Genomic DNA, 48,407 nt, shown 5'->3' with positions numbered 1-48,407 from the left:
GCGTGGTGTGTTCCTAGACAGCTCCACCACACCGGAGGTCTTCGCCATGATCAAGACCCGCGAGTGTCAACAACCCTCGTGATCAATACAGCTAGAGAGCGGTGGAGTACGCGGCGGTCAGCCAAGTGCATCGGCAAGATTTGCCAGCAACCGTGCCAGCATGACCGACGACCCCCAATCACCAGCACCGATATAGACCTTGGGGCGCAACCCGACACGTGGAAAGTGTCCTTTGCCTGGACCCGCAGGTGCCCTCAGCGAGGTTCATCTCCCCAGGTCAGGAAGGCACCTTCGCGTTTCCGCCTCGACAGCCGCCGCATCCAACCGAAACGGCGAGGCCAGGGCGTGTTGCGAGATTGTGTGTGGTGGTGGACCCGGCGTAGTACTCATGGGGAGACATGGAGACACGTTTGTTCTCACTTGGAGGCGCCGATGACCGTTCGCCGTGTCGTACCCAACATCCAGTCGGAGGCGGCGCAGGAGAGCCGGGAGTTCTATGGCCTGCTGGGCTTCGAGGAGGTCATGAACCACGGCTGGATCATGACGCTCGCCTCCCCGTCCGTTCCGGCAGCGCAGATCAGCGTCATGACCAGTGACAAGACCGCGCCTGTCACCCCCGACATGAGCGTCGAGGTGGACGACGTGGATGCGGCTTACGCGGTCATGCGGGAGAGCGGTGCGGAGATCGTGCACCCCTTGCAGGATGAGGAGTGGGGCGTGCGGCGGTTCTTCGTCCGCGATCCCAGCGGACGGGTTGTCAATGTGCTGGGCCACCGCTGACGGCCCAGCCCTCCCGCGCCCCTGGTGAAAGTGTTGGTCACAGCCTCGTTGATGGCCGCCGCGACCAGGACGGCCGTTGCGTAGCGGACAGCCAGCTTGTCTGTTCGCGGGGGCATCGCTGCCCGCTTGACCGCGCCGGAGCAGGAACACCGCTCCACGCCGGCCGCGTCATTCACCGTGAGCGCGACCAAGCCGTCCCCATCGTCGTCAGCCCAAGGCCAGAAGGCAGACTCTGGTGGCCTGTGTCCGCGCGAGTGTGTGGGCTGGCCCTCGGTAGACAGTTGTGCGGCCCCGCTACCGGCGCTGTCGCATTCTGGCCGGCAAAGCGCGCAGCGGAGCCCGACTGAACGCCCTTCGCACCTCGTACCAGGCGGACCGCTTGGCCCGGGGATATGCCGGTGCGCTGTCGCCTGAACGCGTGTTCTAGTGTCCTCCTGATCTAGGAGGGGCACGTGCTGGTGAGACGTAGATGGTGGCTGACCGCGGCGGTCATGTCGGCTGGGGTGGGGCTGTCGGTGACCGGATGTGGTGCGAGAGTGGAAGCACCGTCGAAGCCCGCGTACGCGGGCCTGGAAGAGCTGCCCGAGAAGCTCGCTGCGGACGGGACCACCATCATGGTGGGCGACCCGGGCGCTCCGATGACCGTGCGACTCCACGAGGATCCGCGCTGCCCCTACTGCGAGGAGTTCGAACTCACAGGAGCGGGGCCGGGCCTGCGCACGCTGACCGAGCGCCGCGAGGTGAAGACCGAATACGTACTCGCCTCTTTCCTGGACGACAGGCTCGGCGGAAGCGGCTCGAAGAAGGCCGTCAACGCGCTCCGGGCGGCCTTGGACGCGAACCGGTTCGCTGAGTATCACGACGTTCTGTACAGGAATCAGTCGGCGGAATCCATCGACGGATACACCGACGAGCGCCTCCTGGAACTCGCCTCCGAGGTCAAGGGACTGAGGAGCCCCTCGTTCGACTCCGCGGTGAAGACGATGAAGTACCGCGCCTTCGTAACCGCATCGGAGAAGGCGTACGAAGCGGCCGGAGGGGACGACCCCCGTGGGCCCGGCACCCCGACTGCCGTGATCAACGAGGTGCCCGTTCCGCAGGAGTACTCCGGCGTGCTCTACGACGAGAAAGCATTCATCGCGCTCATCAGAGACATCCAGAGACGACCCTGGGCGCGCTGGGACACAGACTCCTGAGACAGAGGGAATAGGGGAGCGGGCCGTTCAAGGCGGCGCCGTAGCAGCGGAGGACTTCAGGGCCCCTACTGACGGCAGGTATGCATCTGGGAGGTCGCGACGCGGGGGTGGGCTCACCCCCGGCCCCGCCCACCGGGCTTGCTGCCGCTGAAGGTCGGCCTGCCCGCGCGGCATCAATTTCGTTCCGCATCGCGCGCTCCACTTCGTCGACCGGTGCGCCGATCCACTCGTCAGTGCTTCCGCGAGGGAATTGCGAGACCGGGAACGGGATCGACTTCAGCGAGCTCCGACTCAGTGGAGAGGTCGTCCACCAGGCCGGGGGGCGTTGGGATCCGCCTTCGACAAGGCGGCGCGCCCGTCGTAGTCGTCGGGGCCCGAGGCCAGTACGGCTCCCGTACGCCAGTCCGTCACTGCCCAGTCGGCACGGCCGTCATCGACGAAGAAAGCCGTGAAGCGGACCAATGCCCCCAACCCTTCCGGAAGGTGTCGTCCGTGAGGAACGCGAGGGCGCTCAAGGACGCTGTTGCTGACACTCTCCGACCTGGCCCACTGTCTTGACCAGGAAAGACGGGCACTCCGGGTGATGTTGCGGAAGCTTGGGGAAGAAGTTGCGGCAACCGATGGGAGGTTGTCGTGGAGAGTAGAGATCTGGAACTGGGCGAGTTGCTGGCCGCTGCGGAGGCGGCGCCGCCCGGCGAGTCCGTCGACGTGATAGCGCACGACCTGCAAAAGCGCTTCGGTGCGGAGCGTGTCTCCTTCCTGTTCGTCGACCTGATCGGTCAGCGGCTGGTACGGCTCGCCGCCGCCGGCGATGATGCCGCGGACGACACCGATCCGATCGGCCTGCTGGGAAGCGTCTACGACAGCGTTCTGCAGAGTCAGCGCCAGCATGTGGAAGAGGACGGCCAGGGCGGACGGCGCGTCATCACGCCGGTCACCAACCGCGGCGACTGCATCGGCGTCCTGGAGGTGACCCTGCAGTCCGCCGACGACACCGTGCTCCGACAGGTCCGCGACGCGGCACACGCGCTGGCCTACATCATCGTCACGGATCGCCGCTTCACCGATCTGTACCACCTGGGCCGGCGCACCACCGAGACCAGCCTGGCTGCGGAGATCCAGCACCAACTGCTTCCCTCGGCCCCCTGCTGCGAGGCGGCCCAGTTCACCCTCGCCGCCGGGCTGGTCCCGGCCGACGACATCGGTGGCGACACCTACGACTACACCCTTGACCGCGGCACCCTGCACCTGTCCATCACCGACGCCATGGGCCACGACACGAACTCCGCTCTGCTGGCCACCTTGCTGGTCGGCGCACTGCGGCGGGCACGCCGCAGCGGCTGCGACGCCCTCAAACAAGCCCGCCACGCCCACCAGGCCCTGCTGAGTCACAGCCGCGGCCTGGCCACCGGACAGTTGCTGTGCGTCGACCTCGAAAGCGGCCTGTGTGAACTGATCAACGCCGGCCATCCGTGGCCGTTGCTGCTGCGCGACGGCACGGTCGAAGAGGTCAAACTCGCCGTCAACCTGCCGTTCGGTGTGGCGGCGCCCAACTCCTACCGGTTGCAGGAACTGCAACTGCGTCCCGGTGACCGCCTGATACTGCTCACCGACGGAATGCAGGATCGCGGTGCCGCAGCCGTCGACCTGGCCTCGGTCGTACACGACACCCGCGCGCTGCATCCGAGGGAAGCCGTCCGAAGCCTGACCGCCGCGGTGCTTGATGCCTGCAATGGCGACCTCAAGGACGACGCCACGGTCCTGATACTGGACTGGCACGGCAATCGCCGCCGATCGACCGAGACCAGACCGGGCCCGCCGTGATGAGCCGCAGCGGCCCACTCCCGTAGCGGTTGCGCTCCAGGCGCCCCGGTCGGCGGGGTGGATGGTGGTCTTCGGTCGCTCAATGCCGAGAGCACCCGAGCCGCGCCTGTCCTGACCGCGAGCACGTGCTACCGCACCGGTGGGCACAGCGTCGGCACGCGGTCATCGCGGCCCGGAGGGGTGCGTCATTCTGCTTTTGGCTGGGTGCGTCGAGCGTAGGCGCGGGCGGCGCGGGCGCGGTCGCCGCAGCGGGTGGAGCACCAGTGGCGGCGACCGTGGCGCAGCAGGTAGCGGGTGCAGGGGGCGGATCCGCAGCCGGTGAGACGGTCGGCGTCGGGGCCTGTGAGGAGGTCGGCCGCGTTGGCCGCGAGGGTCGCGAGAGCGCGGTCGAGGATTTCGTGGGTGGGGCACGGCGCCGCGCGGTAGGGGCCGTTCCGTTCGTCCCAGTACAGCATGGGGGCCGTGGGAGCTTTGCTGAGGGCGTCGTTGACGGCGGACAGGGCCGTGGGAAGGGCGGGTAGCCCGGCGACGCGGGCGGCGAACAGTGCCCTGAGGTGTTCGCGCAGGGAGCGCAGTTGCGTCACGCACATCTCCTGGACTCCGGCGTCGGCCGGTGCGAGGCCGTGCTCGGTGAGCCACCGATTCGTGGCCCCGGGGGTGCCGAGGAGATCGATGAAGTGCCCTCCGGGCAGCGTGATGGCGCTGTTGACGAAGTCGAGGGCGAGGTATTCCTCCGCCCCTGGCGCGGGCGGTGGCACGGATACGGCGGTCGGGGTCTCACTCACGGTTGTCATGGTACGGCTTGCCTTCATCCGTGAGGCACCTCTAAGGTCCTTCACGGATGAATCGCTTCCTATCCGTGAGGTTTCTTTGATGGCTGGAACCAGTACGACTACAGAGCAGATCCCCGTCCGCGTCTTCGGCGGCCCGACCGCGCTTCTCGAATACGGCGGCCTGCGCTTCCTGACCGACCCGACCTTCGACGCGCCCCGCGACTACCTGGTGCCGGGTGGCCGGCTGACCAAGACGGCACACTCCTACGCCGCACCGGCCGATCTCGGCCCGGTCGACGTGGTCCTGCTTTCCCATGACGAGCACCCCGACAATCTCGACGACACCGGCCGGGCCCTGCTCGCCGACGTCCCGCTGACACTGACCACGCCCGGTGGCGGGCAACGCCTGGGGGCGGCGGCCAGGGGGCTGGCCGACTGGGAGGCGATCGAGCTGGATCGTCCCGGTGGCGGCACGATCACTGTCACGGGAGTGCCTGCCCTCCACGGGCCCGGCGCGCGCGATGAGGTCGAACCGATCACCGGCCAAGTCATCGGATTCGTCCTGACCGGAGTGGGCCTGCCCACGGTCTACGTCAGCGGCGACAACGCCTCGCTCGACCTGGTCAAGGAGATCGCCGAACGGTTCGGCCCGGTGGACACGGCCATCCTGTTCGCCGGGGCTCCCCGGTTCTCCGTCCTCTTTGACGGGGCGCTGATCGTCCTCGACAGCGCGCAGGCCGCTGATGCCGCCAAGATCCTTGGTGCCCGCCGGGTGGTTCCCGTCCACTACGACGGCTGGGCGCACTTCACCGAGGGCCGTGACGAATTGGTCGCTGCCTTCGCTGACGCCGGGTTGCTTGACCGCCTGGAGCTCGGCGACCGGGGCTGACCTAGTAGCAGGCAGACGGGCGGGCAGCCAGGTCGGACGAGACGGCAGAGCCTTGTCCGGCCGATTATGTGGCCCTCGTGGCTGTGTAGTTGGCATGGGCATGGGCATGGGGCATGGGGATTGGGGGAGTGGGCCCGGCTGAAGCCGCGCGTGCCGAAGTCCGGGTCCCGTGACGGTCGTTGGGTCAGCCGCCGAAGGGTCATCACCTGCCGTGGAACGCGCATCCCCGTCGGCCGCCTCGGTGGCGGACGCCCGCGCCCGCGGCCCGGCCACCTCGGGGGCGACAAGGGCGTACTCGTCCCGCCCGTCCCGCCACAACCGCCGCCACCTGCGACGGTGCCAGATCAACGAAGGCGGTCCGGGGGAGCTCAGAAGATCCTCAAGACTTTTCGTCCTGAGTGCCGCGAGCCCGTGGAACCTGTCATGGTCGTCCAAGATCGCAGAAGAGTGGAGCACGGGTGCGTCGGCTAGCTGGCCTGGTGGTTTTGATCGCGGTGGTGGTTCTCGCGTTCTGGTTGGTCCTCGGGCCCCCAGCCGAGTGGGAGGGCGCACTGAGGTTCGTTCGCTTCGCCCTCTTGTTGAGCTGCTTCCTGATGATCGGCGGTAGCGTGCAGCTGATTTACCCCGACAAGCCAAAGGACGAGCCGACCCAGGGCGCCGAGTGATCAGAGTCCTTCACCTGTTCGATCGATCGGCTATGGCGGCGAAGGGCGGGGAAGCTTGGCCAAGACCCCAAGAACACGCAGTTCAGCGCCTCGTCTGCGCTGACCGCACCCGCATACGCGATCTGTGAAACTGGTGCTCTTGTCACCGTACGGGCCGCCGACTGTACGCTCACCGGCGGGTGCCGATACGGACGAGGAGGCTCATGGAACTGTCGCCATCGGCGCTGAACCGCGTTGCGAACAGCGGCCTCGGAGCCGCTTCGGCAGTCGGTGGAATCGCCTACGCCGCAGGAGCCAGTACAGACATTGAACGGCTCGCGGCTTGTTTCGCGGTGATCGGGTTCGTGGTCCTTGCCGTGCGGGGATACCGACTCGGAGTGACGTGTGAGCACTCGAGGATGGCGGTGCGCGGCCTCGTGCGGACTCGGTTGATCGCCCGAGAGCGCATCATCGAGATCACGGACTTCCCGGCGGTCAGGTGGACTACCCAGTCGGGGAGGGCTCGATGGACACCCATCACCGCGCTCATGACGAGCTCGCGCGAGATGTCCGCTGCCCGCCTTCACAAGGAACGTGCCAACAGGAAACTGCGGCGCTGGGTGGAGGGCAAGCAGTAGGTCGGGGATGGACGACTTCTGCTGATCGGTCGGCTGTGCCGGGGATGAGGACACCGTTCGCGGCGTCAACCACCGGTTCAAGGAGATCGGCCTGGCCTGGCTGGACCCTGTGTGGGCGGGAGGCCGGCCCGGCTCACTGACGCCCCAACGGCGACGAATCCGTACCCAAGTGCCGGGCCTGGAAGCGCCGTTGGAGTCGGCGATCACCGTTTCGTTGATCCCTCCGATGGCATACGCTGCCGAATGGCGACGCGATCCGCGGGGTGAGCCGAGAGGGCGATGGCACAGGAGTCGATGACACACCGACGAGACGCCGATACGGCAGGGCCCGCTGCCGGCGGGATGGCAGGGCCCTGGGCCGGCAGCACCTGGGACTCGGCGTTGTCGTCCGAGGAGTTCGCTGCGATCAAGGGTGTCGGGTTCGAGCCGGTCGGGCAGGTACTCGGCACGGCCGTCTTCAACATCGGGTACACCGGCGTCTGGGGCTGCCCAGGCGCGTGGTCGGTCGCAGGCGGCACGAAGGTGCCGTCCTCGAGGTGGACGTCGTCCTTGTCGCAGTTGGTGAGGACGATGTACGCGGCGCGCAGGTTGGCGCTGGCCCGCGCGGTGGCCGAGTGCCGCGCGCTCGGCGGCGACGGGATTGTCGGGGTGGAGCTGCGGGTCGGCGAGTTCCCGGCTGGGGGGCTGGAGTTCACTGCGCTCGGCACCGCGGTCCGGGCCCGCTCGCGCATCCGGCCGCGCCTGCCCTTCACGTCGCACCTGAGCGGCCAGGACTTCGTCAAGCTCATACACGCGGGATGGGTTCCCACCGGACTCGCCTTCGGCATCGCCCTCGAGACCCGCCACGACGACTGGCGGTCCGCCCGCCTGATCCCCAGGATCGCCGGGAACCAGGAGGTCGACGGCTATACGCAGCTCATCAACCACGTCCGCCAGGATGCCCGGAAACAGCTGGCCCTCGATGCGGCGAAGCACGGCGGCGACGGGGTGGTGGTGGACGAGGTGGAGTTGCGGGTGCGTGAGAGCCAGTGCCCCAAGTACGGGAAGTGGCGCGACCTCATCGCGGAGGCGGTCTTCGTCGGCACTTCCATCGCCCGGTTCGGCCTTTCCGAGCGGCCCGCCGGGCCTGGGCCACTGACCATCATGAGACTGGAGCGCGAGCGCTGATGACCGAGCGAACGGGGCAAGAACTGGCCGGGAAGACCGCGCGGCCGGCTGCGGAGGGCGTGCCCGAGGACGCGATGCGGCGGCTTGCGAAGCTTCAGCCGGGGGAGGGCTCTCCCTTCACCTCGGACCTGACGGTGAACGAGTTCCTGCTGGTGCGCGAGGTCGGCTTCCGCCCGCTCGGCCTGGTCCTCGGCTCTTCGGTCTACCACGTCGGGATCCAGCTCGGCCGGTGGTCGAAGAACCAGGAGTTGACCAAGCTGTCACAGGCCATGTACCAGGCGCGCGAACTGGCGATGAGCCGGATGGAGGCTGAGGCGAGCGCTTTGGGGGCGGACGGGATCGTGGGGGTGCGGCTGGACATTGAGTTCAAGGAGTTCGGCTCGGACATCGCGGAGTTCATCGCGATCGGCACGGCGGTGAAGGCGGACGGAGCGGACCCGGGACCGGGCGGGACCTGGCTCAACAACAAGGGCAAGCCGTTCACCTCGGACCTGTCCGGCCAGGATTTCTGGACACTGATCCGGGCCGGATACGCGCCGCTGGACATGGTCATGGGGTCGTGTGTCTACCATGTGGCGCACCAGCGCTTCACCCAGGTGCTGAGCAACTCGGGCCGCAATGTCGAGATCGAGCCGTTCACCCAGGCACTCTACGATGCACGCGAGCTGGCGATGAGCCGCATGCGGGCGGAGGGCAAGGCCCTGGAGGCCGAGGGGATCGTGGCAGTCCAGCTGAGGCAGCACTCGCATACCTGGGGGTCGCACACCACCGAGTTCTTCGCGATCGGGACAGCGGTGCGCCCGCTTCGCGACGACCACATCATCGACCGACCGACGATGGTGCTGAGCCTCGATGCCTGAGATGGAAGTGGAACTGCTGGCCGCGGCGCTGCGCCGGGACAGCGCGGACCTGAACCTTTACGTCAAAGTGCTGGCGGCGAAACTGGCGGACTGGCTGCCGCCCGGCGCTGTGAGGGTCAAGCGCAGGCGTTCCGTGGCGGAACGGATGGCCGGGCGCGAGGGTTCGGTCGTCGAGCTGGACGTGGCGCTCGGGGAGCGGCGGCTATCGCTGCGGATGGATGAGGGCCGGGCGGCCGGGGAGATCTGCCACGAGGTGCGAGGCGTCGTGCTCTCGCGGCGCCAAGTGGGCCTGGACGAGTGGATCGATGCCGTTGCCCGGTCCCTGGCTGACGCTGCGGCCTCAAATGCCCGTGCCCGCGAGGCCGTCGAGCGCTTCCTGGCCTGACCGCTGCCGACCTGTCGCAGGGCGCGGATCGTGGAACGGTCGTGGCAGCCGGCGATCCACGGGCCTGCGAGGTCAAGGAGACCCACTCGTAGCCCATGACCGGGCTCTGACCGCATAGGTACGCCGCGTCGCTCGGGCCGCAGCGGCGAGCGGGCGTCCGCTCCAGCGGATCCCCGCGCAAGGACCGCGCCCGCATCCGCAGCGGTTCGGCGCGCTCGGGATCCGGCCCACCGCTGAAACCGGTGGATCACATCGCGCACAGTGTCCTCGTCGGCCTGCACCAACCGGGCGATCACGGGCACGCGGTACCCGCCGGCCGGGGCCAGCAGCATCGCGCGCCGGTAGCGCACCGAGTTGGCGCTGTCGCGGCGCACGATCTGCTGAAGCTTCTGCCCCACCTGGTCAGTCAGTTTGCGCACACGGACGGGCTCGGCCCCGCGCCTCCAGCGGTCGGATGGGACGTCCCCGGACATCCAACCGCCACGACCGCCAACCCGGCGAACGTATGCGGTCAGAGCACTAGCGGGGCCTCCGCACGGAGAACTCGTTGCTGTCGGGGTCGAGCATCAGTACCCGGCCGCTGTCGCCCAGGCCTATGTCGGCGCGCGTCGCGCCGAGCGAGATCAGGCGGTCGATCTCCGTCTCCCAGTCGGCTTCGGCGGGGAGCGCCAGCTCGAAGTGCAGCCTGTTCGTGCCCGTCTTCGGCGCCACCGGAGGACCACCCCATGTGATCTTCGTACCGCCGTCCGGCGATTGGATCGCGGTCTCCTGGTCCTGGTCCCAGACCAGCGGCCACCGCAGCGCCTCGCTCCAGAAGTAACCGACCTTCTGCGTACCGTCGCAGGCCAGCGCTCCGATGAAGCCGGTGTCGGCGAGGAACTTGTTGCCGGCCTCGATGACGCAGAACTCGTTGCCGTCCGGATCGGCGAGCACCACATGCCCCTCTTCCGGGAGTTGGCCGACGTCGATGTGTTTCCCGCCGAGACTCAGCGCCCTGGCCACCGTCTCCTGCTGATCCTCTGGGGAGGTGCTCGTCAGGTCGAAGTGCGCCCGGTTCTGACCGATCTTCGGCTCCTGGCCCGGCAGGAAGCGGATGCGGAACCCGCCGGAATCATGGGGCAGGATCTCGACGTCGCCGTCCGGACCATCGGCCAGCTCCCAGCCCAGGACCCCGGACCAGAACCGTGCCAGGCCCGACGGCCGGGTGGTGTTGAAGCAGATCGCGAACAGTTGACTGGTCATACCCGTGCATCTCCGATCCCCTGACGGTGGATACGGCACCTCGCCCTCCCCGCGGGCGCAGCCTAGGGGTGGCCGTGCGGCGCCCGCATCCGAGTTTCCAGCGCGGGGGAGTCCGGTCCGCGCGAGCTGACGACGATCTCCTTCAGCTGCCGCGCGGTGAAGTCCGTGCGGGCAACTCGTACGTCCAATGTCGCGGCGGCCACGGGTGTCGAGATCCTCGGCTGGATCCGACCGACCGCGTCATGCGCCGGCCGCCCAAGCTGGTGATCTCTGCCTGTGCCGAGCTTCGCCTGGCCCGCCCGGCGCCCGTTGATGGACGGCATCGTGACGTGCGCGGCGGCAGCCCGGACCGCGCGGCCCGGAGTGCTTGCCGTCCTACAGGGCGGCGTCAGCCGCCCCTGGAGGGGCGCCAGGTCGCGTATTCGCCGATCGCGGCCAGCGTCGCGGCGCCGACCGAGGCGGCGACGTCGACGGTGCGGCCGTCGTCCAGGGGGACCGGCTGGGGCAGCATCCGGCCCCTTCCTTCACCGAGCCCCCTGTCGAACGAGGGCTTGAGTCACGCGACAGAGCCGGCCGGGACCGGGTGGACCGGGTGGGATCGGCAAAGCGGCGGTGCACCATGACCAGCTTCGTCGGCGTACCCGGTGCAGCCGTACCGACGGGCGTGATCGACGGACTCCCCTCCGGAGTGCAGACCGTCGGACGCGCGTTTCGGGAGGGCCTGTGCCTGGACGCAGCCCGGGCGATCGAAGACGGCCGCGTCCCGGGGCGCCGGCTCGGTGTCCTCACCGGTCGACCGTACTGTCCGCGTTTCGTCCCCGTACGGCTGTAAGGAATGCGGGGGCATGGGATCACGTTGACGCGTAAATGACTGAGTCATCCCCGAATGACCCCTTTGATGGACTCGCCCGCGATTCGGCCCGCGAGCGGCTTGCGGCCGAACGTGCGCGCACCCTCGGGCAGACCGAGGCCCTCACCCGCGACTTCGACGGGATCGTCGCAGCGAACGCCCTGGTGGCGGTCGACGACGAGCACGACCCCGAAGGCTCGAGTACCGCCTTCGAGCGGTCCCATGTCGCCTCCTTGCTGGCGCAGGCACGTGACCACCTGGACGATGTGGACCGTGCGCTGGAACGCCTGGAGCGAGGCGACTACGGGCGGTGCGAGAGGTGCGGCGAGCCGATCCCCGCAGAGCGTCTGGAGGCACGTCCGACAGCGACCACCTGCGTACCCTGCGCCTCGGCCGGTCCCCGCTGACAGCCCTGCCCCTGACAGCCCCGCCCCGACGCCGGCGATCTCCCCGTGGAGGTGACTTCCTAGTTGGCCCGTCGGGCCAGGTACGTACGGTGCAGGAGCAGGCAGGGCTCACGTGTCGGGGTGTCGTTGAGGCTCCGCGTCAGGACGGGGCGAGGACGCAGAACTCGTGGCCCTCCGGGCCGGCCAGGCACGTCCTCGGGACGTCGCCCTGGCCCAGGTCAATGTCGGTGGCGCCGAGGGCCCGCAGCCGGGCCACCTCCGCCTCTTGACCGTCACCGGGGTACGGCAGCAGCGGTGACGGGCGCGGTCTCGGGACACCGGGCCGATCGCCGCCCCTGGTTGTTGCGCTCCGCCAAGGATGTCGGCCCTTACCACCGGCCCCCAGCTCCTTGCCACGTGCGCGCTCAGGCGTCGTACGAACGGACCGCGGCCCTGTCCGGTGGTGCGCAGGCTCGCTCACTCGACCAGTTCCAGGAACGGGACGATCGCATCGAGGAAGTGCTCATTCCGGTCGCCGGCCACCATGTGCCCCGCGCCGGCCACGTCGACGCGTCGCGCCTGGGGAACCCTGTCGCAGAACTGCTCGGCGACGTCTTCGCGTACCACGTCGCTGATTCCGCCGCGGACGAGGAGGATCGGCACGTCGGCGTGGCGCGCGGCGTCGAGGAGACGCTCTGCCATGCCGGGCGGGTCCATCCGGCCCTCGAAGCTGTCCAGCATCCGGGGGTCCCAGTGCCACACCCAGCGGTCGCCGTGGCGCCGCAAGTTGGTCCGTATTCCCTCGGGGTCGGACGGACGCGGGCGGTGCGGCAGGTGGGCGGACACCGCCGAGGCCGCTTCCTCCTCGTCGGTGAATCCGTCCGGATGGCGGCGCATGAACGCGACGATCCGGCGAAACCCGCGGGGATCCGGTCGATGGGCGACGTCGACGAGCACCAGGGCGCGGATCGCCGCCTCCGGTGCCTCTCCGGCGGCGAGCAGCGAACCCAGACCTCCGAGCGAGGCACCGATGAGCACCGGCCGGCCGCCGAGCTCGGCGACGATCGCCCGGACGTCCTCGGCGAACAGGTCCAGGGCGTAGTCCCCATCGGCCGACCATGCGCTGCTGCCGTGCCCACGCAGGTCCGGGGCGATGACCCTCCACCCCAACGCGGCCAGCCGAGGGCCGGTCCGGTCCCAGGCGTGCCGCGTCTGTCCGCCGCCGTGCAGCAGGACGAGAGGGGGAGAGGAGGCCTCGCCCCACACGTCCGCCGCGAGCCGGATCCCGCCGTGACCCGCGAAGCTCCGGGGCCGTGGCAGTGCGCCGGCCGTCATACTGTGCCCCGGTTTCGCAGCGGCGCCAGCAGCTGGTCGCGGTAGGGATCCGCAGCCGCCGCGGCGAGCGCGACGTCCAGTGCGAACAGGGCACGCGCGAGGAACCGGTCGTCATCGATCTGGGCGGCGACCCACTGATGCAGCGCGCCCACACATGAGGCGCTGACCATGGCGGCCAGCGCGTCAGTCTCGACGTCGGCGCGCAGGAGGCCTTGTGCCCGTGCGTCCGCCATCGCCCGGCGGAGCTGGACGAGTGGACCGCGGCCGAGTACGAGGCCGCTCTCCTCCCAGCCGCGCACCATGCGACGGGACACGACGGGGTCGCGGACGAAAAGCTGGACGGTCGACCTGACGACCTCCCGCGGGTCACCGGCTCCCAGCGCCGCCAGGCGGCCCTCGAGTTCGTCCATGAACCCGTCGGCGAGGGCCTCCCAGATCTTCTCGCGCGGTCCGATCAGGTTGTACACGGTGGCCGGGGAGACCTCCGCCCGCTCGGCGATCCGCTCGGTACTGATCACTGAATCCGGGCTCTCCCGCAGGAGTTCACGCGTTGCGTCGAGGATCCGGAACCGTCTCCGGGCCTTGTGCTGCTCGCGCAGCCCCTCTCCGGCTGTCTGCGCGCGCACTTTCTGCATGCGAACTCCCCTCCATCAAAATTAGAGACGCTTCTAAATTTAGAGGTGCCTCCAGATGGCGTCGGGCAAACCTCGCGCACGGGGGCCTTCCGATGCCGGCGGGTGAGGACGCCGATGCCCCGGCTCGCTCCCATGACCACTGCCACCCGCCCCGGCCCGTTCTGGCGGTACCTGGACATCACCGCCGACGATCTCATTGCCTTGCCGGAGGCGGCGTAGGCGGTCATCGCCTGCCGCCCGGTCCACCAGCCGATGGACGGCAAGCCGGCCTTCAGCGACCGCGTCCGCGAGCTGTTGGCCCCCGGCGGGACGTTCTGGATGGTCACCGCCCTCCTGCGCGAGGGCATCGACCCCCTCCAGGACCTCCGGATCACCCCCCGGTCGGGTGGCGTCCCCCGTTCGCGCTGTCGAGAAGCACCGGTGGCCGGGAGGAGGCGTGCTGTGCTGCGTACACGGCCGGACGGCCGTCGGCGGGCTTGGCCGGAGTCGTGGGGCTCGTCCGCCGCCAGAGAAGGAGGACTGATGTCTCGTTACCAGGACAACCGGCGAGCCGGACGCACCGTCAGGGCGCTGCTGTGCGCGGTGTCCCTGTGCCAGGCGGTTTCGCTCAGCGTTGCCACCGCCCACGCGGCGACCCACACGTCCCGACCGCACGTCGACTGGGACACCATCGCCCAGTGCGAGTCCAGCGGCAACTGGCGCGCCAACACAGGCAACGGGCACTACGGCGGTCTGCAGTTCACTCGCTCGAGCTGGAAGGCCGCGGGCGGTCGCCGGTACGCGGCCCGAGCGGACCTGGCCTCGAAATCGGAGCAGATCGCCACGGCCAGGAGATTGGCTTCGATCCAGGGCATGGGCGCTTGGACGTGCGCCCGCCGATAGAAATCAGGAGCGTGGCCCCGGCACGGCCACTCGGCCGGTCCCGATGGCGTACGCCCTCCGGGGCGGCACGCCGTCGGGACCCGGAACCGCGGTCCGGCATCCTTCACCCGTGGCGGGCCGCGGTGTGCCCTGCCCTGGCAGGCGGGTTCCGGCCGCGAGCTTTCGGGGCCATGCACCTTCGACGGACGACGGCCAAAGGCTCGACCGCGTCCTGGCCGTACCGGACGGCCGGAACCTTCGGTCAGCTGCCGGATGCGACCGCTGGTACGGGGATCGGTGCGTGCTGGTGCTGTCGGCCAACAGGTGATCCAGGTGCTGACTGTCGACCGATCTCACCCATGACCTGCTCCCGCGCTTCCGGTGGCCGGTATGCGAAGCCCTCGCTCACGACGCCAGGAGCAGGGGCTGGCAGTACGTGGTGCCGGCGATCGGGGCACGCGCCTGTGCCCTTCCCGTGGGGAGCCGGGAAGGGACGGCGCGGCCACGCCCACGCGTGCGACGCAGGGCGGGGCCATTGAGGGTCGCCCCGGCGTGGGGCGGCGGGGAGGCCGTGCGAACAGCCTGCCACCAGGCGCCCCGCAGGCAACAGGGGTGTGCAGAAAAAGAACCATGGGCATATGTCCGGGCTGCGTTGTGCGGCGATGACGGGCCGAGAGGGGCGGTCCTCGTCTCGTCTAGAGTGATCGTCGTGACGGGGTATCTCGGGGGTCCACTCGACCGCGACTCGGTGGTGGCGTTCATTCGTGAGCACGGGGACGGAGTGCTCTCGACGCTCGGCCCCGACGGCTCCCCGCAGTCGGCGTACCTCACCTTGGCGGTCACGGACCGGGGGGAACTCGTCCTCGACGCTCGGGAGGCGTCACGCAAGGTGGCCAACCTGCGCCGGGACGGCCGAGTGGCCGTGGTCGTCGGCGGCCGAGACGGCGTGACGCTGCAGGCCGAAGGGTTGGCAGACGTTCCCGCCGGGGACGAGCGGCAACGCTGCGCCGACGCATACCGGGATGCCTTCCCCCGGTTCGCATCGTCCCTCCGGGATCCCGCGATCGCCGTCGTCCGGGTAAGAATCGCGTGGGCGCGTCTCGGCGACTTCCGCTCACCGACTGCGGTTCTGCGGGAAACATCCGGCCCCTGGTGAACCGCGTCCACGACCCGGACCGCCCTCCGCGCCCACGAGGACGCGGTTGCGCGCGTGGAACTCGCCCATGCCCACCGCTTCGGACAAGAGGTGTCCTGCGAGACTGGCCTACCAGCACCTGAGCCGCCTCTGTTCCCCGCGCACGCGGGGACTGGTGGACCCGCCCCATGTCCTGGCCTGGACACCTGCGCGAGGGGGCGGAGGCCTTCGAAGCCCACGCCACGCGCTGCGTCTGCCCGCCGGGTGTCGTCGTCTCCGGCTCCAGGTGACGGCGGCGCCCTGCTGCCTCCGGCCGCTCTCACCGACCTCTGGCCGCGCACACGGGTGTGCCCCGGTTTCGGGTCAAGGCCCTGACCCTGCTCGCTGAGCCGTGGGCCTAGACGTCGCCGTCCGGGGCGGATGTCCGGTCCGTGCGGCGGAAGGCGGCCCGGTAGGCGCTCGGGCGGTGGCCGGTGTGGCGGGTGAAGAGGGCGGCGAAGGTGCCGGGGTCCTGGTACCCGACGGCGGCGGCGACGGCGGCGACGGTGCGGTCGGTGGTCTCCAGAAGATGGCGGGCGCGGCGGACCCGGGAGACCTGCAGATGGGCCAGCGGGCTGCGTCCGGTTTCCTCGGCGAAGCGGCGCAGCAGCGTGCGAGTGCTGACCCGGAAGGCGTCCGCGAGCGCGGTGAGGTCGTACCGTTCGGCGAGGTTCTGGTCGAGCCGGCGCATGACCCGCTGGGAGAACTCCCGGCCGGGCTGGGGAAGGAGCTGCGGGTCGACGTACGGGGTCTGAGAGGTCCGCGCGTCGTCGACGAGCGCCACCCGGGCGGTGGTCCGGGCCACCCGGGCGCCGTTGTGCCGACGGATCAGGTCCAGCGCGAAGTCGTACATGGCGGTGAAGGCGGCCGTGGTCGTCACCCCTGTGTCGGTGACGACCAGGTGCTCGGGCCGCACGTCGGCGTCCGGGCAGCGCCTGGCCAGTTCGCCGGCGTGCAGCCATGAGGTGGTGGCCCGGCGCCGGTCGAGGAGCCCCGCCTCGCCGAGCAGAAACGCGCCGACGCAGAGGGAGACGACGGCGGTGCCGGCGGCGGCCTGCGCGCGGATCGCCGCGATCTCGGGGGCGAGCCGGGCGAATTGCGCGTCGAGGTCCGTGTCCGGACGCAGTTCGAAGCCGGGCACCACGAGGGCGTCGACCTCGCGCAAGGGGCGCACGTCCAGGCTCGCGCCGCCCGAGGCGGTGACCCGGCGGCGCGGCGAGACGACCGACACCCGGTAGCCGGGTGCGTCCGGGCCGGCGACGTGCCCGGCCATCGTCAACAGGTCGGGGACGCCGAACACTTCGGACGCGAAGCAGCCCGGGTACGCCAGGACCCCGACCCGCAGCGCACCCGGCCCGGCGCCCTGACCCCCACCGTGCTGCGCCTGCCGCGCCGCCTCCGCCATCGCTCTCGTACCCCCTGGTGTCCCCGGCCCCGTGTCGCCACCGCGTACCGCTCGCCTCCCTGGCGTGTGGCGAGATTACCCCTGGCCCTGGCGATCCCGCCCCTCACCCGGCGGCCGGTGCCCGGACCAGGCTGGTCCCATGAGCGACGACGATCCGATCACCGACTTCACCCGCCGGAGCGTGGCCGTGGAGGGGGTGAAGAAGACGGTGTACGTGGCCGGGGCCGGGCCCGCGGTCGTGGTGCTGCCCGAGATGCCGGGCATCAGTCCCGACGTCCTGCGCCTCGCGCGCTGGGTGCGGGACGCGGGCTTCACCGTCCATGTGCCCTCCCTGTTCGGGACGGACGGCGCCTTTCCCACCGTCGAGGGCGGCCGGGAGGTCGTCCGCCGCGCCTGCGTCAGCGCGGAGTTCCGCGCCTTCGCCGGGGGAGGCACCAGCCCCGTGACGGTCTGGCTGCGCGGCCTGGCGCGCCAAGCCCACACCGCGTGCGGCGGGCCCGGCGTGGGCGCGATCGGCCTGTGCTTCACCGGCAATTTCGCCCTCACCATGGCCCTGGAGCCGGCGGTGATCGCCCCGGTGGTCAACCACCCGTCGCTGCCGCTCGACGACCCCGGCGGACTCGAACTCGACGCGGCGGACGCGCGCGCGGTGCGCGACCGGCTCGACCGCGACGGGCTCACCGTCCTCGCCTACCGCTTCGAGGGCGACCGCTGGTGCACGGGGCAGCGTTTCGCCGCCTACCGCGCGCTGCTCGGCGACGCCTTCGACGGGCGCGTCCTCCCGGCCGGCGCCGCCAACCCGGCGCCGCCGCCCTTCTTCGCCGACCTGGTCGGCACTCCGCACAGCGTCGTCACCGCCCATTTCGTCGACGAGGCCGGCCATCCCACGGTCCAGGCCCGTGACGAGATCCTCGCCTTCCTCACCGACCGTCTGTGTGCGGGGGACTGACTGCGATCTCTCGGTTCGGCGGCAGTGGAGTGAGAGACAGCGGTTCGACGCCTTCCTTGAAGACAGCGTCGAAGGAGGCTGGGTTCAGGGCCTGGCGGACGGCCGTGGTGATGCGGTCGACGTCGCCGCGTTCTGCGGTGGGAAGCGGTAGGCCGACGGCCTCGCGTGCCGCGGCCGCCGTACCGAGCAGTCGGGCGGCTGTTTCATGGTCACCTGTGAGGGCGTGGGCGCCGGCGAGGCCTTCGAGGGCGCGTGCGAGCGCCCGCCGGTCGCCCGTGCGTCGGGCGTAGGCCAGCCCTTCCTGGTGCAACGTCAGTGCGGTGTGGGCTTCACCCCGCTGTTCGGCGATGAACCCCAGTTCGGCCAGGATGAACGCTACTCCGAGGTCGCCTTCCCACCGGCGGCACCAGTCGAGCCACACGCGCAGATGGGTTTCGGCGTCGTCCAGCCTGCCTTGGCGCCGCGCCACCAGGGCCAGGCCGACTTCGGCGAATTCCTCGCCGCGCTGGTAGGAATGCGCGGCCGCGAGGCACTTGGCACGTACGTGGAAGCTTGCGGCACGGTCGAGGTCGCCGGTGAGCAGCGCGGTTCGTCCCAGCCGTGCCAGCATCGTGGAGGCCTCGTTCCACAGTTTCAGTTGTTCGGCCAGCCGGAGCCCTTCCCGGCGCAGGTGTGCTGCCGCGTCGTAGTCGCCGGTGAACTCGGCCAAGTCACCGAGGGTGACGTTCGCCCGCAACTCGCCCCATGCGTCGCCGAGTTCGCGAAACAGCATGCCGGAGTGCTCCGCGTCGGCACGCGCGATGTCCGGCTTCCCCCGGTACAGGGCGACCTCGGCGCGGACGGAGAGCGCGGCAGCCGTTCCCCAGCGGTCCTCCAGGGTCCGAAATTCGGCATGGGCCTGGTCGGCGAGGTCGAATGTCGCCTCCGGGTTGCCGAACCCGGCCTTGCACAACGCGACGAACCAACGGGCCCGGGCCCGTCCGGCGGGATCGTCACCCTGGTCGTGGAGCTCGAGCACGGGCTGGCTCTCGTCGTCGGGGGCGTCGAGGAGCAGCAGCGACATGCCTGCCCGCCACGCGCGGGCCGATGTCCTCAGCCTGGGGTCGCCCCCGATCGACAGGGCGAGGTCGAGTGAGCGTCGGGCTTCGGCGAAGCGGCCGCGCAGGAACCAGAACCAGGCGGTCGCGTTCGCCAGCCGAAGTGCCGCGTCCGCGCTGTCTCTATGGACGGCGTACGCGAGGGCGGCGCGCAGATTGGCCGTCTCGGCGTCCATGCGTTCCAGCCAGAACTGCTGCTGATGGGCCCGCAACCGGGGGTCGGCATGTTCGGCGAGGTCGACGTAGTAGGTGAGGTGGCGGTCGCGCACGCGCTGTTCGTCCCCGGACTCCACGAGCCGCTCCAGGCTGTAGGCCGCGACCGATTCCAGCAGCCGGTACCGGCCGTCGCGATGGACGACAAGGGAACGGTCGACCAGCCGGCCGAGCAGACCGAGGACGTCCTCGGTCCGCACGCCCTCGCCCGCGCACACCGCCTCGGCGGCCCGCAGATCGCAGCCCTCCGCCGGCACGGCCAGGCGGCGAAGCACGACCTGCTCGGTCTCGGTGAGCAGCCCCCAGCTCCAGTCGATCGTCGCGCGCAGCGTGCGCTGCCGCGCCGGTACTCCGCGCACGTTCGCCGCGAGAATCCGGAATCGGTCGTCGAGGCGGTCGGCGAGGTCTCCCACGTGCATGACACGTACCCGGGCGGCTGCCATCTCCAGCGCGAGCGGGATTCCGTCCAGGCGCCGGCAGATCACCGCTACGGCTTCCGCGTTGTCGGGTTCCAGGGCGAAGCCGGGGACGGCGGCTGCGGCACGGGCGACGAACAGCCGTACGGCATTCGACTCCTCCGGCCGGTCGGCGTCCGCTTCGGGCAGGTCCAGTGGAGGGACGGGCCAGGAGTGTTCACCGGTGACCGACAGTGGTTCCTGGCTGGTGGCCAGGATGCGCAGTCCGGGCGCGGCGCGGAGCAGCCGCGCGGCCAGTTCGGCGACCGGCTCCACGACGTGCTCGCAGTTGTCGAGCACGAGCAGCATGCGCCGACCCGCGACCGCATCGGTGAGCCGGTCGGCCAGAGGCCGGGCCGCGGCGTGGACGTCGTCCCGCAGTTCGAGCACCGCCGCGACGGCCTCCTGTATGTCGGCGCCGGTGCGTGCGGCGGCGAGCTCCACCAGCCAGGCGCCGTCCGGAAGATCCTCGGCTCGACCCGCCGCGATCTCCAGCGCCAGCCGGGTCTTGCCGACCCCGCCGATTCCGGTCAGGGTCACCAGCCGCTCGGATTCCAGCAGGCCGCCGATCCGACGCACCTCCTCGGTGCGGCCGATCAATTCGGTGAGCGTAGCGGGAAGGTTGCCGCGCGGCCGCAATGCCGGAATCCTGTCGGGGGCCAGGGCGGCATCCTGCCGCACGATCGCCTGGTGCAGTTCGGCCAGCTCGCGGCCGGGGTCGAGGCCGAGGTCGTCGCGGAGCCGGTCGCGGAGTTCACCGAGGCTTGCCAGCGCCGAATCCTGCCGGCCCGACCGGTACAGGGCCCGAACATGAGCGGACCGCAGACCCTCGTGCAGTGGATACGCCGCGACCATCTCCCCCAACTCGGCTGCCAGCAGCCCGTGCTCGCCCAGCTCCAGACGCGCCTCGGCAAGCTCTGCGAGGGCGACCAGTCGCTGTTCTTCGAGCCGCCGGACCTCGGTCTGGACGAACTGCTCGTCCGCGCAATCGGCGAAGGCCGACGGCCCCCGCCACAGCGCCAGCGCCTCGGTGAGCAGCTTGGCCTTCGCGCGCGGGTCGCCGGTGAGCGTCTGAGACCGCATCAGGAGCGCTTCAAAACGCCCCACGTCGACCGCGTCGCCGTCCACGCGGAGCAGATATCCCGGCGGCCTGGACGCCACCAGTTCACGGCAGCCCGGCTCGGCGTCCTCCAGGGTCCGCCGCAACAGCGACACCTTGGACCGCAACGTGCGGACGTCGTTGACCGGGGGAGAGTCGCCCCACAGGTCGTCGATCAGCCGATCCACCGGGACGACCTGCCCCCGCCGCACCAGAAGAGCGGTGAGCAGCGTACGGATCCTGGTCTCACGCACCCGAACGCGCCGCCCGCCCGCCGTCCACACCTCCAGCGGACCCAGCACCCCGAAACGCATACGGCCACGGTACCCGCACCCCAGGCCACAACCTTTCCGGAGACGGAGCGGAACCTCCCTCGCGCAGAGTCGTCCCATGAACAACGAACCTGTCACCGTCATCGGGCTGGGGCTGATGGGCAAGGCCCTCGCCACCGCCTTCCTCAAGGCCGGCCACCCGACAACCGTCTGGAACCGCACGCCGGCCAAGGCGGAGGACCTGGCGGCCGGGGGAGCCGTCGTCGCTCCCACCGTCGGCGACGCCCTCCGGGCGAGCTCATTGATCGTCGTCTGCCTGACCGACTTCGCCGCCGTCCGCGACACGGTCGGCCCGCACCGGGTCGAACTGGCCGGCCGCACCCTGGTCAACCTGACCTCCGGCACCTCCGGCGAGGCCCGGGAAACCGCCGCGTGGGCAAGTGACTACCTGGACGGCGCGATCATGGCCGTCCCCGAAGTGATCGGCCGCCCCGAGGCGTTCTTGCTGTTCAGCGGATCATCCGGCGCGTTCGACAACCACGAGGACACCCTCAAGCGCCTGGGCAACGCGGTCTTCTTCGGCGAGGATCCAGGCTTGGCCTCCCTGTACGACGTGGCGCTGCTCGGCGTGATGTGGGGCACGCTGAACGCGTTCCTGCACGGGGCCGCCCTGTTGGGCGCCGCCGGGGTCGACGCGTCCGCCTTCGCACCGTTCGCCAACCAGTGGCTCTCCAGCGTGACCGGGTTCGTCAGCGCGTACGCAGAACAGATCGACCGCGGCGCCTACCCGGCAGAGGACGCAGCACTCGAAACCCATCTGGCCACGATGAAGTACCTGGTACGCGAGAGTGCAGCCGCCGGCATCGACACCGAATGGCCCGCTCGCATCCAGGCCCTGGCCGAACGCGCCCTCGACGCCGGCCACACCGGCGCCGGTTACGCCAGCCTCATTGAGGTTTTCCGAGGCAAGGCGTAACCGACGCCGGCGCCCACACCCGCCGGTGACGGGGAACGTGGCAGCCTCGTGCTGATGGTGCTCGCGGAAGGCCCGGTGGTTGGGTTCGTCGCGATGCCCACAGCGCGGGTGTACGGCAGAAGGGCCCGGATCCTGGGGATCCGGGCCCTTCCGGGTAGTAGCGGGGACAGGATTTGAACCTGCGACCTCTGGGTTATGAGCCCAGCGAGCTACCGAGCTGCTCCACCCCGCGTCGGTGAACCCCACCTTACGGCATGGCCGGACCGCCCCTTGACCAGCCTCGAACTGCGATCCGGGGTGAACTGAGCCGTACCTGACTGGCGCATCGTCGGGAACCCGCGCGTCGGCCAATGCCTAGAGCAGGCTGAGTGCCTGCATTGCGTCGCGTTCGATGCGCGCGAGCTCGTGGAGGATGGAGCCGGCCTGCATGAGGTTCTCCGCATCGCCGGATTCGCCTGCTGTCGCGACGAGTGCGGCCACCTGTGTCCAGAGGGTGGAGGCCTCGGTATACAGGCCGTGGCCAGTGCGCAGGCGGCTGCTGTCGATCAGCTGGGCACACTCGCCGAGGAAGTCCCGGTAGAGATTGCGGAACAGGGCGCCGCCGGTGCCGGCCCTCTCCATGAGGGCGGCGGCCCGTGGCAGGTCCTCCCGCGGATTGTCACTGCGCTGCAGCCACTTCGGCACTTGCTTGGCCGTCTTCTCGATGCCCCGGTGGCCGAGGTTCGCGATGGGCGGGTTCAGAAAGGCGTCGGCGCAGGTCTTGATCGCGGGGATGATCCGGTCCTGCGGTGATGTCAGCCTGCTGGGCGCGGTGATGGTGAAGGAGCGGTGCTTGGCGGTCATGGGGCCGCGCTCGGCCCTGGCCCTGGCCAGGCCGGCGAGACTGGTCGAGACGGCTCCGCCCTGAGGGTCGGTGTCCACCAGGTAGGCGTCCTGTTCGTCGTAGCCGTACATGGCCACGACGTGCCCGCCGAAGTGCACCTTGGTGCTGAAGTAGTCCAGGTGGTAGCTGTCGAGCTGAAGGCCGACCGGTCGACCGGCGTCGATGGGTGCCGCCACGTTCTGCCATGCCTTGCGCGGAGAGGTGGTCTCCCGGATCACCAGCTCCAGCCCGAGGGCGGCGGTCAGGTTCCTGGTGAGCTCGAACGGCTTGACCCGACCTCCCAGGAAGGGAAAACCCATGGCTTTGCTGTCCCAGTAGATGAAGGACAGCCCGGAGCCGAGTCCGAACAGCATGGGCTCGGACAACTCGAGTCCCTCATGCCGCAGCAGTACGCCCAACGCAGTCGTCTCGCAGTGCTGCATGCCGCGGGCATCGATGTCTTTCACCATGGCCATGCCGCTCATTCTCCTCCCTCACCCGACAACAACGCTGCAGATGGGCGCGCCGGACCGCCGCGTCCCGGGCGCATGTCTCGACCGCGGGCCCCATCACCGGGCCGGGCTCCGCCGGGCCCGTACGCGCGGGAAGACCGGCGTGGCCGGCGCGCTCCGACTCCCAGCTGTGGCGCGTCCCGCTGCCGCCGGAGGACGCGCCGGGCAGCGGTCCGACGCCGCCGGGCGGGGACCTCAAGGTGACCAACCCCGGTAGCCAGACGTGCAAGTTCAACCGGAGCTGCGCCCTCCGGATCACCGCCACCGGCGGCAAGGCGCCACTGAAGTACTCGGCCATCGAACTGCCCTTCGGCCTCGCCATCGACAACACCGCCTGAAGGATCACCGGTAAGGCGCCGCGCCGTGGCAGGTCGTCACCCTCCAGGTCACTGCCACGGCCACCGGCTCCGCCCAGGCATCCGCCACCACCACCTTCCCCCTCCCCTTCAACTGGTTCTGAGCCACGTCCGGTTCCGGTCCGCGACCGGTTTCGAAACCGCCTCGACCGTCCCCTTCACCCCCGTCCTCGCGCACGTTCTCGATCTCGTGGCGACCAGGTCCGAACAAGACGGCTCCGGCGCACGTACTGGACGTACAAGCAAGCCGGAACGGACGCGATGACGGACGAAGGACGGACGAGATGACCTCAACCACCAGAAGCGGGCGGATTTCGCGGGGGCGCGGGAGTGTCGCCCGGCTCGTCTGTGGTGCGCTGGCCGCCGGGGCGCTTGCAGCCGTCGGCGTGGGCGCGCTGGGGCCGCAGACGGCGACCGCATCCAGCCACCGGGAGGCGCCCCTGATCTCGGGGCAACCACAGTTCGACACCACGGACGTGTACGCGTTCGTCAGCCCCGACCATCCCGACTCGACGACGCTGGTGGCGAACTGGCTGCCGTTCCAGGAGCCGGCGGGAGGCCCGAACTTCTACACGTTCGCCACCGACGCGCGCTACGACATCCACGTCGACAGCGACGGTGACGCCCAGGACGACCTGGTGTACCGGTTCACGTTCACGGACCACCGCAAGAACGAACGCACCTTCCTCTACAACACCGGCGTGGTGGAAAGCCTGGACGACCCGGACCTCAACTTCACCCAGAGCTACGACATCGAGCTGCTGCGGATGAAGCACGACAAGGTCGTCTCCCAGCATCCGCTCGCCAAGCATCTGCCGGTCGCGCCGTCCAACGTCGGCAAGGCGTCGATGCCCAACTACCAGGCGCTGCGCGACCAGGCGGTACGGAAGGTCCCCGGCGGGCTCAAGGCGTTCGCCGGTCAGGCCGACGATCCGTTCTTCCTCGACCTGCGCGTGTTCGACCTGCTGTACGGCGGGGACCTGTCGGAGGTCGGCAACGACACGCTCAAGGGCTACAACGTCAACACCATCGCGCTCCAGGTGCCGAGCTCCTACCTGCGGGAGTCGGCGGAGCAACCGGTCGTCGGCATCTACGCGACCACCGAGCGCAGGAACGCCGCCGGTGACTGGGCGCGGGTGTCGCGGCTGGGCATGCCGCTGGTCAACGAGGTCGTCAACCCGGTGAAGGACAAGGACAAGTTCAACGCCTCCTCCCCCCAGGGCGACGGGGACTTCCTGAAGAACGTCACCGAACCCGAGCTGCCGAAGCTCATCGAGGGGATCTACAAGATCAAGGCTCCGGCGGAGCCTCGGGACGATCTCACCTCGGTGTTCCTGACCGGTGTCAAGGACCTCAACCAGCCGCCGAACGTCAAGGCGTCGGAGATGCTGCGCCTCAACACCTCCATCAAGCCCGTCGCGGAGCCGAAGCGACTGGGTGTGCTGGATGGTGACAACGCCGGTTTCCCCAATGGACGCCGCCTCACGGACGACGTGCTGGACATCGCGCTTCAGGTCGTCGAGGGCGAGCTCGTCGGTGCGAAGAACGACCTCGGCGACGGGGTCGACGCCAACGACAAGGAGTTCGGCCACAGCTTCCCGTACGTCGCCCTGCCCGCGGCGGGGTCCGACGGCAAGGCGGCGGGGGCGTCCACCAAGGCGGACGCCGCGGGGCTGACCGGAGGGATGTCCTCGATCACCGCGTCGTGGGACGAGAACACGGTGATGCTCGTCTCGGCGGCGACGGGGGCGATGGGTGTGCTGCTGGCCGGTCTCGGCCTGGGGTGGTGGCGTGCCCGCCGCAGCCCCGGGCGCCGCTCCTGGCTCGGCTGACGCGCGGGCCCCTCGGCCTCTGATGACCGGCCCGGTCGCGCCTGTTCCCTCGCGGACGCGACCGGGCCACAGCCACCCGGGGGGTCCCCTGGAAGTCCCCGGAAGTCCCCGGAAGTCCCCGGAACACACGCGGAAGAACAAGGAAGGTCGAGATTCGATGCGCGTACGGAAGCCACTGGTCGCGCGATGGCGTGAGCGAGGCCGGGCGCCGGGCCGGGCGCCGGGGAGCGGGCCGGAGCCGGGGACACGGGGCGGGGCAGGGCGGTGGCGGGGCGCGGCGATCGTGGCCCTGGCGGTCGGGCTCACCGCCACCTCGGTGGCGTTCGGGGCGGGCGGTGACCCGGACCCGGCGAAGCGGACCGCCCCCGCCCGCGCGGCGGTCGTCCCCGTGGAGCGGCTGACGGCAGGGGATCTCGCCCGGGGCGTCGACGCCCTGCAGCAGCACCTCAAGGCCCAGCCCAAGGACGCCACCGCGTGGGCGACGCTGGGCGCGGTCTATGTCGAGCAGGCGCGGACCAGTGGTGATCCGACCCGGTATCCGCAGGCGGAGAAGGCGTTCGGGCGCTCGCTGAAGCTGCGACCGTCCGGCGAGAACGACGCGGCACTCGCCGGGCGGGCGGCGCTCGCCGCCGCACGGCACGACTTCACGGCGGCGTTGGGCGCGGCGGATCTGGCGCTGCGCGTCAACCCGTACAGCGAGCGGGCCCTGTGCGTCCGGGTGGACGCCCTCGTCGAACTCGGCCGGTACGACGAGGCACGGCGGGCGGTCGAGCTCGCCGACCTGCGGCGTCCCGGCGTCCCGGTCTTCACCCGGTACGCCTACGTGCTGGAGCTGCGGGGTGATGTGAAGGGGGCGCGGCGGGTGCTGCTGCGCGCGCTGGACACCGCGTTCAGCTCCGCCGACGTGGCGTACGTCGCCACCGCGCTGGGTCAACTCTCCTGGAGTCAGGGGCAGTTCCGTCAGGCCGTCGAGCACTACGCGTCCGCGCTGCGGGCCGAACCGCAGTACGTGCCGGCGCTGGAGGGCCGCGGCCGCGCCCTTGCCGCGCTCGGCGAGACGAAACGCGGACTGGGCGATCTCGAGGAGGCAGTCCGGCGCTACCCGTTGCCGGGGCAGCTCGCCGCCCTCGCCGAACTGTACGAGGCGGGCGGCCGGCGCAAGGAGGCCGAGGAACAGTACGCCCTCGTACGGACATGGACCCGGCTGGCCCGCGTCCAGGGCGTCGCCACCGATCTGGAGTCCGCGCTCATCGAGGCCGACCACGGGGACCCCGCGGGGGCGTTGACGGCGGCGCGCGCCGAGTGGGCCCGCCGCCGGAGCGTCCACACGGCGGACGCGCTCGCCTGGGCACTTCACGCGAACGGCAAGGACGAGGAGGCGCTGACGTACGCGAAGAAGGCGACGGCCGCGTCGCCCGGCTATCGGAACGCCTCATTCCTTTTCCATCGGGGCATGATCGAGCGCGCCGTCGGCGACACCGCGACCGCGCGACGCGACCTGCGGGCCGCGCTCGATCTGAACCCGGGCTTCTCACCCACCGGAGCCCGTGAGGCCACCACCGCACTGTCCGCACTACCGGCGCCGTCCGCGCTCCGGGGGGATTCGTGAACCGCCGTACCGCAGCTTCCGCTCTCGCCACACTGGTGACGGGTACGGCCCTGGTGCTCCTCCCCGTCCAGGATGCGGAGGCACACCCGCTGGGGAACTTCACCGTCAACCAGTACGACGGTCTCGTCGTCGCTCCCGGCAAGCTGAGCGTGGACCACGTGGAGGACCTGGCGGAGATCCCGGCCGCCCAGGAACGGGCCCGGATCGACACCGACGGGGACGAGCGGCTCGGCTCTGCCGAATTGTCGGCCTGGGCCCGGACGCGGTGCGACGCGGCCGCGCGGGGCGCCAGGCTGCTCACCGACGGAGGGAAGGCGGCCCCCCTCTCCGCGGGGGCCGCGCAGGCGCAGGCGCAGGCGGGGCAGGCCGGCTTGCAGACCCTTCGGGTGACCTGCGATCTGACGGCGCCGCTGCCGGGCGACGAGCCGATACGGCTCTCCTACCGCCCGGCGCCTGTCGCGACCGGTGCGGGCTGGCGGGAGATCACCGCACGGGGCGACCGGATGACGCTCTCCGGGGCGGACGTCCCCGGCGACTCCGCGTCCCGGCGGCTGACCGCGTACCCGGACGATCTGCTCTCCTCCCCGCCCGACGTCCGCTCGGCGGGCTTCGCCGCCCGCGCCGGAGGGCCGTCGCTGGACGGGAGCCGGCAGGAGGGGAACGCTCTGCCCACGGCGGGCGTGCTGCCGCGCGGGGCGGACCGCTGGGCGCAGGCGCTCACCGGGCTGGTGTCCCGGCACGAACTGACCTTCGGCTTCGCGGTCCTCGCGCTCGGCGCGTCCTTGCTGCTGGGCGCCCTGCACGCGCTTGCCCCGGGCCACGGCAAGACGATGATGGCGGCCGCCGCCGCCGCGGGCGGCCGGAGTTCGCTGCGCGACATGCTGACCCTCGGGGCTTCGGTGACCCTCACCCACACCCTAGGCGTCTTCGCCCTGGGCGCCCTGATCACCGCCGGATCGGCGGCGGCACCCAGCGTGGTGTCCTGGTTGGGCATCGCGAGCGGCACCCTGGTCACCGTCGCGGGCGGGCTGCTACTGCGCCGAGCGTGGCGCCGGCGGACACACGAACCCCACCAGCACCAGCACCAGCACGACCACGGGCACGAACGCGTCGAGGTACGGGTGCCGGTCCTCGCTGCCGCGCACCGCAGCGAGCACGGCGGCCCCGGCCCCGGCCCGGGCCCTGAACACGTACAGGTACACGTGCCCGGCGCTGAGGAGCCGGGAGACCACGGACAAGACCACGACCACGACCACGGCCATGCGCACAGCCACGACCACGACCACGGCCATGCGCACAGCCACGACCACGGACACGGCCATGCGCACAGCCACGGACACGGACACGGCCATGCGCACAGCCACGGACACGGCCACAGCCATCTGCCTCCCGCCCCCGGCCTGCGCGGCGTCGTCCTCCTCGGGCTGGCCGGCGGCCTGGTCCCGAGCCCTTCCGCCGTCGTCGTGCTGATCGGCGCGGCCGCCCTGGGCCAGGCGTGGTTCGGCTTCCTGCTGGTGGTGGCCTACGGAGCCGGGCTGGCGCTCACGCTCGCGGCGGCCGGGTTCGCGGTGGTGCGACTGCGGGAGACCACCGCCCGGAGGCTGGCGCGCCGGCCGCAGGGCCGGCTCTTCTCCCTGGCCCACCGGCTGGCACCGCTCGGCACCGCCGCCGTCGTCTTCACGCTGGGGTGCGGGCTGCTGCTGAAGGGTATGGCGACGGCCCTCGGCTGAGGGCCGGTTCCTTCGGCCGAGGGCGGCTCAGGCCCCCTCGGCCGAGGGTCAGCTCCAGTTGGGCGAGTACTCGCGGCGGTACCTTCTCCGCTCCTGGACCGACCGGACCCAGCCCAAGGCCGTCAGCACGAGCAGGCTCACACCGAAGACCAGCAGGCCCGGCGTGAGGGTGCGCATGCCGATGAACCCGGCCGGCGCCGGTGGCCGGTTCGCCGGTCCCGGCGCGGCGACGGCACCCGCGGCACCGGCGCTCCCCGCCGCCCCGGGCTGCGAGGCCGTGCCCGTACCGTCCCCCGTGGCGGTGGTGGCGCCGGTCAGGGTCACTCCGAGGGACGTCATCGCGGTGGTGGCCGGCTGGAAGTAGGTGATACCGCCGGTGGTGCAGTCGCCGTTGCCGCCCGACGTCACCCCGAGAGCCAGACCGTCCGCGAACAACGGCCCCCCGCTGTCCCCCGGTTCGGAGCAGACCGTCGTCTCGATGAGACCGGTCACCGTACCCTCGCGGTAGTTCACCGTCGCGTTCACGGCGGTCACCCGCCCGGAGCGCACCCCCGTCGTGCTGCCGCTGCGGAACACCCGCTGGCCGACGACGGGATCGGCGGCGGCGGTGATGCGTACGCCCTTGCCTCCGCCGACGCCCACGACGTTCACGGCACCCGAGGCGTCGCCGTTGGGGGCGCGGCCGCCGGCGTCGGCGTATTCGACGAGGGAGAAGTCTCCGCCGGGGAAGCTGCCGGCCACGGTCGTGCCGAGTGGAGTGGTGCCCCTCGCATCCTGGAACCAGGTGGTTCCACGGGGCCCGCAGTGTCCTGCCGTCAGGACGAAGGCGCGCTGTCCGTCGGTGACGTTGAAGCCGGCGGAGCAGCGTCCGTTGCGGGCGAAGATCGGGTCGGCTCCGTTGAGCCGGGTGGAGAAGGAACTCTCGGTCCGCCGCATCCGCACGAAGCCGCCGATCCGTTCGGCGAGGTCGGACAGGCGTGACCAGTCCGCGGCGGAGACGGTGCTGTCGGCCTGCACCACGACCCTGTTGGAGGCGTAGTCCACGGACCACGCGGTGCCTGGTACCCGGGGCGCCGCCGCGAGCGCCTCGGTGGCCGACCGGAGGCGGCCCAGACTGTGGTCGACGACCTCGGCACGCGCGCCAGCGCGGTCGACCTCGGCCGCCGCGTCCGCGTCGGTCACCGCGACGACGGGCCGTCCGTCGGCACCGATCCAGGTGCCCGCGGTACGCGAGGGGCCGAGCCGCTCCACCAGACGCGCGCCCAGCACGGTCGGCGCGTCCGACGTGGACCGTCCGGACGGCTCGGACTGTCCTGGTGGCTCGGACTGTCCGGACGGATTGGATTTTCCGGACGGATCGGAGCGGCCGGGTGGGGCGGCCGTGCCGCCTCCGGCCGACGGGGCGCCGGGCGGTTCGTCCGCCATCGCGCTGGTCATCATCAGCCCGCCGCAGAGCAGCCCGCCGACGGCCGCCAGTCGCGCGGTCCTGTGCAGGCCGCGTCGTATGTGCCTCATCCCGTCACCCCCAAGAGCCGTTCCGAGACGGCGTCACGCACGCAAGGCGCCGCGGGAGCGGTGCCGTATCTCCATACGTGGGGTCGTGGCGGCCTGTTCACCCGGCTGCGCCCCGGCTGCTCGCTCCGGCCGGGCACTCGCGGGAACCGGTCGTGACGGAGATGTATCCGCCTTGGGGAGAAAACGAGTGACCTACCGCCGCTTGATCTGGTCGCCCTGCCAGTCGTGGGCCACCCATGCCCGGCCGGTGCCGAGCTCGACGCCACCCCTGACCGCAAGGGGATCCGTGAAGGCGTACGGGTTCCGGGGGAACCCCGCGGAGGACCAGGAGCGGCCGGCTGAGTGGCTGGCCGCTGAGCTGTGGCCTGGGGAGCTGTCACGGGATCGGCCGGCGGCAGCGGTCACCAGCTGATGCTGGCCGCCACCGGCAGATGGTCGCTGTCGGTGGCCGGCAGTACCCACGAGCGCTTCGGCTCCACGTCCCTGACCAGGATCCGACGGGTTCGTAGATTCCTGGAGCACTCTCGGAAGGCACCCGAGGGACTTCGAGGCTGAACACTCCACCTGGCCGTTGGGTCTTGCGTCCGTTCACGGCCTGAGGAGCGTGTCCGTCACCGTGTCGAGGTACTCGGGGTCGGTGGGGACGGTGTCCGGGACCGCGTGAGCAAGTTGGGCGTGGCCGAGGTAGCTGGTGTAGGCGAGGAAGCCGCGTCGGCGGGCCTCCGGCGGGGGGAAGCCGAGGAGTTCGAAGAGGTGGGCGAGGTAGCCGACCCGGCGCTCGGTGACGCGGGCGAGGGCCGCCGCCACCTCGGGGTGGTCGCCGGCGGCGAGCAGGCGCACCTCCAGGGGGTCCTCGGCGACCGAGGCGGTGGCCCCGCGCAGGAGGGCGGCGAGGCGGGCCGCGGGTTCGGCTTCGGCGGCCTCCATGGCCTGGATGATCCGCTCGGTGGACAGCTCCTCCCAGCGGGCGAGGGCCGCCGCGACGAGCGCGTCCCGGTTGGTGAAGTGCCAGTAGAAGCTGCCCTTGGTGGTGCCCAGGCGGGCCGCGAGCGGTTCCACCGCGACTCCGGCGACGCCGCGCTCCCCGAGTGCGGCCAGGGCGGCGTCCGCCCAGTCGTCGGCGGTGAGGCGCTTGCGGGCGGCGCCCCGTCGGGAGGAGCGGCCGTTCTGAGGGTCCCCGTGCTCGTGCATGTTTCCATACGGTACCGTACGGTGAACATACGCTCCCGTATGGAGGTGCGGTTATGCGCGGTGCGCGCACGGTACGCAACGTCCACCAGAGGATCGTCGAGGCCCCGGCCGAGACCGTCGGAACCCTCGTCGACCGGCTCTCCGCGCCGGACGACCCCCTCTTCCCCACCCCGCTGTGGCCCGCGATGGTCCTCGACCGCCCCCTCGGCGTCGGCGCCGACGGCGGCCACGGGCGGGTTCGCTACCGGGTGACCGCGTACGAACCGGGGCGCTCCGTCCGGTTCGACACCACCGACACCGACCTCGGCGAGGGCTTTCACCAGCTCGACGTCGAACCCCTCGGGCCCGACCGGTGCCGGATCGAGCACGTCCTCGAACTGACCATGGGTGCACGGGCGTTCGCGCTGTGGAAGCTGGCGATCCAGCCCGTGCACGACACGATGGTCGAGGAGATCCTCGACAATGCCGAGCGGGCCGCCCTCGGCACCCTGCCCCACCCGCCGGCCCGCCGGAGTCCCCGCGCGTTGCTCGCCAACCGCCTCTTCTGGGTCCGGCCGACCGCCGTCCCCGTCCCCGACTCGGCCCGCCTGCTCCACGAGGCCGTCGAGCGGCCCGACTTCACCGACGCCTGGCGCATGCCGCTGGCCCCCGGCATGGACCGCGAACCGGAGGCGTGGCGGCACGTGCTGCCCTTCCCCGTGCGGGGCACCGCGGACGGCGAGCTGATGGTCGGCGAGGACGCCTCCCACCTGGACTTCCGCACCTCGCTCGTGATCGACGACGACTCCGTGACCCTGGCCACCGCCGTACGGCTGCACAACACCCGCGGCCGGCTCTACTTCGCGTTGGCGCGCCGCGTCCACCCGTACGGGGCCCGCCTGATGCTCTGGCGGGCGCACCGCCAGGTCGCATACGCGGCCCGGCCCGCCGGGGAGCGGAACCGGGCGCCGGTGCGCCACCCCCAGTAGGCCGTTCCCCTCGGATTTTGCTGACCGGATGAAGAGGGCGGCGAGGGGGGCCTTGATGGTCAGTCCGCCGCAGGACCGCCCGAGGGCATGGTCGTGCGGCTCGCCGGCCGGGGTCCCTCGCGAAGGAGCCCCGGCGGCGTGCTGGCGGGCACCGACGATCATGGCAACGGCTCGATACGCGTCCACTGCGTGTCGGCCGACGACGCACATCACCAGTGCTCGGATTGATCCGATGAAACGGCCTAGTCGCGTGCGCGGTTGCGGCGGCGGTACTCCTCCGTCGGGACGCCGCCGACGCCCCAGTTCTCCAGGTCGACTTCGTCGATGAGGACGAAGGTGGTGGCGGGGTCCTTGTCGAGGATCCTGACCAGCAGGTCGGTCACGCCGGCGACGATCTCGGCCTTCTGGGAGGCGGTGGCGCCTTCGCGGGTGATCTTGACGTTGACGTACGGCATGGTGAGGGACGTCCTTCCGGTGGGGAGGGGGTGGGAGAGGGGGTTCAGGCGCGGCCGGTGACGTGGCCGCCGTCCACCCGCAGCGCGTGCCCGGTGACAAAGGTGGCGGCCGCGAGGTAGAGCACCGCCTCGGAGATCTCCGATACCTCGCCCACCCGGTTCAGCAGGGCGAGCCCGCCGAAGGAGTCCACATCGGAGCCCGCGTGCAGCGGTGTGCGGATGATGCCGGGCGCCACGAGGTTGACGCGGATGCCGTCGGCGGCGAGCTCGGCGGCCAGGCTGGTCGTCAGCGCGTGCACACCGGCCTTGCTCACCACCGGCGCGGAGGACGGGAAGCCCGCCAGCCCATGGTCCACCAGAACGGTGCCTATGTTGACGATGCTGCCACCCCGGCCCTGGGCGCGCAGCGCCCGCACCACGGCCTGGGTGGTGAGGTAGGTGCCCTTGAGGTTGCCCGTCAGGAAGCCGTCGAGCTCGTCCTCGGCGACCTCCGTGAAGGGCTTGGGTGCGAAGGTGCCGGCGTTGTTGACGAGGACGTCGATGCCGCCGAAGCGGTCGAACGCGGTGCGGACGAGGGACTCGCCGGTCGTCGACTCGGCGATGGCGCCCGCGACCCACGCGGTCCGTTCCGGGTGGCCGAGGCCGGCCGCGGCCTTGGCGAGGCGGTCGGGGTCCCGGCCGTTGAGGACGACGTTGGCGCCGTCGGCCAGGAAGGCGCGGGCGATGTCCAAGCCGATGCCGCTGGAGGAACCGGTGACAACGGCAGTGGTGGTCTCAGAAGTGATGGTGGCGGTGTCGGTCATGATGCGTGTGCCTTTCGTGGCGGCTGGGTTCGTGCGGCTGACACCAGAAACCTACGAACTCTCAACCCATAAGACCACGACGTAAATTGGAGCATGCGATAATCCAGCGTTATGGATGTGGATCTGCGTGACCTGGAGCTCCTGGACGCCACCGCCGAGGCGGGCTCGCTGACCGCGGCCGCCGAGCGGCTCTACGTGAGCCAGCCGGCCCTCAGCCAGCGGCTCACCCGGCTGGAGGCCCGCCTGGGCATGCCCCTCTTCGACCGCAAGGGCCGCCGCCTGATCCCCAACGCCGCCGGCCGCCGACTGCTGGTCGCGGCCCACCAGGTCCTCGGCGAACTGGAGTCCGCCTCCCGCGACCTGCGCGAGATCCGTGAAGGGCGCGACCGCCGGGTCCGCTTCACCGCGCAGTGCAGCACGACCTTCCCGTGGCTTCCGCCCGTGCTCCGCGCCTTCCGCGAACGCGAGCCGGGCATCGACGTGCGCATTGAGACCGTCCCCGACGACGCGCCGATCCCGGCGCTGCTCGCCGACGTGGTGGACGTCGCGCTGGTCACCAAACCGGACCTGCAGATGGACCGGGTTTCACTGACCCGCCTGTTCGAGGACGAGATGGTCGCCGTGGTGCCCGCCGGACATCCGTGGGCCTCGCGCGCGCACCTGACCGCCCGTGACTTCGACGGCGCCGACCTGGTCCTCTACGACTTCTACGACCAGAAGCGCATCCCGTCGATGCCGCTGCCGATCCCCGCCGGGGCCCGGCCCGCCCGGATCACCACCATGCCGGTGGTCACCGACCTGGTGGTCGAGATGGTGGCGGGCGGCCAGGGCGTGACGGTGCTGCCCAACTGGGTGGCCGCCCCGTACGCGACCTCGCACGACCTCGCCCTCGTCCACATCGGCGCGAAGCCGCTGACCCGCACCTGGTTCTGCGCCACCCGGACCGGCCCGCGCCCACCCCACCTGGAGGTCTTTGTCGAGGAGCTCACGGCCCGGCTCAAGACCCCCCACGTCGACCAGACCGCCTAGGGCCCTCCCGGCGATCATCAGGTAGGGCGCCACGAGGGTACTTCGACCGGAATCGTGGGTGGGGACGGGCGAATAAGTGGACAGTGACAGTGACCTGCGGCGTGCGGCTGTCGTGGCGCCGGCTGAACTCGGGCGAAGGCATGACTGGCGTGACCCGGGCGGATGCCGGTCACAGCCTGGCAGGGTTCGCCGAGACGCAGGAGGCCCTCGAGCCGCTGCTGGAGCTTGTGCTCGACCCAGGTGACACCTTCGTCCCGGGGCGAACCGGGGAGGGCTTGCTTCGGCGGAAGGACAGGGTCGGACTGACGACAGTCGCCTCCGCGCCGGCAGTCGCCAACTCGCATCACGGGGATTGGATCCATGCTCGGGCGAGAACGGCGAGACGATCTACGACCTGCCCAGGTCTTCCAGGACGGCGCTGCCGGTCGGTGCGCTCGTGCTCCAACCGGACTGCAACCTGTTCCCGAAGGTCCCGGGGCTGCTGAACGTCCAGTTCGGCACGGGCGGCCACGTCATCCACGGCAGAACCCGTGCCCGTTCAGGCCTCGGACAAGCCCGCCGTCCTCATCAGCGACGAGACGTCCGCCGTGATGAGCCCCCGGCCCGGTCCGGCGCCTGCCGCCGCCGCTGACTGTTTGCCGGACCAGCATCTTCCAAAAGCGCGTCGGTCTCGGCAGCGGGTGAAACGAGGGCTACGGACGCTCCCACAACTGCCGTCGTCGTCCAACCGCCCGGCGGCGCTTCGCCGGCGCGGTCAGCCGCCGGCGGTGCGAGGAGCGGCCGCCGCCTTCATCCGCTCGGCCAGGACGAAGGTGACGCTGATGAGCAGGGCCCAGGCGCCGAACTTGGTGAGCGCCACCGGCTCCCACCCGTCGAGCTGGTGGGGGTAGCTCCAGGCGCCGACGTAGGTGGCGGCGTTCTCGGCGACCCACAGGAAGAAGCCGATCAGGACGAAGGAGACCGCCAACGGCATGCGGTAGCGGCGCCGGCCGACGGTGAACCCGACCCGCGCCCCGGCGGTCACGGCCACCATCGCGGCGGCGAGCGGCCAGCGCAGGTCGGGCAGCCAGTGGTGGGTGAAGAAGTTGACGTACACCGCTGCGGCGACGACGGCGGTCGCCGCAGCGCGGTATCCGGTGAAGCGCAGCTCGAACAGGTGCCACGCCCGACAGACGTAGCCGGCCACCGCGGCGTACAAGAATCCGCCGTACAACGGCACCCCGGCGATCTTCGTCACCGCGTCCTCGGGATAGCTCCAGGACCCGAGGTGTACCTTGACCAGCTCGAACAACAGCCCCACGACATGGCACGCCGCGATCACCATCGTGTCCCGCGTGCTTTCCCACCCCAGCCGGCGGGCGGCCCACGTCAGCAGCAGCCCGTAGACGAGCACCAGGTCGTACCGTGCGACCGGGAGTTCCGGCAACGCCCGTGACACCGCGATACCGCCGAGGAGCGCCACTGCGAACGTGCAGCACCGCGCCTGTATGGCCGCGAATCTGGCCAGCTGACCCACACCGCCGAGGAAATTGTGCATGCCGGGGAGGACGCCGCAGGCCACGGAGTGGTTCGCTGACCCGCTCGGACCTCTCGACGCCTGGGCCCGCGCCGCGTTTGATCGGCCTGAGGCAGCGACGGGCGCTCGGCTGGGTGGTGCTCGCCAATGCCGTGATTCCCCTCGGTGACGCACTCGCCGTGATCACCCATGGCGGTACGGTCGCGAGGGCCGTGAGCGTGCACGTCTCGGCTGCGGCGATCGTCGTTCTGACCGCCGTCCTCCTGCTCACAGAGCGCCGGAACCGCCAGGCCTCCGGGAACTTCCAGCCGGCCGAAACGAGCCCTCAGCGCCACACGTCGCCGACGCCGTGAACAAGCCGCCAGTGGACTCCGACCCCATCAAAACGGCTCTCATGGATCATGTGCATAATCTTCCCCCGATCGAGAGTTGACCAGATGGGGGAGTGGCACCGTGGCGGAACAGAACAAGAAGGCGGTCCTGGGTTTCTTCGAGGCGGTGAGCGACCGTCGGCTGGCGGACCTGCCCCGGTTCATGGCGCGCGATGTCGTGGACCACAACAAGATCATCCACGGCGAGGCCGACGAGCCGGGGGCGGCCTTCGAGGGCCTGCGTCAGCAACTGGCCGCGTTCGATCCGCTCACCGTCCACGTGGATGAACTGATCGTTGAGGGCGACCGGGTGGTCGCCCGGGTCACCCAGCGCGGCGTCCACGGTGGCACCCATCCGCGCATGCCGGAGCCGACCGGCCGGAGCTTCGAGAACGAGGCGATCTGGATCTTCACTCTGGCAGAGGAAAAGATCACGGAGATTCGGGCGGTCAGCGACCGCCTTGGCCTGTTCTCCCAGCTCGGCTGGCCGCTGCCGCAGGCCGACTAGGATCACCACGCGCCGCGCACACTCACCCACCGGGCTCGCAGCGCGGCGCGCATCGGCTCTCTTCCCCGGCGGCCCGGTGCCGGGGCACCGGGCACCGGGCAGCAACACGGCGCCTCGGTGGGCGAACTCTGCGGTCTCAGCGGCCCAGGAGTAGACCAGGCTGCCGTCCCACACCTCCTCCGGCTCCTGCCGGTCGAACGGGCTGAGCGACTTCTCCGTCGGCTTCGGGAACTTGTCGTACTTCCGCACTAACCGCCACATCCCGAACGCCTTCACGTCCAGCAACTGCTGCACCGAGCGGGCGACGGCCATCACCGTCGACGCTCACCGACATGTCGAGGATGATGACGGAGCCGACGCTTTTCATCCCGCCAGGCGGGGCACCGGCCCAACGGGAGCCCAGCTCGGACCACCTGGTTCTCGCGCTCGATGGCCTTCAGGCGATTCCTCAGCCGGTAGCTGGGGCCGTTGAGCGAGATCACCTCGCACTGGTGCGGAAGCCGACGCGGTCCGGCCCTGCCCACCTATCAGGCCGAACGGCTCGCCGCCGCGCGGCGCCAGCGCCGCATTGATGCCGTCCCCGAACCGCTCCTGCCAGCCGTGGTCACCTTCGATGCTTCCCGCATGCAGGCGCAGGACCGGGCTCGCCGGGCCGGCACCCGCCCCCGCAGCGACCACACCCTGGAAACCTTGATCCAACCGGTGCCAGACTCGACCACCATGAGCGACTGGTTTCTGCAGCAGGAGCACGGAGTCCGATTCGAGTGGGGTCCCACGGGTGCCCAGCAGCTGGCGCCGGACGCCGCCTGTCTGGTGGTGGTCGACGTGCTGTCGTTCACGACATCGGTGACCGTCGCCGTCGAGGCAGGAACCCAAGTCTTTCCCTATGCCTGGCGCGACGAGACGGCGTCCGCCTTTGCTCAGAACAAGGCGGCGGCGCTGGCCGTCGGGCGGCGAGCCGCCACCTCAACCTCCCCGTGGTCCCTGTCACCGGCAGCACTCCGGCAAGCCCCGTTCACCCCCCGACTCGTGCTGCCCTCACCCAACGGATCCGCCATCGCCGCTGCGGCAGGCGATTCGACGGTGGTGGCAGGCTGTCTGCGAAACGCCAGTGCTGTCGGACGATGGCTGGCCCGGCACGGCTACGGAATTGCGGAACGTCCTGTCGTGGTGATCGCTGCTGGTGAGGGGTGGCCGGACGGAAGCCTTCGGCCTGCGCTGGAGGACTTGCTGGGGGCCGGGGCGATCATCGCTGAACTGGAGTCACGAGGAGGTGGCCCGCTGTCTCCCGAGGCGGCTGCCGCACAGACTTGCTTCACCCAGACCGCCGATGTCATGCGTGCCGTGGCTGCCTGTTCCTCGGGCATTGAACTGGCCCGCAGCGGGTTCGCCGACGACGTGGCCATCGCCACGGAGCTCGACGCCAGCGCGATCGTGCCCGTCCTCACCGACGGAGCCTTCGACCACAACACCGACGCCACGGCATCGCTTCCGAACCCATGACGTTTCGGCAGCACCTTGCACGAGTCAACAGAAGGCGGCGACCAACCGTGGATCACCACGCAGCGTGATCGACTACAGAAGTGGAGCCAGAACCCGACTGCGGCTGAACCTCACGGGGTGCGCCCCGTCTGCTCGCCGCACCGGCTGAGTACGATCACCTGTGCAGGTCTGAGTACGCGAGCGGTTGGCGGCCGCGCGCGGCGCCGGAAGGGTGGACACATGCGCCGACTGCTGCTGTTCGCCCCGCTGTTGCTGTTCACCGTCGGCTGCGGGGTGGTGCAGTCCTCCGAGGACGAGGCGACGGACGCCGCACGGGAGGCGGCCAGGAAGGCGGGCGAGCGGCTCTACAGCCAGCGTCCGCGCACGGCGGAGGAGGTGGGGCGCTCCGCCTCCGGCATCGACGAGGTGGAGGTGCTGCGGGTGACGGGTACCTCCACACACGACGGGGACGGCATCGACGTGGTCGTCCGCACGTCCGGCTCGGCGTACAACGAATGGCTCGACCTTGAAGAGGTCGCCGTGCGGCGCTGTTTCGCGGTGCGGGTGTCGCCCAAGTCGGAGTGGGGTGAGGATCCCCGTGACGTGGACTGCCCGGACAGCCCTCCGCTGACCTTCGCGCCGGCACCCGAGCCGCCCCGGCTGCCGTACGAGAAGCTCCGCGCGAAGCTTCCCCGCGTGCCGGAGGGCGGCCGGGTGGACGAGGGCGAGGTGCGCCGAAGGCTCGCCGCCCTGGACCTGCATCCGGCGATCCGTACCGAGGTGAAGGCCGACGGCGGCCGGGTCGGCGTTCTCCTGTCGGTAAAGGGCAACGGCTTCGACGCGCAGGACTGCCTTCTTGCGCGCGTGGGACCCGGCGCCACCGAGGTGTGGGTGCCGACCCGGATCCAGCGGATGCCCGGAGAGGGCGGCTGCACCATCGCCAACGCACTGGACCCGCAACCCCCACCGCACTGAACGGGGCGCCTGGCTCCCTCGGGCCACAGGCCCGCGTGCCCCATCAGGATCGGCAGACGGGGTGACGCGGCGCGGCCGCATCGAAGGGTGCCGGGGCGGACCAGGGCGATCCGTACTGGCTGTGGGACAGCACTACCACGCGGCGCTCGGAGGCGATCTCGGACGCTGCGGCCTCAGGCAGTGCGCCAGAGCCGGGCCGGGAGGTGGACCCCTGCGCGTACATGACGCGGCCCGGGCGTACTTCCTCGACCTCAACCGGACGGTGTGGGAAGGGTTGCCCGACGGCGAGAGCGTGCGGGACTACCTGGAGGACAACCGGCTGGCGTTCCTCGACGCGGCCCGAGCAGTCATGGGATAGCTCAGTTGCCGGGCCCGAAGACCTTTAGGGGACAGCCCTTAGGAGGTCCGGATGGCCTGTGCTTCACCGTCACCCAGTAAGGGTCAGATGGCGCAGGAAGGGACGATTTGGAACGAGCCGGTCTCACGTCAGGCGAGTGCGATGATGTCTGTCGTGACGACGACCGGTGTGAGAGGTGGGCTACCTCCCGTTGGCTGGCAATCAGACCTCATGCGACAGCTGGGCGACCTTGCCGCCGAGGACGCTCGTATTCATGGGCTACATCCGCATGGTTCCAGCAAGGGCGACGGCGCTGGCATCGACCAGTGGTCCGATCTTGACGTTCTGATCGATACTCCGGAGCCGGTGGCGGTGGCCGAAGCCTTCGCCGAGCGGATCGGTTCCCTCGTCGTGCCGCTGTTCGCATCGCAACGCAGCGGCGACTCGCGACGCTACACGCTGCGGACGGTGCTGGTGGATCTGCGACGGATCGACATCACCACGGTGGTTCCCACGGGCCCGGGTGCAGGTCCCCCATCCGAGGCGGCTGCAACGGGCGAGAACAGCGCCATGAAGGAGCTGATCAACGATTTCCGGTTCGACGCAGTTCTGGCGGCCGTCAAGGCGGCGCGCGATGACATCCTGATCGGCGGGCACCTGACCCTGCAGCTCGCCAGGCACGTCCTTGTCGCCGCCATGCTTCTCCGCGACCGGGACGCGGGAACGAACCACCACCGCTTCGGTGGGACCCAGTGGGATGCGTGGGCGACCGTACTCGGGTCGGCGCCGGCCCCCTACACCAGGCAGGGCATCACCAAGGCCATCAGGCACTACACGGACGCACTGGCAGACCTTGCAACGGCATGGGATCCGCGTGCCCGCCCTGACAACGGGCCGCTGCTCGCGCTGTTGGACGCGGTCGAGGATTCGACTTCGCCAAGCAGCTGAAGGCGGAAGATCACTATCCTGCACGAGTGTTCTCATGTGATGAGCTGACTCTGTCGGAGCGTGAACTATGGGAGGCGTTTCCCGAGGGACGCCGTGTGGACCTGCGTACGGGGACGCCCGAGGGCAATCACGTTGACGGAGGTGGGCAGTGGGGACCTGAACGCACGGTCCGGGCAGCCGTGATCACTGCCCTGCTCCTGGGCGCGCACACCGCTCAGCCATGCGCTGTAGCCTGCCTGAGCCTCGTCGGCGCGCGGGTTTCTGGCCACCTCAACCTGGCCGGGGCGCAGATCGACCACCCGCTCTTGCTTGAGGACTGCTGGTTCGAGGAAGGTCTGGACCTCTATGGCGCATCGACCGGGGAGATCTCGATCGTAGGCAGCCGAGTGCCCGGCATCGAAGCCGGATCAACCCGCATCGAAGGGCGTCTCAACCTGCGGCGCACCCTCGTGGAAGAGGGTTCCGCCCCGGCCTCCCATCGTCGCGAGGCCGCCTTGTCGCTCATGCACGCCCGTGTCACCGGCGGTGTGATTCTCAGCGGGGCCGAGATCAACGCCTCGCAGGGGTGGGCCGTGTCCGCCGGCGGCCTCGTCACGGAAGGGGGTGTCTTCTGCAGAAACGGATTCGTGGCGCGGGGCGAAGTACGGCTGATGGGAGCTCACCTGCCGGGTGGACTGTTCATGGAGGGCGCGCATCTGCAACGGCCCGGCCCGACCGGGGTGGCCTTGTCCCTGGACAACGTGGTGGCGTCGACGCTCGAGCTCTCCCAGGGGTTCACTGCTGATGGAACCGTACGACTGCGCGGTGCCAAAGTGTCGGACAACCTGACCTTCGAGGGAGCCCTTTTGAACGGGCCGCCCGACAGTGATGGTCAGGCCCTGGTCGGCATGCTGATGCAGGCCGTCGACTTCGACTTCACCCTTGCCCGGATACCGACCGGCACGGTGGACCTGCGGGGCGCGCAGGTGTCCTATCTCCATGACAGCGAGCACAGCTGGCCGGAGGCGGTGGAGCTGGACGGCTTCGTCTACGGCTCCATCAAGGTGAACGACATGGGTGAGCGACGTGAGGCGGTGGGGCAGCGGGACTCCGTGGCCCGTCGTGTGGAGTGGATACGGCGCAGCCCGGGCTACAGTCCTCAGCCGTACGAGCAGTTGGCGACCTGGTACCGCAAGGCCGGCCACGACGACGACGCCCGCCGGGTGCTCCTGGCCAAGCAGCGTCACCGGCGTCGTACACTGCCCCCGGTCACGCGCGCCTGGGGGCAACTGCTCGACGTGACTGTCGGCTACGGGTACCGTCCATGGCTCGCTGGCGTCTGGCTTCTGGTACTCGCGCTGTTGGGCACCATCGCCTTCCGCACCCACTCCCCGGTCCCGGTGAAGCCGGGCGAGGGCGCCCCGTTCCAGCCCCTCGTCTATACGCTTGACCTCTTGATCCCCATCGGTGGCCTGGGCCAACGCACGGCCTGGTACTGGACGGACAACGGTCTCCAGTCGCTTGCTTACCTGCTGATCGCCTTGGGATGGGTGCTGACGACAGCCGTCATCGCGGGTGTGACCCGCACACTGCAGAAGAATTGAGGGCCGTCCCGCAGATGCCTCGGCGTGGGCCGTCTGTGGGCGGTCCGGCAATCACCCAGAGCGGGCGGCTGCTCCGTAAATGATCTACGCCATGCTGGTTGGCCTGCTTTTTGTTACCCGTCACCCGGCGAGGGTGAGGTCGTGCAGGCGGGTGATGCCGAGCATGGCGCGGTAGACGCCGTCGCCTTTCAGGTGGCAGTCGCGCAGGATCTTCCAGTTCTTCATGCGGGCGAAGACGTGCTCGACGCGGGCGCGGATTTTGCGGTGGGAGGAGTTGTGCTCCTCTTTCCAGGCCGGCAGTTCGGACTGGCCGCGCTGGCGGCGGCGTGGGATGACCAGTTCGGTGCCGCGATAGCCGCCGTCGGCGATGACGGTGGTGCGGCCGACGACGTCCTTGACGCCGGACAACTCCCACGCCTTGCAGTCGTTGAGGTTGCCGGGCAGTAGCCGGCCGACGGCGACGACGAGCCGGGTGTCGGCGTCGATGGCGACCTGGTGGTTGGTGGAGTACCGGTAGTTCTTCGACTGCTCGGCCACCTGGTGGTCGCGGGTGGGGACCAGGGTGTCGTCCACGATGATCATGGTGTCCTTGCGGAACCGCTTGCGCTGCTGCAGAGCGAGCGCCGGTGCGAGGTGATCGATGATGCGGTCCGCGGCCGACTTCGACACCCCGAACAACGGGCCAGTTGGCGCAGGGTGAGGTTGGTTCGCCAGTACGCGGTGACCAGGAGGACCCGGCTTCCAGCGGCAGGCTCCAGGGCCGGCCCTTCCGGACCGGGTCCGCCCCTTCCCTCCGCAGGGCGGTGGCCCGTCTGCCGAACTGACGCGAGCTCGACCCGGTGAACGGGGCTATCCAGGAGGGCTCCGACGCCGTGATCACACCAGACACGGCTGGAACCGACCCATCGAAGATCATTTCGTTAGGAGTTCTTAGTGGCCGCCCAGCGGCTCACTATGGGCTGAAGGGCGTCTGGTCAGGTGGTCTGTGTGCAGGCGCGGGTGACGTCCCGGCCAACCCTCGTCGTAGGAACCCGTGAGAGGTGCTCAGGCGGCCGCGTGTGGCTTCCAGTTGGATGGGGTGGGCTGACTGAGCCTCAGGGCGATCGTAGGCCGGCCGAGGCTGAGCAACGGCCACGTGCGCAGCTCAGCCTCGCCCAGCTGCGCCCGAGTGCAGGGCCTTCTATCGCTGCGGGGCGATGCCCAAGGTCCAGATGAGCTGGGCCAGTTCTTCGGTGAAGAGTTTGTCCGGGCTGCGTGTCTGGGTCTGGAGGTGGCCGTAGATCTCCAGTGAGACCAGGCCGTGCAGGTGGCTCCAGATGCGCAGGGCGAGAGCCACGGCGGCCGGGGGCAGGTCGGGGAAGGCCGGCCGCACCTTGTCGAGGAGGCCGGCGTCGAAGTCGGACCAGGTGAAGTCGCTGTCCGCGTACCGGTGTTCTGCGTGTGGCCAGGCTGCGGCCGCCAGTGCGGTGATGCCAGTGCAGACTCGGCGGGCGGCGTCCGGGGCGGCGCCGCCCTCGGGAGGGCGGTAGCCGGGGACGGGGTCGCCGTAGACCAGGCGGAAACCCTCGGGGTGGTCCAGGGCCCAGCCTCGGAACGCGCGAGCCCACGCCTGGATACGGGCGGCCGGCTCTTGGGCGGGGGCGGCCTCCCAGGCGGAGTCCACGGTGTCAGCCAGCGTGGTGTACACGTCGTTGATCAGTGCCGTGACGAGGTCGTCGCGCGTGGCGAAGTATCCGTAGATGGCGTTGGCGGTCATGCCCATCTCGCGGGCGATGGCTCGCAGCGTGATCGCGTCGGGGCCGCCCGAGGCCATCAACTCAAGGGCGACCTTCTTGATTTCGGCGGTCGTCTCGGCCCGCAGCCGCTCGCGGCGTCCTCTGATCGTTCCCACAGCCAGAGACTCTACAGTGTCACTATGCTGCACGCCGTTCATTTACTTCACGGCGTATAGTCTCCGCATGCCGTGAAGGGATCGCGGTCGTCGTAGCTACAGGGGAGAGCCATGCACATCGGAGTCATCGGAGCCACCGGCGGCATCGGCAGCCGCGTCGTCACCGAAGCCCTCGGCCGGGGGCACCACGTCACGGCCTTCAGCCGCGACGCCTCAAAAATCGAGGAAAGCCGGGAGAACATCACCTGGAAGAGCATCGACGTTCTCGACGCCGGCAGCGTGGCGGCCGTACTGCCCGGTCTCGACGTGCTGATCAGCGGATTCCAGCCCGGCAACGCCGCCAAGGACATCGCCGACACGGTGGCCCGCTCGATCGCCGATCCCAGCCTGTACGCAACCGCCGCACGAAGCCTGCTGAAGGCGCTGGAGAGCCACCCCCGGACCCGGCTGATCGTCATCGGAGGCGCCGGCAGCCTCGAGATCGAGCCCGGACTCGTGCGGGCGGACAGTGACGACCTCCTGCACGAGACCCTTGGCGCGATCGGCCTGCCGAGGGAGTACGCCGCCGCGGTACGCGGGCACCGCGACGCCCTGAACGTCCTGCGCACGTCCAACCGGCTGTGGACCTACCTCAGTCCTGCGGAGGACATCGCCCCCGGCGAGCGCACGGCCCGGTTCCGCATCGGCACCGACCAGCCAGTCCTCGACGCGGAGGGACGCAGCCACATCTCCATGGAAGACGCAGCCGTCGCACTCGTCGATGAGGCGGAGCTGCCCCGCTTCGTCCAGCGCCGCTTCACCATCGGTTACTGACCGACATCGGTGGGTTGACTCCGGACTCCGCCTCCGCCGGTCGCACCTGGAAGTCGGCATCGGGGCGGTACGGACCGGTGGCGACGCGTGGATCAGCCGGGGCCGGGGGCCAAGAGTGCGACGGCCGACAGGGGAGTGGAGAGTTCGTTTTCCGCTGGGGCGGGTGTCCGGCCGCCTTCGGCCGCGAGCCGTACGCCGGGGTTCAGGGGTGTCGGCGGGTGTGCGGGACCGGTGCCGGCGGGCGGGGAATGATCTGCACTCCGAAGCCGCACCTGAACTGGGCACTCATCACCATGATGACCCGGCGCCCGACATGGCGGGGCCCCCGCGTGGACACCTGGACGAAGAAGACGTCTTGATCATGTGACGTCAGGAATCGCGGACAGGTTCAAGGAACTCGAGCCGATTCCCCAGCTTGTCGAAGGCATAGAAGCGGTCGTGGCCCGGGAAGTTGTCGTCCCAGGTGACGCTCACTCCGTTGTCTTCCAACTGCTTGGCGAGCGCTTGGAGCGAGGTGACAAGGATGCCCGGGTGCGCCTTTCTATTTGGGTGAAAGTCCTCTTCAACCCCCAAGTGGACCTCCAGGCCACCGCCTCGGAACCAGCACCCACCGCGAGCCGCCAGCGCCGGCGGCTTCTGGATCTCGGTCATGCCCAGAACGCCTTCCCAGAACTCGCGGCAGACTTCCTCAGCGCCTGGAGGGATCGCAAGCTGCACGTGATGCAGGCCGTCCAGGGTGTACTTGAGCGTTCCCGGAGTCACGTCTTCTCCTCCATAAGAATCTTGATGTCAAGATAATGAGGACTGGGCGGTCCTGACAAGGGCGCGGACTCGACCGACGTCCGAAAGCACCTTGTCAGAGAGGCAAGAAGGGGCTCGGCGAACCACCCGACAGAGGCGGTGCGGAGAATGTCGGGCGACCGGGACGGTGTCGCCGCACGATGGGGGGCATGCTCCTCGGCCGGTGGAGGAGATGCGTCGTGCGCTCCTTGCGGGCCGAGCCGCTCTGCCCGCGGTCGGTGCGGCTCGGCCCGCCGAGGGGTTGGTGCCCTTCGTGGGGGCCGCCTGAGGCGGTGGCCAGGGATGTCGCCAGATCGAGGAGCCGACACCGCCATCGAGGAGGGCCGGGGCCTGTCCTCGATGAGCGGCATCCTGGCCGATATCGCCTAGCGTGCGCTGCCGGCCCGACGGCCCGGCCTCACTTCAGGTGCCGGCCGAAGAACCGGTTCCCGTCCTCCACCTCGAACCACGGGGTGCCGACGTGCCCACCCGTATTGGCGTGCAGCGTCTTCTCCTTGGTGCCGAAGGCGTCGAACAGGTCGAGGGCCCGTTGCCGGGGGTTCCCTTCGTCGTCCCACTGCAGCAGGAACAGCAGCGGAATGGTGACCTGCCGGGCCTCCTCGCGCTGGGCGCGGGGCACGTAACCCCCGGCGAAGAAACCGGCGGCCGTGATGCGCGGTTCGACCACCGCCAGGCGGATGCCGACGGCTGTCCACCCCGAGTACCCCACCGGGCCGCCGATCTCGGGCAGCGACAGGAGTGCGTCCAGGGTGGTCTGCCATTCCGGGACCGTCTTCTCGACCAGCGGGCCGATGAAGGACTCGAAGATCTCGTCGACCGGCTCGCCGGCCTGCATCGCCCGGCGGAGGTCGGCGCGGGCCTGCTCGTCGACGGCGGAACGGGGCCGGTCCCCGTGTCCGGGGGCGTCGATGGCGGCCACCGCGTAGCCGTACGCCGCGGATTGCCGGGCCCGGCCCACCAGCCTGGATTCCCGCCTGTGCAAGCCGCCGTTGTGGCCGAACAGGATCAGCGGGGCCGGTTCGGCGGATTCAGGCGTCCACAGGGTGCCGGGGATCTCGCCGAGGGTGAATTCGCGTTCGAGGACGCCGTTGTCGAGGCGCTGTTCAGAAGTGAATTGCATGGTCGTGCCTTTCGGGAGTGCTCAGAGCGGCGCTCCCGGACGATCTATCGCCCGACCGTGACCCCGGAGGGGAGCACCCATGTCGATACTGCGTTCACGGGTACCACCTCCTCGTTCTCTCGCACGGCCTCCCGAAAAGTAGCAGTGGTCACCGTGGTTCGCCAACGGGTTTTTGCGGAGGCTCCGTGGCCGGACGCCACGGAGCCACGGAGGCTTTCTCAATGAAATGATCTCGTGAGGTGACTCGGCCGGCCAGGGGATCCCGCGAGTTGCGATGAGTCCTGCGGCGTCCGGTGGTCGTACTGTCGAACCCGTTACCGAGGAGGACTTCTGATGCGCAGCGTGACCTATTCGATGGGCGTCTCACTTGACGGTTACATCGTCGGGCCGGACGGCGACTTCGACTGGACGGCGCCCGTCGAGGAGGTCTTTCGCTTCTGGATCGACGAGATTCGACAGGTCGGCGTCCACCTACTGGGACGACGGCTGTACGAGACGATGCTGTACTGGGAGACCGCCGACCAGGATCCGTCGCTCGACGACTCGATGCTCGAGTGGGCAGCGATCTGGAAGCCGCTCCCCAAGGTGGTGTTCTCCACCACGCTGTCGGCGGTGCAGGGCAATGCCCGGCTGGCCTCCGGCGGCCTGGCGGAGGAGATCGAGCGGTTGCGAGCCGAGCCGGGGGAGGGCGACATCGCGATCGGCGGCGCGACCCTCGCCGCCGAGGCGGCCGCGTTGGGTCTGATCGACGAGTACCGGGCCATGGTCTACCCGGTGCTGGTTGGCGGTGGCATTCCGTTCTTTCCCCAACGTGAGCGCCGGGTGGATCTCGAACTCGTCGAGACCCGCACCTTCAGCTCGAGAGTCGTCTACCTCCGCTACCGGGTGGCGCGTTAGCCGACTTGTCCGCCGAGCCCTCGGTCACGCCGCAGGTCACCGCATCGTCACGGCAGCGACGCCCCTCGGAAGCCTTGCGTGGGCCCGGCTACGGATCAAGCCGGTTCCAGCAGGACGGCCGGCAGCGCCCCGCTCACGATCGGATCTTTCGGCAGGCAGAGCCCGAAGAACTCCTCCACACCGCCCAGCGCGGCGCGG

47 protein-coding genes, 1 tRNA gene and 5 pseudogenes (1 of these 53 only partly in view) are annotated in these 48,407 nt (G+C 70.1%); 30 read left to right on the top strand and 23 right to left on the bottom strand.

Annotated elements, in window-relative coordinates; genetic code table 11:
- The first annotated feature begins 432 nt into the window (after positions 1–432).
- The 3 genes from ACZ5VC_RS32830 (at position 433) to ACZ5VC_RS32820 (ending at position 3,800) form a co-directional block, all read left to right on the top strand.
- Entirely contained in the window at positions 433–780 is a 348-nt protein-coding gene (locus ACZ5VC_RS32830) for a VOC family protein (protein ID WP_469123608.1), read from the top strand.
- Positions 781–1,232: 452 nt separating this feature from the next.
- Complete coding sequence (locus tag ACZ5VC_RS32825; protein ID WP_469123607.1) at positions 1,233–1,976, top strand: DsbA family protein; 744 nt, start codon at positions 1,233–1,235, stop codon at positions 1,974–1,976.
- A 633-nt stretch (positions 1,977–2,609) separates the two neighbouring features.
- On the top strand, positions 2,610–3,800 hold the full coding sequence (locus ACZ5VC_RS32820; RefSeq protein WP_469123606.1) for a PP2C family protein-serine/threonine phosphatase: 1,191 nt from the start codon (positions 2,610–2,612) through the stop codon (positions 3,798–3,800).
- A 185-nt stretch (positions 3,801–3,985) separates the two neighbouring features.
- Here the strand turns inward: ACZ5VC_RS32820 and ACZ5VC_RS32815 are convergent, their stop codons facing one another.
- Positions 3,986–4,585: a CGNR zinc finger domain-containing protein gene (locus tag ACZ5VC_RS32815; protein ID WP_469123605.1), complete on the bottom strand. Its 600-nt coding sequence runs from the start codon at positions 4,583–4,585 to the stop codon at positions 3,986–3,988.
- 88 nt (positions 4,586–4,673) lie between these two features.
- Between ACZ5VC_RS32815 and ACZ5VC_RS32810 the strand changes: the two genes are divergently transcribed.
- The 6 genes from ACZ5VC_RS32810 to ACZ5VC_RS32785 all read left to right on the top strand — a co-directional run bounded on the left by ACZ5VC_RS32810 (position 4,674) and on the right by ACZ5VC_RS32785 (position 9,156).
- Positions 4,674–5,462 carry an MBL fold metallo-hydrolase gene (locus tag ACZ5VC_RS32810; RefSeq protein ID WP_469123604.1) on the top strand — a complete coding sequence of 263 codons (789 nt, stop codon included), beginning with the start codon at positions 4,674–4,676 and terminating at the stop codon, positions 5,460–5,462.
- Positions 5,463–5,941: 479 nt separating this feature from the next.
- Positions 5,942–6,127: a hypothetical protein gene (locus tag ACZ5VC_RS32805; protein WP_469123603.1), complete on the top strand. Its 186-nt coding sequence runs from the start codon at positions 5,942–5,944 to the stop codon at positions 6,125–6,127.
- 203 nt (positions 6,128–6,330) lie between these two features.
- On the top strand, positions 6,331–6,744 hold the full coding sequence (locus ACZ5VC_RS32800) for a hypothetical protein (protein WP_469123602.1): 414 nt from the start codon (positions 6,331–6,333) through the stop codon (positions 6,742–6,744).
- A 294-nt stretch (positions 6,745–7,038) separates the two neighbouring features.
- Positions 7,039–7,911 carry a heavy metal-binding domain-containing protein gene (locus ACZ5VC_RS32795; RefSeq protein ID WP_469123601.1) on the top strand — a complete coding sequence of 291 codons (873 nt, stop codon included), beginning with the start codon at positions 7,039–7,041 and terminating at the stop codon, positions 7,909–7,911.
- Positions 7,911–8,771, top strand: coding sequence for a heavy metal-binding domain-containing protein (locus tag ACZ5VC_RS32790; RefSeq protein ID WP_469123600.1), 861 nt, complete (start codon positions 7,911–7,913; stop codon positions 8,769–8,771). The genes ACZ5VC_RS32795 and ACZ5VC_RS32790 overlap by 1 nt, the downstream gene beginning before the upstream one ends.
- Positions 8,764–9,156, top strand: coding sequence for a hypothetical protein (locus ACZ5VC_RS32785; protein ID WP_469123599.1), 393 nt, complete (start codon positions 8,764–8,766; stop codon positions 9,154–9,156). Before ACZ5VC_RS32790 ends, ACZ5VC_RS32785 begins: the two co-directional genes overlap by 8 nt.
- Positions 9,157–9,362: 206 nt before the next feature.
- Here the strand turns inward: ACZ5VC_RS32785 and ACZ5VC_RS32780 are convergent.
- The 4 genes and pseudogenes from ACZ5VC_RS32780 to ACZ5VC_RS32765 all read right to left on the bottom strand — a co-directional run.
- Positions 9,363–9,629, bottom strand: a pseudogene (locus tag ACZ5VC_RS32780) (helix-turn-helix domain-containing protein); the annotation flags it as partial.
- Between the two features lie 46 nt (positions 9,630–9,675).
- The gene (locus tag ACZ5VC_RS32775; RefSeq protein WP_469123598.1) at positions 9,676–10,398 is read right to left on the bottom strand and encodes a VOC family protein; all 723 of its coding nucleotides are present in this window, start codon (positions 10,396–10,398) and stop codon (positions 9,676–9,678) included.
- A 62-nt stretch (positions 10,399–10,460) separates the two neighbouring features.
- Positions 10,461–10,601, bottom strand: coding sequence for a hypothetical protein (locus tag ACZ5VC_RS32770; RefSeq protein ID WP_469123597.1), 141 nt, complete (start codon positions 10,599–10,601; stop codon positions 10,461–10,463).
- Positions 10,602–10,786: 185 nt separating this feature from the next.
- A complete protein-coding gene (locus ACZ5VC_RS32765) occupies positions 10,787–10,909 on the bottom strand; it encodes a hypothetical protein (RefSeq protein WP_469123615.1) in 123 nt (40 codons plus the stop codon).
- A gap of 6 nt (positions 10,910–10,915) precedes the next feature.
- Between ACZ5VC_RS32765 and ACZ5VC_RS32760 the strand changes: the two are divergent.
- A pseudogene (locus ACZ5VC_RS32760) lies at positions 10,916–11,230 on the top strand (hypothetical protein); the annotation flags it as partial.
- Between the two features lie 35 nt (positions 11,231–11,265).
- Positions 11,266–11,655, top strand: coding sequence for a TraR/DksA family transcriptional regulator (locus ACZ5VC_RS32755; RefSeq protein ID WP_469123596.1), 390 nt, complete (start codon positions 11,266–11,268; stop codon positions 11,653–11,655).
- A 139-nt stretch (positions 11,656–11,794) separates the two neighbouring features.
- Here the strand turns inward: ACZ5VC_RS32755 and ACZ5VC_RS32750 are convergent.
- The 3 genes and pseudogenes from ACZ5VC_RS32750 to ACZ5VC_RS32740 form a co-directional block, all read right to left on the bottom strand.
- Positions 11,795–11,947: pseudogene (locus ACZ5VC_RS32750) on the bottom strand (VOC family protein); the annotation flags it as partial.
- A gap of 164 nt (positions 11,948–12,111) precedes the next feature.
- The gene (locus tag ACZ5VC_RS32745) at positions 12,112–12,969 is read right to left on the bottom strand and encodes an alpha/beta fold hydrolase (RefSeq protein WP_469123595.1); all 858 of its coding nucleotides are present in this window, start codon (positions 12,967–12,969) and stop codon (positions 12,112–12,114) included.
- Entirely contained in the window at positions 12,966–13,604 is a 639-nt protein-coding gene (locus tag ACZ5VC_RS32740; RefSeq protein WP_469123594.1) for a TetR/AcrR family transcriptional regulator, read from the bottom strand. Before ACZ5VC_RS32740 ends, ACZ5VC_RS32745 begins: the two co-directional genes overlap by 4 nt.
- 522 nt (positions 13,605–14,126) lie before the next feature.
- Between ACZ5VC_RS32740 and ACZ5VC_RS32735 the strand changes: the two genes are divergently transcribed.
- Positions 14,127–14,486 (top strand): transglycosylase family protein, encoded by a 360-nt coding sequence (locus tag ACZ5VC_RS32735; protein ID WP_469123593.1) that lies wholly within the window; start codon positions 14,127–14,129, stop codon positions 14,484–14,486.
- A 688-nt stretch (positions 14,487–15,174) separates the two neighbouring features.
- Entirely contained in the window at positions 15,175–15,621 is a 447-nt protein-coding gene (locus tag ACZ5VC_RS32730) for a pyridoxamine 5'-phosphate oxidase family protein (protein WP_469123592.1), read from the top strand.
- Between the two features lie 376 nt (positions 15,622–15,997).
- Here the strand turns inward: ACZ5VC_RS32730 and ACZ5VC_RS32725 are convergent, their stop codons facing one another.
- Positions 15,998–17,044, bottom strand: coding sequence for a GlxA family transcriptional regulator (locus ACZ5VC_RS32725; protein ID WP_469123591.1), 1,047 nt, complete (start codon positions 17,042–17,044; stop codon positions 15,998–16,000).
- Between the two features lie 139 nt (positions 17,045–17,183).
- On the opposite strand from ACZ5VC_RS32725, the gene ACZ5VC_RS32720 reads away from it, so the two are divergent.
- Positions 17,184–17,993, top strand: coding sequence for a dienelactone hydrolase family protein (locus ACZ5VC_RS32720; protein WP_469123590.1), 810 nt, complete (start codon positions 17,184–17,186; stop codon positions 17,991–17,993).
- Here the strand turns inward: ACZ5VC_RS32720 and ACZ5VC_RS32715 are convergent.
- Positions 17,965–21,171 (bottom strand): AfsR/SARP family transcriptional regulator, encoded by a 3,207-nt coding sequence (locus ACZ5VC_RS32715; RefSeq protein ID WP_469123589.1) that lies wholly within the window; start codon positions 21,169–21,171, stop codon positions 17,965–17,967. The two genes, ACZ5VC_RS32720 and ACZ5VC_RS32715, sit on opposite strands and share 29 nt — an antisense overlap.
- A gap of 76 nt (positions 21,172–21,247) precedes the next feature.
- On the opposite strand from ACZ5VC_RS32715, the gene ACZ5VC_RS32710 reads away from it, so the two are divergent.
- Positions 21,248–22,105 carry an NAD(P)-dependent oxidoreductase gene (locus tag ACZ5VC_RS32710; protein WP_469123588.1) on the top strand — a complete coding sequence of 286 codons (858 nt, stop codon included), beginning with the start codon at positions 21,248–21,250 and terminating at the stop codon, positions 22,103–22,105.
- 158 nt (positions 22,106–22,263) lie between these two features.
- Here the strand turns inward: ACZ5VC_RS32710 and ACZ5VC_RS32705 are convergent.
- Together ACZ5VC_RS32705 and ACZ5VC_RS32700 are read right to left on the bottom strand one after the other, a co-directional pair.
- A tRNA-Met gene (locus ACZ5VC_RS32705) sits at positions 22,264–22,337 on the bottom strand.
- 122 nt (positions 22,338–22,459) lie between these two features.
- Entirely contained in the window at positions 22,460–23,443 is a 984-nt protein-coding gene (locus ACZ5VC_RS32700; RefSeq protein ID WP_469123587.1) for a BtrH N-terminal domain-containing protein, read from the bottom strand.
- 236 nt (positions 23,444–23,679) lie between these two features.
- Here ACZ5VC_RS32700 and ACZ5VC_RS32695 point away from each other — a divergent pair, with 236 nt between their 5' ends.
- From ACZ5VC_RS32695 to ACZ5VC_RS32680, 4 genes are all read left to right on the top strand, one after another.
- Entirely contained in the window at positions 23,680–23,817 is a 138-nt protein-coding gene (locus tag ACZ5VC_RS32695) for a hypothetical protein (protein ID WP_469123586.1), read from the top strand.
- A gap of 302 nt (positions 23,818–24,119) precedes the next feature.
- Positions 24,120–25,667 (top strand): DUF4331 domain-containing protein, encoded by a 1,548-nt coding sequence (locus ACZ5VC_RS32690; RefSeq protein WP_469123585.1) that lies wholly within the window; start codon positions 24,120–24,122, stop codon positions 25,665–25,667.
- Between the two features lie 283 nt (positions 25,668–25,950).
- Positions 25,951–27,276 carry a tetratricopeptide repeat protein gene (locus tag ACZ5VC_RS32685; RefSeq protein WP_469123584.1) on the top strand — a complete coding sequence of 442 codons (1,326 nt, stop codon included), beginning with the start codon at positions 25,951–25,953 and terminating at the stop codon, positions 27,274–27,276.
- Positions 27,273–29,006 (top strand): nickel transporter, encoded by a 1,734-nt coding sequence (locus ACZ5VC_RS32680; protein ID WP_469123583.1) that lies wholly within the window; start codon positions 27,273–27,275, stop codon positions 29,004–29,006. The genes ACZ5VC_RS32685 and ACZ5VC_RS32680 overlap by 4 nt, the downstream gene beginning before the upstream one ends.
- 48 nt (positions 29,007–29,054) lie before the next feature.
- On the opposite strand, the gene ACZ5VC_RS32675 is transcribed toward ACZ5VC_RS32680, so the two are convergent.
- Both ACZ5VC_RS32675 and ACZ5VC_RS32670 read right to left on the bottom strand, forming a co-directional pair.
- Entirely contained in the window at positions 29,055–30,521 is a 1,467-nt protein-coding gene (locus ACZ5VC_RS32675) for a S1 family peptidase (protein WP_469123582.1), read from the bottom strand.
- A 588-nt stretch (positions 30,522–31,109) separates the two neighbouring features.
- A complete protein-coding gene (locus tag ACZ5VC_RS32670) occupies positions 31,110–31,712 on the bottom strand; it encodes a TetR/AcrR family transcriptional regulator (RefSeq protein WP_469123581.1) in 603 nt (200 codons plus the stop codon).
- Positions 31,713–31,765: 53 nt separating this feature from the next.
- Between ACZ5VC_RS32670 and ACZ5VC_RS32665 the strand changes: the two genes are divergently transcribed.
- Entirely contained in the window at positions 31,766–32,680 is a 915-nt protein-coding gene (locus tag ACZ5VC_RS32665; RefSeq protein WP_469123580.1) for a DUF2867 domain-containing protein, read from the top strand.
- Between the two features lie 242 nt (positions 32,681–32,922).
- On the opposite strand, the gene ACZ5VC_RS32660 is transcribed toward ACZ5VC_RS32665, so the two are convergent.
- Together ACZ5VC_RS32660 and ACZ5VC_RS32655 are read right to left on the bottom strand one after the other, a co-directional pair.
- The gene (locus ACZ5VC_RS32660; protein ID WP_469123579.1) at positions 32,923–33,135 is read right to left on the bottom strand and encodes a tautomerase family protein; all 213 of its coding nucleotides are present in this window, start codon (positions 33,133–33,135) and stop codon (positions 32,923–32,925) included.
- A gap of 44 nt (positions 33,136–33,179) precedes the next feature.
- Positions 33,180–33,938, bottom strand: a complete 759-nt coding sequence (locus ACZ5VC_RS32655; RefSeq protein WP_469123578.1) for an SDR family NAD(P)-dependent oxidoreductase — start codon at positions 33,936–33,938, stop codon at positions 33,180–33,182.
- Positions 33,939–34,049: 111 nt separating this feature from the next.
- Between ACZ5VC_RS32655 and ACZ5VC_RS32650 the strand changes: the two genes are divergently transcribed.
- Complete coding sequence (locus ACZ5VC_RS32650) at positions 34,050–34,967, top strand: LysR family transcriptional regulator (RefSeq protein WP_469123577.1); 918 nt, start codon at positions 34,050–34,052, stop codon at positions 34,965–34,967.
- A 754-nt stretch (positions 34,968–35,721) separates the two neighbouring features.
- Here ACZ5VC_RS32650 and ACZ5VC_RS32645 read toward each other — a convergent pair.
- Positions 35,722–36,504, bottom strand: coding sequence for a DUF817 domain-containing protein (locus ACZ5VC_RS32645; RefSeq protein WP_469123576.1), 783 nt, complete (start codon positions 36,502–36,504; stop codon positions 35,722–35,724).
- Positions 36,505–36,581: 77 nt separating this feature from the next.
- Between ACZ5VC_RS32645 and ACZ5VC_RS32640 the strand changes: the two genes are divergently transcribed.
- Together ACZ5VC_RS32640 and ACZ5VC_RS32635 are read left to right on the top strand one after the other, a co-directional pair.
- Complete coding sequence (locus tag ACZ5VC_RS32640; RefSeq protein ID WP_469123575.1) at positions 36,582–36,836, top strand: DUF4267 domain-containing protein; 255 nt, start codon at positions 36,582–36,584, stop codon at positions 36,834–36,836.
- A 100-nt stretch (positions 36,837–36,936) separates the two neighbouring features.
- The gene (locus ACZ5VC_RS32635; RefSeq protein ID WP_469123574.1) at positions 36,937–37,362 is read left to right on the top strand and encodes an ester cyclase; all 426 of its coding nucleotides are present in this window, start codon (positions 36,937–36,939) and stop codon (positions 37,360–37,362) included.
- Between the two features lie 410 nt (positions 37,363–37,772).
- Here the strand turns inward: ACZ5VC_RS32635 and ACZ5VC_RS32630 are convergent.
- Positions 37,773–37,865: pseudogene (locus ACZ5VC_RS32630) on the bottom strand (AAA family ATPase); the annotation flags it as partial.
- A 121-nt stretch (positions 37,866–37,986) separates the two neighbouring features.
- Between ACZ5VC_RS32630 and ACZ5VC_RS32625 the strand changes: the two are divergent.
- The 5 genes from ACZ5VC_RS32625 (at position 37,987) to ACZ5VC_RS32605 (ending at position 42,687) form a co-directional block, all read left to right on the top strand.
- Positions 37,987–38,865, top strand: coding sequence for a 2-phosphosulfolactate phosphatase (locus ACZ5VC_RS32625; protein ID WP_469123612.1), 879 nt, complete (start codon positions 37,987–37,989; stop codon positions 38,863–38,865).
- Between the two features lie 219 nt (positions 38,866–39,084).
- Positions 39,085–39,819 (top strand): translation initiation factor IF-2, encoded by a 735-nt coding sequence (locus ACZ5VC_RS32620; RefSeq protein ID WP_469123573.1) that lies wholly within the window; start codon positions 39,085–39,087, stop codon positions 39,817–39,819.
- 121 nt (positions 39,820–39,940) lie between these two features.
- Positions 39,941–40,177 (top strand): hypothetical protein, encoded by a 237-nt coding sequence (locus tag ACZ5VC_RS32615; protein ID WP_469123614.1) that lies wholly within the window; start codon positions 39,941–39,943, stop codon positions 40,175–40,177.
- Positions 40,178–40,387: 210 nt separating this feature from the next.
- Positions 40,388–41,104, top strand: coding sequence for a hypothetical protein (locus tag ACZ5VC_RS32610; RefSeq protein ID WP_469123572.1), 717 nt, complete (start codon positions 40,388–40,390; stop codon positions 41,102–41,104).
- 26 nt (positions 41,105–41,130) lie between these two features.
- A complete protein-coding gene (locus ACZ5VC_RS32605) occupies positions 41,131–42,687 on the top strand; it encodes an oxidoreductase (protein WP_469123571.1) in 1,557 nt (518 codons plus the stop codon).
- A 120-nt stretch (positions 42,688–42,807) separates the two neighbouring features.
- On the opposite strand, the pseudogene ACZ5VC_RS32600 reads toward ACZ5VC_RS32605, so the two are convergent.
- Both ACZ5VC_RS32600 and ACZ5VC_RS32595 read right to left on the bottom strand, forming a co-directional pair.
- A pseudogene (locus tag ACZ5VC_RS32600) lies at positions 42,808–43,576 on the bottom strand (transposase).
- A gap of 291 nt (positions 43,577–43,867) precedes the next feature.
- Positions 43,868–44,578 carry a TetR/AcrR family transcriptional regulator gene (locus tag ACZ5VC_RS32595; protein ID WP_469123570.1) on the bottom strand — a complete coding sequence of 237 codons (711 nt, stop codon included), beginning with the start codon at positions 44,576–44,578 and terminating at the stop codon, positions 43,868–43,870.
- Positions 44,579–44,689: 111 nt separating this feature from the next.
- Between ACZ5VC_RS32595 and ACZ5VC_RS32590 the strand changes: the two genes are divergently transcribed.
- Positions 44,690–45,391 (top strand): NAD(P)-dependent oxidoreductase, encoded by a 702-nt coding sequence (locus ACZ5VC_RS32590; protein ID WP_469123569.1) that lies wholly within the window; start codon positions 44,690–44,692, stop codon positions 45,389–45,391.
- Between the two features lie 369 nt (positions 45,392–45,760).
- Here the strand turns inward: ACZ5VC_RS32590 and ACZ5VC_RS32585 are convergent, their stop codons facing one another.
- Both ACZ5VC_RS32585 and ACZ5VC_RS32580 read right to left on the bottom strand, forming a co-directional pair.
- Positions 45,761–46,153 carry a VOC family protein gene (locus tag ACZ5VC_RS32585; RefSeq protein WP_469123568.1) on the bottom strand — a complete coding sequence of 131 codons (393 nt, stop codon included), beginning with the start codon at positions 46,151–46,153 and terminating at the stop codon, positions 45,761–45,763.
- Positions 46,154–46,589: 436 nt separating this feature from the next.
- A complete protein-coding gene (locus ACZ5VC_RS32580) occupies positions 46,590–47,312 on the bottom strand; it encodes a dienelactone hydrolase family protein (protein WP_469123567.1) in 723 nt (240 codons plus the stop codon).
- 333 nt (positions 47,313–47,645) lie between these two features.
- Between ACZ5VC_RS32580 and ACZ5VC_RS32575 the strand changes: the two genes are divergently transcribed.
- Positions 47,646–48,209, top strand: a complete 564-nt coding sequence (locus tag ACZ5VC_RS32575) for a dihydrofolate reductase family protein (protein WP_469123566.1) — start codon at positions 47,646–47,648, stop codon at positions 48,207–48,209.
- 95 nt (positions 48,210–48,304) lie between these two features.
- On the opposite strand, the gene ACZ5VC_RS32570 is transcribed toward ACZ5VC_RS32575, so the two are convergent.
- Positions 48,305–48,407, bottom strand: the end of a protein-coding gene (locus ACZ5VC_RS32570; RefSeq protein ID WP_469123565.1) for a hypothetical protein. 368 nt of this gene lie beyond the right edge of the window; only the last 103 of its 471 coding nucleotides appear in the window; its start codon lies beyond the right edge, outside the window; the stop codon is at positions 48,305–48,307.

The sequence above is a fragment of the Streptomyces sp. NPDC033174 genome, assembly GCF_055577795.1.
This window is presented reverse-complemented; position numbering and strand designations above follow the sequence as displayed.

Coding starts and splice junctions, on each gene's coding strand:
- ACZ5VC_RS32830 (WP_469123608.1), top strand. CDS start 433: ATGACCGTTCGCCGTGTCGTACCCAACATCCAGTCGGAGGCGGCGCAG.
- ACZ5VC_RS32810 (WP_469123604.1), top strand. CDS start 4,674: ATGGCTGGAACCAGTACGACTACAGAGCAGATCCCCGTCCGCGTCTTC.
- ACZ5VC_RS32800 (WP_469123602.1), top strand. CDS start 6,331: ATGGAACTGTCGCCATCGGCGCTGAACCGCGTTGCGAACAGCGGCCTC.
- ACZ5VC_RS32795 (WP_469123601.1), top strand. CDS start 7,039: ATGACACACCGACGAGACGCCGATACGGCAGGGCCCGCTGCCGGCGGG.
- ACZ5VC_RS32790 (WP_469123600.1), top strand. CDS start 7,911: ATGACCGAGCGAACGGGGCAAGAACTGGCCGGGAAGACCGCGCGGCCG.
- ACZ5VC_RS32785 (WP_469123599.1), top strand. CDS start 8,764: ATGCCTGAGATGGAAGTGGAACTGCTGGCCGCGGCGCTGCGCCGGGAC.
- ACZ5VC_RS32775 (WP_469123598.1), bottom strand. CDS start 10,398: ATGACCAGTCAACTGTTCGCGATCTGCTTCAACACCACCCGGCCGTCG.
- ACZ5VC_RS32765 (WP_469123615.1), bottom strand. CDS start 10,909: ATGCTGCCCCAGCCGGTCCCCCTGGACGACGGCCGCACCGTCGACGTC.
- ACZ5VC_RS32755 (WP_469123596.1), top strand. CDS start 11,266: ATGACTGAGTCATCCCCGAATGACCCCTTTGATGGACTCGCCCGCGAT.
- ACZ5VC_RS32745 (WP_469123595.1), bottom strand. CDS start 12,969: ATGACGGCCGGCGCACTGCCACGGCCCCGGAGCTTCGCGGGTCACGGC.
- ACZ5VC_RS32740 (WP_469123594.1), bottom strand. CDS start 13,604: ATGCAGAAAGTGCGCGCGCAGACAGCCGGAGAGGGGCTGCGCGAGCAG.
- ACZ5VC_RS32735 (WP_469123593.1), top strand. CDS start 14,127: ATGTCTCGTTACCAGGACAACCGGCGAGCCGGACGCACCGTCAGGGCG.
- ACZ5VC_RS32725 (WP_469123591.1), bottom strand. CDS start 17,044: ATGGCGGAGGCGGCGCGGCAGGCGCAGCACGGTGGGGGTCAGGGCGCC.
- ACZ5VC_RS32720 (WP_469123590.1), top strand. CDS start 17,184: ATGAGCGACGACGATCCGATCACCGACTTCACCCGCCGGAGCGTGGCC.
- ACZ5VC_RS32715 (WP_469123589.1), bottom strand. CDS start 21,171: ATGCGTTTCGGGGTGCTGGGTCCGCTGGAGGTGTGGACGGCGGGCGGG.
- ACZ5VC_RS32710 (WP_469123588.1), top strand. CDS start 21,248: ATGAACAACGAACCTGTCACCGTCATCGGGCTGGGGCTGATGGGCAAG.
- ACZ5VC_RS32700 (WP_469123587.1), bottom strand. CDS start 23,443: ATGGCCATGGTGAAAGACATCGATGCCCGCGGCATGCAGCACTGCGAG.
- ACZ5VC_RS32690 (WP_469123585.1), top strand. CDS start 24,120: ATGACCTCAACCACCAGAAGCGGGCGGATTTCGCGGGGGCGCGGGAGT.
- ACZ5VC_RS32675 (WP_469123582.1), bottom strand. CDS start 30,521: ATGAGGCACATACGACGCGGCCTGCACAGGACCGCGCGACTGGCGGCC.
- ACZ5VC_RS32670 (WP_469123581.1), bottom strand. CDS start 31,712: ATGCACGAGCACGGGGACCCTCAGAACGGCCGCTCCTCCCGACGGGGC.
- ACZ5VC_RS32665 (WP_469123580.1), top strand. CDS start 31,766: ATGCGCGGTGCGCGCACGGTACGCAACGTCCACCAGAGGATCGTCGAG.
- ACZ5VC_RS32660 (WP_469123579.1), bottom strand. CDS start 33,135: ATGCCGTACGTCAACGTCAAGATCACCCGCGAAGGCGCCACCGCCTCC.
- ACZ5VC_RS32655 (WP_469123578.1), bottom strand. CDS start 33,938: ATGACCGACACCGCCACCATCACTTCTGAGACCACCACTGCCGTTGTC.
- ACZ5VC_RS32650 (WP_469123577.1), top strand. CDS start 34,050: ATGGATGTGGATCTGCGTGACCTGGAGCTCCTGGACGCCACCGCCGAG.
- ACZ5VC_RS32645 (WP_469123576.1), bottom strand. CDS start 36,504: ATGCACAATTTCCTCGGCGGTGTGGGTCAGCTGGCCAGATTCGCGGCC.
- ACZ5VC_RS32625 (WP_469123612.1), top strand. CDS start 37,987: ATGCAGGCGCAGGACCGGGCTCGCCGGGCCGGCACCCGCCCCCGCAGC.
- ACZ5VC_RS32620 (WP_469123573.1), top strand. CDS start 39,085: ATGCGCCGACTGCTGCTGTTCGCCCCGCTGTTGCTGTTCACCGTCGGC.
- ACZ5VC_RS32610 (WP_469123572.1), top strand. CDS start 40,388: ATGCGACAGCTGGGCGACCTTGCCGCCGAGGACGCTCGTATTCATGGG.
- ACZ5VC_RS32590 (WP_469123569.1), top strand. CDS start 44,690: ATGCACATCGGAGTCATCGGAGCCACCGGCGGCATCGGCAGCCGCGTC.
- ACZ5VC_RS32580 (WP_469123567.1), bottom strand. CDS start 47,312: ATGCAATTCACTTCTGAACAGCGCCTCGACAACGGCGTCCTCGAACGC.
- ACZ5VC_RS32575 (WP_469123566.1), top strand. CDS start 47,646: ATGCGCAGCGTGACCTATTCGATGGGCGTCTCACTTGACGGTTACATC.